This is a genomic window from Paraburkholderia sp. J67 (genome assembly GCF_905220265.1).
Lineage (GTDB): Bacteria > Pseudomonadota > Gammaproteobacteria > Burkholderiales > Burkholderiaceae > Paraburkholderia.
Genome location: NZ_CAJMZK010000017.1, coordinates 1 through 57046 on the forward strand (window position 1 = coordinate 1; position 57046 = coordinate 57046).

Annotated in this window: 48 protein-coding genes, 1 other RNA gene and 1 pseudogene; 22 read left to right on the plus strand and 28 right to left on the minus strand. The window is 64.9% G+C overall.

The window, feature by feature from the left end; all coding sequences use genetic code 11:
* Nucleotides 1-107: 107 nt before the first annotated feature.
* The 3 genes from phaC to U5782_RS25960 all read right to left on the minus strand — a co-directional run bounded on the left by phaC (nucleotide 108) and on the right by U5782_RS25960 (nucleotide 4654).
* A complete protein-coding gene (gene phaC / locus U5782_RS25950; protein WP_415914409.1) occupies nucleotides 108-2072 on the minus strand; it encodes a class I poly(R)-hydroxyalkanoic acid synthase in 1965 nt (654 codons plus the stop codon).
* A gap of 411 nt (nucleotides 2073-2483) precedes the next feature.
* Complete coding sequence (pgeF, locus tag U5782_RS25955; protein ID WP_322046764.1) at nucleotides 2484-3365, minus strand: peptidoglycan editing factor PgeF; 882 nt, start codon at nucleotides 3363-3365, stop codon at nucleotides 2484-2486.
* On the minus strand, nucleotides 3362-4654 hold the full coding sequence (locus U5782_RS25960; RefSeq protein ID WP_322046765.1) for an RluA family pseudouridine synthase: 1293 nt from the start codon (nucleotides 4652-4654) through the stop codon (nucleotides 3362-3364). Before U5782_RS25960 ends, pgeF begins: the two co-directional genes overlap by 4 nt.
* 42 nt (nucleotides 4655-4696) lie before the next feature.
* Here U5782_RS25960 and U5782_RS25965 point away from each other — a divergent pair, with 42 nt between their 5' ends.
* Nucleotides 4697-5593 (plus strand): outer membrane protein assembly factor BamD, encoded by an 897-nt coding sequence (locus U5782_RS25965; RefSeq protein ID WP_322046766.1) that lies wholly within the window; start codon nucleotides 4697-4699, stop codon nucleotides 5591-5593.
* A 166-nt stretch (nucleotides 5594-5759) separates the two neighbouring features.
* Here the strand turns inward: U5782_RS25965 and rlmD are convergent, their stop codons facing one another.
* The gene (gene rlmD, locus U5782_RS25970) at nucleotides 5760-7064 is read right to left on the minus strand and encodes a 23S rRNA (uracil(1939)-C(5))-methyltransferase RlmD (protein ID WP_415914412.1); all 1305 of its coding nucleotides are present in this window, start codon (nucleotides 7062-7064) and stop codon (nucleotides 5760-5762) included.
* A 395-nt stretch (nucleotides 7065-7459) separates the two neighbouring features.
* Here rlmD and U5782_RS25975 point away from each other — a divergent pair, with 395 nt between their 5' ends.
* The 3 genes from U5782_RS25975 (at nucleotide 7460) to U5782_RS25985 (ending at nucleotide 9081) form a co-directional block, all read left to right on the plus strand.
* Nucleotides 7460-7666, plus strand: coding sequence for a hypothetical protein (locus U5782_RS25975; protein WP_322046768.1), 207 nt, complete (start codon nucleotides 7460-7462; stop codon nucleotides 7664-7666).
* A gap of 133 nt (nucleotides 7667-7799) precedes the next feature.
* A complete protein-coding gene (locus tag U5782_RS25980) occupies nucleotides 7800-8150 on the plus strand; it encodes a hypothetical protein (RefSeq protein WP_322046769.1) in 351 nt (116 codons plus the stop codon).
* 58 nt (nucleotides 8151-8208) lie between these two features.
* The gene (locus tag U5782_RS25985; protein WP_322046770.1) at nucleotides 8209-9081 is read left to right on the plus strand and encodes an endonuclease/exonuclease/phosphatase family protein; all 873 of its coding nucleotides are present in this window, start codon (nucleotides 8209-8211) and stop codon (nucleotides 9079-9081) included.
* A gap of 19 nt (nucleotides 9082-9100) precedes the next feature.
* On the opposite strand, the gene U5782_RS25990 is transcribed toward U5782_RS25985, so the two are convergent.
* From U5782_RS25990 to surE, 5 genes are read right to left on the minus strand one after another with little or no spacing between them, the layout of a single operon-like run.
* A complete protein-coding gene (locus U5782_RS25990) occupies nucleotides 9101-9886 on the minus strand; it encodes a 3'-5' exonuclease (protein ID WP_322046771.1) in 786 nt (261 codons plus the stop codon).
* 29 nt (nucleotides 9887-9915) lie between these two features.
* Nucleotides 9916-11004 carry an RNA polymerase sigma factor RpoS gene (gene rpoS, locus U5782_RS25995; RefSeq protein WP_322046772.1) on the minus strand — a complete coding sequence of 363 codons (1089 nt, stop codon included), beginning with the start codon at nucleotides 11002-11004 and terminating at the stop codon, nucleotides 9916-9918.
* A 12-nt stretch (nucleotides 11005-11016) separates the two neighbouring features.
* A complete protein-coding gene (locus tag U5782_RS26000) occupies nucleotides 11017-11922 on the minus strand; it encodes a peptidoglycan DD-metalloendopeptidase family protein (RefSeq protein ID WP_322046773.1) in 906 nt (301 codons plus the stop codon).
* 5 nt (nucleotides 11923-11927) lie between these two features.
* Entirely contained in the window at nucleotides 11928-13004 is a 1077-nt protein-coding gene (locus tag U5782_RS26005; protein ID WP_322046774.1) for a protein-L-isoaspartate(D-aspartate) O-methyltransferase, read from the minus strand.
* A complete protein-coding gene (surE, locus tag U5782_RS26010) occupies nucleotides 13001-13762 on the minus strand; it encodes a 5'/3'-nucleotidase SurE (protein ID WP_322046775.1) in 762 nt (253 codons plus the stop codon). The genes U5782_RS26005 and surE overlap by 4 nt, the downstream gene beginning before the upstream one ends.
* A gap of 259 nt (nucleotides 13763-14021) precedes the next feature.
* Between surE and U5782_RS26015 the strand changes: the two genes are divergently transcribed.
* A complete protein-coding gene (locus U5782_RS26015) occupies nucleotides 14022-14993 on the plus strand; it encodes an NADPH:quinone oxidoreductase family protein (RefSeq protein WP_322046776.1) in 972 nt (323 codons plus the stop codon).
* Nucleotides 14994-15078: 85 nt separating this feature from the next.
* Here the strand turns inward: U5782_RS26015 and U5782_RS26020 are convergent, their stop codons facing one another.
* From U5782_RS26020 to ffs, 5 genes are all read right to left on the minus strand, one after another.
* A complete protein-coding gene (locus tag U5782_RS26020; RefSeq protein WP_322046777.1) occupies nucleotides 15079-16350 on the minus strand; it encodes a CaiB/BaiF CoA-transferase family protein in 1272 nt (423 codons plus the stop codon).
* Between the two features lie 67 nt (nucleotides 16351-16417).
* Nucleotides 16418-17014 carry a recombination mediator RecR gene (recR, locus tag U5782_RS26025; RefSeq protein ID WP_322046778.1) on the minus strand — a complete coding sequence of 199 codons (597 nt, stop codon included), beginning with the start codon at nucleotides 17012-17014 and terminating at the stop codon, nucleotides 16418-16420.
* A 163-nt stretch (nucleotides 17015-17177) separates the two neighbouring features.
* A complete protein-coding gene (locus U5782_RS26030) occupies nucleotides 17178-17504 on the minus strand; it encodes a YbaB/EbfC family nucleoid-associated protein (protein WP_322046779.1) in 327 nt (108 codons plus the stop codon).
* Between the two features lie 77 nt (nucleotides 17505-17581).
* Nucleotides 17582-19981 carry a DNA polymerase III subunit gamma/tau gene (locus U5782_RS26035; protein ID WP_322046780.1) on the minus strand — a complete coding sequence of 800 codons (2400 nt, stop codon included), beginning with the start codon at nucleotides 19979-19981 and terminating at the stop codon, nucleotides 17582-17584.
* A gap of 223 nt (nucleotides 19982-20204) precedes the next feature.
* An RNA gene (ffs, locus tag U5782_RS26040) (signal recognition particle sRNA small type) lies at nucleotides 20205-20303 on the minus strand.
* Between the two features lie 452 nt (nucleotides 20304-20755).
* Between ffs and trxA the strand changes: the two genes are divergently transcribed.
* The 8 genes and pseudogenes from trxA to U5782_RS26080 all read left to right on the plus strand — a co-directional run bounded on the left by trxA (nucleotide 20756) and on the right by U5782_RS26080 (nucleotide 29831).
* Nucleotides 20756-21082, plus strand: a complete 327-nt coding sequence (gene trxA / locus U5782_RS26045) for a thioredoxin TrxA (RefSeq protein WP_027797264.1) — start codon at nucleotides 20756-20758, stop codon at nucleotides 21080-21082.
* Nucleotides 21083-21397: 315 nt separating this feature from the next.
* A complete protein-coding gene (gene rho / locus U5782_RS26050; RefSeq protein ID WP_027818379.1) occupies nucleotides 21398-22660 on the plus strand; it encodes a transcription termination factor Rho in 1263 nt (420 codons plus the stop codon).
* A 180-nt stretch (nucleotides 22661-22840) separates the two neighbouring features.
* A pseudogene (locus U5782_RS26055) lies at nucleotides 22841-23320 on the plus strand (MerR family transcriptional regulator); the annotation flags it as partial.
* 164 nt (nucleotides 23321-23484) lie between these two features.
* Nucleotides 23485-25041, plus strand: a complete 1557-nt coding sequence (locus tag U5782_RS26060; RefSeq protein WP_322046781.1) for an MFS transporter — start codon at nucleotides 23485-23487, stop codon at nucleotides 25039-25041.
* 43 nt (nucleotides 25042-25084) lie between these two features.
* Complete coding sequence (locus U5782_RS26065) at nucleotides 25085-25921, plus strand: M90 family metallopeptidase (protein ID WP_322046782.1); 837 nt, start codon at nucleotides 25085-25087, stop codon at nucleotides 25919-25921.
* Nucleotides 25922-26080: 159 nt separating this feature from the next.
* Nucleotides 26081-26344, plus strand: a complete 264-nt coding sequence (locus U5782_RS26070) for a type B 50S ribosomal protein L31 (protein WP_322046783.1) — start codon at nucleotides 26081-26083, stop codon at nucleotides 26342-26344.
* Between the two features lie 330 nt (nucleotides 26345-26674).
* Nucleotides 26675-28429, plus strand: a complete 1755-nt coding sequence (locus U5782_RS26075; protein ID WP_322046784.1) for a glycosyltransferase family 39 protein — start codon at nucleotides 26675-26677, stop codon at nucleotides 28427-28429.
* A gap of 34 nt (nucleotides 28430-28463) precedes the next feature.
* The gene (locus U5782_RS26080; RefSeq protein ID WP_322046785.1) at nucleotides 28464-29831 is read left to right on the plus strand and encodes an MATE family efflux transporter; all 1368 of its coding nucleotides are present in this window, start codon (nucleotides 28464-28466) and stop codon (nucleotides 29829-29831) included.
* An 84-nt stretch (nucleotides 29832-29915) separates the two neighbouring features.
* Here the strand turns inward: U5782_RS26080 and lipA are convergent, their stop codons facing one another.
* From lipA to U5782_RS26110, 6 genes are read right to left on the minus strand one after another with little or no spacing between them, the layout of a single operon-like run.
* On the minus strand, nucleotides 29916-30917 hold the full coding sequence (lipA, locus tag U5782_RS26085) for a lipoyl synthase (protein ID WP_322046786.1): 1002 nt from the start codon (nucleotides 30915-30917) through the stop codon (nucleotides 29916-29918).
* Nucleotides 30918-30919: 2 nt separating this feature from the next.
* Entirely contained in the window at nucleotides 30920-32041 is a 1122-nt protein-coding gene (locus U5782_RS26090; protein ID WP_322046787.1) for an acetoin dehydrogenase dihydrolipoyllysine-residue acetyltransferase subunit, read from the minus strand.
* A gap of 4 nt (nucleotides 32042-32045) precedes the next feature.
* Nucleotides 32046-33050 carry an alpha-ketoacid dehydrogenase subunit beta gene (locus U5782_RS26095; RefSeq protein ID WP_322046788.1) on the minus strand — a complete coding sequence of 335 codons (1005 nt, stop codon included), beginning with the start codon at nucleotides 33048-33050 and terminating at the stop codon, nucleotides 32046-32048.
* A gap of 46 nt (nucleotides 33051-33096) precedes the next feature.
* Nucleotides 33097-34074, minus strand: a complete 978-nt coding sequence (locus tag U5782_RS26100; protein WP_322046789.1) for a thiamine pyrophosphate-dependent dehydrogenase E1 component subunit alpha — start codon at nucleotides 34072-34074, stop codon at nucleotides 33097-33099.
* A gap of 57 nt (nucleotides 34075-34131) precedes the next feature.
* Nucleotides 34132-34908 (minus strand): SDR family NAD(P)-dependent oxidoreductase, encoded by a 777-nt coding sequence (locus U5782_RS26105; protein ID WP_322046790.1) that lies wholly within the window; start codon nucleotides 34906-34908, stop codon nucleotides 34132-34134.
* A gap of 59 nt (nucleotides 34909-34967) precedes the next feature.
* Complete coding sequence (locus U5782_RS26110; RefSeq protein ID WP_322046791.1) at nucleotides 34968-36029, minus strand: ATP-NAD kinase family protein; 1062 nt, start codon at nucleotides 36027-36029, stop codon at nucleotides 34968-34970.
* Between the two features lie 483 nt (nucleotides 36030-36512).
* Here U5782_RS26110 and U5782_RS26115 point away from each other — a divergent pair, with 483 nt between their 5' ends.
* From U5782_RS26115 to U5782_RS26125, 3 genes are all read left to right on the plus strand, one after another.
* Nucleotides 36513-38480: a sigma-54-dependent Fis family transcriptional regulator gene (locus tag U5782_RS26115; RefSeq protein WP_322046792.1), complete on the plus strand. Its 1968-nt coding sequence runs from the start codon at nucleotides 36513-36515 to the stop codon at nucleotides 38478-38480.
* 316 nt (nucleotides 38481-38796) lie between these two features.
* The gene (locus U5782_RS26120) at nucleotides 38797-39393 is read left to right on the plus strand and encodes a helix-hairpin-helix domain-containing protein (protein ID WP_322046793.1); all 597 of its coding nucleotides are present in this window, start codon (nucleotides 38797-38799) and stop codon (nucleotides 39391-39393) included.
* Nucleotides 39394-39509: 116 nt separating this feature from the next.
* Complete coding sequence (locus U5782_RS26125) at nucleotides 39510-39950, plus strand: YidB family protein (RefSeq protein ID WP_322046794.1); 441 nt, start codon at nucleotides 39510-39512, stop codon at nucleotides 39948-39950.
* A gap of 104 nt (nucleotides 39951-40054) precedes the next feature.
* Here U5782_RS26125 and clpB read toward each other — a convergent pair whose 3' ends face one another.
* Both clpB and U5782_RS26135 read right to left on the minus strand, forming a co-directional pair.
* Nucleotides 40055-42652 carry an ATP-dependent chaperone ClpB gene (gene clpB / locus U5782_RS26130; protein WP_322046795.1) on the minus strand — a complete coding sequence of 866 codons (2598 nt, stop codon included), beginning with the start codon at nucleotides 42650-42652 and terminating at the stop codon, nucleotides 40055-40057.
* A 123-nt stretch (nucleotides 42653-42775) separates the two neighbouring features.
* A complete protein-coding gene (locus U5782_RS26135; RefSeq protein WP_322046796.1) occupies nucleotides 42776-43291 on the minus strand; it encodes an Rrf2 family transcriptional regulator in 516 nt (171 codons plus the stop codon).
* 131 nt (nucleotides 43292-43422) lie between these two features.
* On the opposite strand from U5782_RS26135, the gene U5782_RS26140 reads away from it, so the two are divergent.
* Nucleotides 43423-43974: a group III truncated hemoglobin gene (locus U5782_RS26140; protein ID WP_322046797.1), complete on the plus strand. Its 552-nt coding sequence runs from the start codon at nucleotides 43423-43425 to the stop codon at nucleotides 43972-43974.
* A 348-nt stretch (nucleotides 43975-44322) separates the two neighbouring features.
* The gene (locus U5782_RS26145) at nucleotides 44323-45648 is read left to right on the plus strand and encodes a M23 family metallopeptidase (RefSeq protein ID WP_322046798.1); all 1326 of its coding nucleotides are present in this window, start codon (nucleotides 44323-44325) and stop codon (nucleotides 45646-45648) included.
* Nucleotides 45649-45858: 210 nt separating this feature from the next.
* Here the strand turns inward: U5782_RS26145 and U5782_RS26150 are convergent, their stop codons facing one another.
* From U5782_RS26150 to U5782_RS26175, 6 genes are all read right to left on the minus strand, one after another.
* Nucleotides 45859-46338 (minus strand): molybdenum cofactor biosynthesis protein MoaE, encoded by a 480-nt coding sequence (locus U5782_RS26150; protein WP_322046799.1) that lies wholly within the window; start codon nucleotides 46336-46338, stop codon nucleotides 45859-45861.
* Between the two features lie 37 nt (nucleotides 46339-46375).
* Nucleotides 46376-46633, minus strand: a complete 258-nt coding sequence (gene moaD, locus U5782_RS26155) for a molybdopterin converting factor subunit 1 (protein WP_322046800.1) — start codon at nucleotides 46631-46633, stop codon at nucleotides 46376-46378.
* A 22-nt stretch (nucleotides 46634-46655) separates the two neighbouring features.
* Complete coding sequence (gene glp, locus U5782_RS26160) at nucleotides 46656-47876, minus strand: gephyrin-like molybdotransferase Glp (RefSeq protein WP_322046913.1); 1221 nt, start codon at nucleotides 47874-47876, stop codon at nucleotides 46656-46658.
* A 298-nt stretch (nucleotides 47877-48174) separates the two neighbouring features.
* Nucleotides 48175-49626 (minus strand): threonine synthase, encoded by a 1452-nt coding sequence (thrC, locus tag U5782_RS26165; protein ID WP_322046801.1) that lies wholly within the window; start codon nucleotides 49624-49626, stop codon nucleotides 48175-48177.
* A 52-nt stretch (nucleotides 49627-49678) separates the two neighbouring features.
* Entirely contained in the window at nucleotides 49679-51010 is a 1332-nt protein-coding gene (locus U5782_RS26170; RefSeq protein ID WP_322046802.1) for a homoserine dehydrogenase, read from the minus strand.
* Between the two features lie 78 nt (nucleotides 51011-51088).
* Entirely contained in the window at nucleotides 51089-52327 is a 1239-nt protein-coding gene (locus U5782_RS26175; RefSeq protein ID WP_322046803.1) for a pyridoxal phosphate-dependent aminotransferase, read from the minus strand.
* Nucleotides 52328-52796: 469 nt separating this feature from the next.
* Here U5782_RS26175 and U5782_RS26180 point away from each other — a divergent pair, with 469 nt between their 5' ends.
* The 4 genes from U5782_RS26180 (at nucleotide 52797) to U5782_RS26195 (ending at nucleotide 57003) form a co-directional block, all read left to right on the plus strand.
* A complete protein-coding gene (locus U5782_RS26180) occupies nucleotides 52797-53171 on the plus strand; it encodes an Mth938-like domain-containing protein (protein ID WP_322046804.1) in 375 nt (124 codons plus the stop codon).
* Between the two features lie 232 nt (nucleotides 53172-53403).
* Nucleotides 53404-55095 carry a glycosyltransferase family 39 protein gene (locus U5782_RS26185; protein WP_322046805.1) on the plus strand — a complete coding sequence of 564 codons (1692 nt, stop codon included), beginning with the start codon at nucleotides 53404-53406 and terminating at the stop codon, nucleotides 55093-55095.
* Between the two features lie 208 nt (nucleotides 55096-55303).
* On the plus strand, nucleotides 55304-55675 hold the full coding sequence (locus tag U5782_RS26190) for an SMR family transporter (RefSeq protein WP_027818352.1): 372 nt from the start codon (nucleotides 55304-55306) through the stop codon (nucleotides 55673-55675).
* Nucleotides 55676-55851: 176 nt separating this feature from the next.
* On the plus strand, nucleotides 55852-57003 hold the full coding sequence (locus U5782_RS26195) for a DegT/DnrJ/EryC1/StrS aminotransferase family protein (protein ID WP_322046806.1): 1152 nt from the start codon (nucleotides 55852-55854) through the stop codon (nucleotides 57001-57003).
* Nucleotides 57004-57046: the final 43 nt, after the last annotated feature.

Genomic DNA, 57046 nt, shown 5'->3' on the forward strand with positions numbered 1-57046 from the left:
CAGGGCTACGCGAAATCGCGAGAGATGCTTTGCCCGTCAAGTTAAAAACACAAAACCTGCTACTGCGTGTCACTGCATATTGGCTGTCACGGCGCCGGTGATCGCTATCACTCGCGCTGCTGGACGTAGCGCCCCGGCGCCGGTTCGATCGCGGGGAATTCCGCCGATCCCGCCTCGGCACTCGGCTTGACCTTCTTGCCGCCGAACTGGTCGAGCCATTCGGCCCACGTCGGCCACCAGCTGCCCGGTTTTTCCTCGGCCGCGCCGAACCAGTCGTCGGCTTCCTCGGGCAGATGCTTCGCTTCGGTATCGAATGTCCAGTAACTGCGCTTGTTCTTCGATGCCGGATTGATCACGCCGGCAATGTGGCCCGACGCGCCCAGCACGAACTTGAGCGGCCCGGACAGCAGCGGCACCGACGCGTACGCCGTACGCCACGGCACGATATGGTCCTCGCGCGAGCCGTAGATAAAGGTCGGCACGTCGATGCGTGAAAGATCGACCTCTTCGCCGCACACCGTCAACGCGCCCGGCTCGCGCAGCTTGTTCTCGAGGTAGGTATTGCGCAGATACCACGCGTACATCGGGCCCGGCAGGCTCGTCGAGTCGCTGTTCCAGTAGAGCAGATCGAACGCGGCGGGCGTGCGGCCCTTGAGGTAGTTGTCGACGACGTAGTTCCAGACCAGATCGTTCGGGCGCAGGAACGAGAACGTATTCGCGAACTCCATGCCGCGCATCAGGCCCGGCGTGCCGCCGTTCTTGCCGCCGATGGTCTGCTCGCGCATCTGCACGTGGGCTTCGTCGACGAACACGTCGAGCACGCCCGTATCGGAAAAATCGAGCATCGCCGTGAGCAAGGTCAACGACGAGGCCGGATGTTCGCCACGCGCCGCCGCCACGGCCAGCGCGGTGGCGAGCAGCGTGCCGCCGACGCAGAAGCCGAGCGTATTGATCTGCTCGCGCCCGCTGATGCTGCGCACGGTGTCGATGGCGCGCAGCACGCCGTCTTCGGTGTAGTCGTCCCAGGATTTGTCGGCAATCGACGCATCGCCGTTATGCCAGGAGACGAGGAACACCTGCTGGCCCTGCTCCAGCGCGTAGGCAACGAGCGAATTCTCGGGCTGCAGGTCGAGGATGTAGTACTTGTTGATGCAGGGCGGCACGATCAGGAGCGGCCGCTCGCGCACGGTCGGCGTGCGCGGCTTGTACTGGATCAGCTGGAACAGTTCGTTCTCGAAGACCACCGAGCCTTCCGTGGTCGCAAGATTGCGACCCACCACGAAACGCGATTCGTCGGTCTGCGAAATCTTGCCGCGCGACATGTCGCCGAGCAGGTTCATCACGCCCTGACGCAGGCTTTCGCCGTGGCTTTCCAGCAAGGCGTTCTGCGCGTCGGGGTTGAGTGCGAGGAAGTTGCTGGGCGAGGCGGCGGCCGTCCACTGCTGCACGGCGAAGCGGATACGTTCGCGCGTCTTCGGGTCGGTGTCGAGGGCGTCGACCATTTCGTGCAGGTAACGCGCATTCAGCAGATACCAGGCCGCCGTAAAGGCGTAGGCCGGCGTGGCTTTCCACGCATCGGAGCTGAAGCGGCGGTCCTTGAGTTCCGGCGCCTTCGGCGTGGCAGCCGAGGCTTCGCGCAGTAGCTCCATCGCGTCGCGCGAATAATCGGCCTGCAAATGCTGAAGCCGGTTCGGCTCGATCGAGGCCGAGGGCAGCTTGAACGCCTCGAAGGCGCCAAAAGCCGATTGCATCGCGGCGGGATTCATGGCGGCGCCGAACATCGCTTGCGCGGCCTGGGCCGGATTCGCGGCGCCGTTGGGCGTACCCGCTGCGCCCGGCACCCCGGGCCAGAATGCACCCAGTTGAGCAGAGGGCTGACCCAGCGCCTGCCCCCACTGCTGCGCGCCCGATTGTTGCGCAGCATTCATGGCGTTGCGCCAGGCCTGCGTCCATGCGTCGAGCATTTGCTGCATGCCGGCGGCGTCCGGCGTGAAATTCGGAATGAAAGACTGTGCACCGTGGGTTGAAGCGCCCCCACCCGGGGATGTCGTGGAACGTTGAGATGCCGTCATGCCTGCTTTTGACCGATGTGTCCCGGAGGACTGGTTGAGAGGCAGGTGGAACGCGCAAGGCGCGCCACTGTCTTGCGCCCGGTGCGTCCTGTCCCGTAGGTGAGGGACATTTTTGCTCCCCACTGCAAAGCGTGTCAATGCTTGTGCCCGATTTTGCCGCACTGCGATATTTTTTTTATTATCGTTTTCCCGATGCGTTCTGACTCACGTCTGGCGCGCACGCAGGACGAACCGGCGCGACACGGAAAAAGATCCGTGCGCGCAGGTGCTTGCAGTGCAATGTGGAAAGCGCCGATCTGATTCGCGCTGCATGGAAGGCCGTGACTTACGGTCAACGGTGCAGCGCAGCAAAATCACGCCAGAAACGCGCTGCGAGGCGGTGTGCCCCGCAGCGAAAAACCGCGGAATGACTCAGGGTTCGAGCCAGATGAGCGCGGCCATGCGGCCCGTCACGGGCTCGCGGCGATAGGAGTAGAAACGCGCGCGGTCGGTGAAAGTGCACATCCCGCCGCCACTGATGTGCGTGATGCCGAGTTCGCCAAGACGCAGATGCGCGAGCGCGCCCAGGTCGGCGAGATACTTGCCAGGCGCCTCGGGACGCGGCACGAAGGCAGCGTCGGTCGCCGCGCGTTGTGCGCCACCGACATTCTGCGCATGCGTCATGAACGCGTCACGCACGTCTGCCCCCACCTCGAACGCCGTCGGGCCGATAGCCGGACCGAGGTACGCGTGCAGCTCGCTCGTCGCGCAACCCGCGAGCGCGGCCACCCGCTGCGCCGTCGTTTCGATAACGCCGGAAGCGAGGCCGCGCCAGCCCGCATGCGCGGCACCGACCGCACGGCCCGCGCCATCACAAAGCAGCACCGGCATGCAGTCGGCGACCATCACCGTGCAGGCGATGCCGGGCTGGTCGGTCACGCTCGCGTCGGCTTCGAGTGGCGTGCCCGCGCGGGCGGCGGCGAGCGCTTCGGCCGCATCGACGACCACCGGCCCGTGAATCTGCTTGAGCCAGGCCGCGGGCACGCCCGCGTATGCCAGCAGCCGCGCGCGATTGGCCTCGACATGCTCGAGGTCGTCACCCGACATCCGGCCTAGATTCAGCCCGCACGGCAGATCCACGCCCTCGCCCGTTTCACTGCCCGCCACGCCACCGACCGCACCGGCTTGCCAACGGCCGAACGGCGGCGCGCTCACGCCGCCATTGCGGGTCGTCACGATCGCGCGCACGCGCGGCGCGACGTCCCACTCAGGGTGCAGCAGATCGGCGGAAGTCAGTTCCGGACAGATCGTCATGCGGACTTGTCCTCGTGGTCCTGATCGTCGTCTTCGTCTTCGCCTTCCTCGTCGTTTTCGTCGGCGTAATCGTCCTCGTCGCTGCCGATCACGTAGCCTTCGTCCGTGTAGGCGCTATCGAACATCTCGTCGTCGAAGGCGTGCTCGCTCTCATCCTCGTCGCCGCCAAACCCGAGCGCTTCGATCAACGCATCCATATCGTCCGGGACCTCGGCGCGCCATTGCATCGCGCGGCCCGTCACGGGGTGGATCAGGCCGAGGCGCCACGCGTGCAGCGCCTGGCGCGCAAAGCCGTCAGGCAGCGCAGCAACCGAACGCTTGCCGCGCGCGTGCCCGTAGACCGGGTCGCCCAGCAACGGATGACCGATATGAGCGCAATGCACGCGAATCTGGTGGGTGCGGCCCGTTTCCAGGTCGCAATGGATCGCGCTCACGGGCTGGTTATGCCAGAGCGTCTTGTCGACGCGGCGGTAATGCGTGCGCGCCGGCTTCCCGGATGCACCCTTGACCACCGTCATGCGGGTGCGCTCGCGCGAATCGCGACCGATCGGCGCGTCGATCGTGCCTTTCTCGGGCATGTTGCCCCACACCAGCGCGAGGTAACGGCGCTTCACGGTGCGCGCCTGCAACTGGCGCACCAGATCGGTCTGCGCTTCGAGCGTGCGCGCCACGACCATCAGCCCCGAGGTCTCCTTGTCGAGCCGGTGCACGATGCCTGCGCGCGGCAAGCCCGCGGCCGCCTCGCCGTAACGATGCAGCAGACCGTTGAGGATGGTGCCGCTCCAGTTGCCGGCCGCCGGATGCACGACGATCCCCGCAGGCTTGTTGATGACGACGATGGCGTCGTCCTCGTAGACGATGTCGAGCGGCACGGGCTCCGGCGTGAAAGCGAGCTGTTCGGGCAGCAGATCGGGTACGAGTTCGATCACGGCGCCCAGCGGCACCGGTTGGCGGATCTTCGCGGGCTTGCCGTCCAGCAGCACGCGCTGCGCCTCGATCCAGCTTTGCAGGCGGTTGCGCGAAAACTCGGGGAACAGCTTGGCGAGCACCTTGTCGAGCCGCTCACCCGCGAGTTCGTCGGGAACTTCAGCACGTCGGGCTTCCTGATCTTCACGTGCGACGCGCGTGCGGGGCGCCCCGCCGGCGATGGGCGTGTAATCGCCTGCAAACAAATCGTCATCAAGCGGCTCATGGGCCGCTGCGTCATTGGGCACATCGCCCAGGCTATAATCGCTGATGCTGTTTTGGGCGCCGGGAGCGCCGGCCCCCGGAATAACTGAACGGGTCATTGAGTCTGGGTCACCTGTGGACCTGAAGCTGGACTGGGATAAATGCGAGCCTTGAACACGATTACGAAACTGGCCGACTATGCAGCGGCCCGAAACGCAGTGCGCGCCGCGCACATGCAAACGCTCGGCAAGATTGGCAACATCATCCGGGTTGCCGCATGCGGCGTTGCGCTCACCGTGGTGGCTGCCTGCCACGGCCTGCCGGAAAAAACCGACGAAACGGCAACGTGGAATAACAACAAATTATATACGGAGGCTCAGGACGCGCTATCCGGCGGCGATTGGGGCAAGTGCGCCAAGTACTTCGAACAGCTCGAAGGCCGCGATCCGTTCGGCCACTTCGCCCAGCAGGCACAGATCAACGTGGCCTACTGCGACTGGAAGGATAACGAGAACGACGCCGCCGACCAGGCGATCAACCGCTTTATCCAGCTGCACCCGGATCACCCGGACATCGCCTACGCGTACTACCTCAAGGGCATGATCCACTTCAACGACGATCTGGGTCTGTTCGGCCGCTTCTCGGGCCAGGACATGAGCGAGCGCGATCCGAAGTCGCTGCGCGAGTCCTACGACGCCTTCAAGATGGTGGTCGACAAGTATCCGCAAAGCAAGTACGCGCCGGATGCGGCGCAGCGTATGCGCTACATCGTCAACGCCCTCGCCTCGCACGAAGTGCACGCGGCCGACTACTACTATCGTCGCGGCGCCTACGTGGCGGCCATCAACCGCGCGCAGCTCGCGATCACGGAGTACAAGAGCGCGCCCGCGATCGAGGACGCCCTGCACATCATGATCCTGTCGTATCAGAAGCTGGATCAGCCGCAACTCGCCGACGACACGCGCCGCGTGCTGGCTGCGACCTTCCCGGACAGCCCGTACATCACCGGTCACGCGCGCCCCGGCAAGGAAGCCAAGTCGTGGTGGCAAATCTGGTAATGGCCGCCTGAGCGCCGCCGTTGACCGCTGAACACGGCGGTCAAAAGCAAAATGCCACGGAGTTTTCTCCGTGGCATTTTTTTTGCGCCGCGCAGACCGCGGCGGCCGTTCACACTGGATTCGACGGCGCTCCAACGGAGCGCCGCCCGACGGAGCGCCGCCCGACTCAGTCGCGCTCGAACAGCGCGATCGATTCGACGTGCGAGGTATGCGGGAACATGTTGACCACGCCCGCGCCCTTCAGGCGATAACCGGCTTCATTGACGAGCACGCCGGCGTCACGCGCGAGCGTGCCCGGGCTGCACGACACGTAGACGATGCGTTTGGGCAGCGGACCGTTGCCGCTCTGCGCGATCTCGGCCAGCGCCTGCGACACGGCGAACGCGCCTTCGCGCGGCGGGTCGATCAGGTACTTGTCGAAATGGCCGAGCGCGCGGATATCGTCGGCGGTCACTTCGAACAGGTTGCGGCACGCGAACGAGGTATGGCCGTCCACGCCGTTCTCACGCGCGTTTTCGAGCGCGCGCGTCGTCAGTTGCTCGCTGCCTTCGATCCCCACCACTTCGCGCGACAGACGCGCGAGCGGCAGCGTGAAGTTGCCGATGCCGCAGAACAGGTCGAGCACACGGTCGCCCGGTTCCGGCGCGAGCAGACGCAGCGCGCGGCCCACCAGCACGCGGTTGATCTGGTGATTGACCTGGGTGAAGTCGGTCGGCTTGAACGGCATGCGGATGTTGAATTCCGGCAGCGTGTAGTCGAGCGGCTTGTCGAGCGGATAGAACGGGAACACCGTGTCCGGCCCCTTGGGCTGGAGCCAGAACTGAACATTGTGCTCGTCGGCGAATGCGCGCAGCTGGTCTTCGTCCGCGGCGGTCAGCGGCTCCAGAATGCGCAGCACCAGCGCCGTGACGCTCGAACCGACGGCCAGCTCGATCTGCGGCAAGCGATCGCTGATCGACAGCGACGAGACCAGATGACGCAGCGGCACCAGCATCGCCGAGACATTCGGCGGCAACACTTCGCAGCTCGTCATGTCGGCCACGTAGCTGCTCTTGCGCTCGTGGAAGCCCACCAGCACGCCGCCCTTCTTCGGCACATTGCGCACCGTCAGGCGCGCACGATAGCGATAGCCCCAGGACGGCCCGTGAATCGGGCGGAACATCGTCTCCGAGCGCACCTTGGAAATGTGCGTGAGATTGTCCTCGAGCACGCGCTGCTTGACGGCGATCTGTGCGCGCACGTCCAGATGCTGCATCGAGCAGCCGCCGCACGTGCCGAAGTACGCGCATTGCGGTTTGGTACGAATCGCGCTCTCGCGCAGCACGTTGACGACCTGGGCCTGCTCGAAGGTCGGCTTCTTGCGATAGCTCAAATAAGTGACACGCTCGCCCGGCAATGCGCCTTCGACGAAGATCACCTTGCCCGGCTCGCCCGTTTCGGTGACGGTACGGCCGACACCGCGCGCCTCCATGTCGAGCGACTCGATTTCCAGAATCGGGGCATGAGCGACCGACGCCTCGACGGCGGCGCGCTTCTCCGCGCGACGCTCGCGCTTGCTGCGCTTCTTCGTGGGCGTGGGCAGGGCCGCAGCGGACTCGGCGCGGACAGTTTCGGCTTGAGGGTCGGGGGCAGCTTGGGACACCAGCGAATTCCTGACAGACAGTGGGGTGGATTTTTTAGGCGAAGGCGAGATTGTAGTCGATTCGGCGCGCGCCTCCTCAAGCGTACATCGGGCCAGAACGCGCGCGGCCTCGCGGTCTGTCCGTTGCCTCACTTTCAGATAAGTCCGATCTACTCCTACGACGTCCGTCAGTACGATGTTCCTCGCGTCGTGTCATGCAAGGCCGACGCCAAGGACCCGACATCATGGACACGCTTTTTTCCACTACCGGCTTTGTGATCGCATTGGGGGCGCTCTGCGTCGCCGTCGTCTTTCTCGCGCCCTATCTCGAAGCGTTACCTCGCGAGCGCGCCGCACGGCGCCAGTCGTATATCGTCGCTGCCGCACTCATTGGCAGCCCGATTTTGATGATCGGCCTGATTTATCTCATTGTCCGCCTGATTTTCGATTGAGCGGCGCATAGCGCCCTGCGCCGCCGTGGCGACGCTTCGGATTACCAGGCAGCGTGTTTTGGGAACCGTCCGATAGGCGGCGCCACCCCATGCGCGTACAGGTAAGCCCTTCATCACGATCTTGAGAACCCGCATGAACAAAGTGCTTTGTATCGCGCTCGCTGCGACCACGCTCGGCTTGAGCGCCTGCGTATCTTCGCCCACCCCGGCCCCCGAAGTGTCGATGGCGTCCGTCACGCGCGGCATGGCGCAAAACGACGTCATCGCCCGCATTGGGCCGCCCGACCGCGTGCGCGGCGCGAACGGCAACGAATGCTATCAATATGCTCTCGGCGACTACGGCAATGTGCTCTTCGCGGTGTACTTCCGGCGTCAGGCCGTGGTGGCAACCGAACGAGGCAACTGCAACCTCGAAATGACGCGCGCGACGGCCGATCAAGGCGTGGCCTATCATGCTTCGGACTACACGACGACGCGCCGATAACACTTCGCAACCGCGCTCCGGCCGGCCGTCGTTCGACTCATGCTCGAGACGGACTGCCATGAAGCTCATCAGCTGGAACGTTCAATGGGGCCGCGACGCGGCGGGCGTCGTGGATCTCGCGCGCACCGTGCGGCAAGCGCGGGGCCTCGCTGATTTCGACGTGTTGTGCCTGCAGGAGATCACGCGCGGCTTTCATGCGCTACCGGGCGGCCCCGGTAACGACCAGTTCGCCGAACTCGCAGCACTGCTGCCCGGCTACACCATCATCGAAGCGATCGGTGCCGACCTGGGAGCGCAACCTGCGGCAGCAAGTACGGGACGATCCGCGCTGCGCCGGCAGTTCGGCAATGCCCTCGCCACGCGCCTGCCTGTCAGACAGGTCTTCCGCCATCTGCTGCCCTGGCCCGCCGATCCGGCCGCGCCCTCGATGCAGCGCGTGGCGCTTGAAGCCGTGCTCGACGCGCCAGGCGGTGCGCTGCGCGTGCTCGTCACGCATCTGGAGTTTTACTCGGAGCGTCAACGGCTTGCACAGGTCGACGAATTGCGGCGCTTGCAGCAAGAAGCCGCGGCACACGCGGCGCATCCGGCACCCGCCGAGAGCGACGAAGGTCCGTTCGCGCGCAGTTCACGCCCGGTTAGCGCCATCGTGTGTGGGGACTTCAACAGCGCCTGGGGCAGCACAGCCTATGCGCGCATGCTCGCGCCGCTTACGGACAGCCCTGCCTTCATCGACGCCTGGAGCACGCTGCATCCCGGTGCGACGCCGCCGCCCACTGCCGGCGTGTACGACACCGTGCAATGGTCAGAGGGCGCGATGACCTGCGACTTCGCGTTCGTCACGGAGGACCTGCGCACTCGCCTGAAACACTGCGAAATCGATGGCGTCACGCAAGCTTCGGATCACCAGCCTATCGTGCTGGAACTCGCCTGAACGCCATACGAACCCACGCTTATTCCGCGTCGCCGAACGCCTTCAGATACTCGGCCCAATGCGGCGCCGACTCGCCCGCGAGCGTCTGCTTGACGAAGGTGATTTCGTCGTCGTATTCGCGCTCGGTAAATCCACCGCGCATTTTCTGGAAGCGGCAATAGAGCAGATACGTGTTGACCACGTCGGTTTCGCAGTAGTTGCGAATTTCCTCGATTTTCCCTTGCTGGAACGCCGTCCACACCTGGCCGCCATCCATGCCGAGCTTGCCCGGAAAACCGCACAGCTTCGCAAGCGCATCCAACGGCGCATTGGCACGCGCCTGGTACATCGCAAGCAGGTCCATCAGGTCGGTATGACGCGAGTGATAGCGGCTGATGTAGTTGTTCCACTTGAAGTCGCGATCTTCTTCGCCCAGCTCCCAGTAGCGCACCGCGCGGATGCCGTGCACCAGCGCGCGATAGTGCAACACCGGCAGGTCGAAGCCGCCACCATTCCACGACACGAGTTGCGGCGTGTACTTTTCGATGGTGCGGTAGAACGAGTCGATCAGCTTCGCTTCGCCATCTTCGGGCGTGCCGAGCGAGCGCACGCGAAAGCCCTGGCCGTCGCGGAACACGCAGGAAATCGCGGCGACGCGCTGAAGATGATGCGGCAGAAAATCGCCGCCGGTTTTCTCACGGCGCGCGGCGAACGCATGTTCGGCCACTTCGGCGTCGCTGAGCGAAGCGGGCAGGTCTTCAAGACGGCGAATGCCGTCGACATCGGGAATGGTCTCGATGTCGAATACAAGTACGGGTACTGTCATTCAGATGAACGCCGGGACAAGCGGCGAGTTTAGAGAACGGCGTCCTTGCGCACGCCGTTCGAGGCGAAAAAGCGCTTGAGGCGCACCAGCGCTTCCTGCTGGATCTGCCGCACGCGCTCGCGGGTGAGGCCCATTTCGTCGGCCAGCTCTTCGAGCGTGGCGGGCTCGATATGGTTCAGGCCAAAGCGCCGTTCGATGACATGGCGATGCTTGTCCGAGAGCCGGCCAAGCCACGCACGCGTGAGCGTTTCCAGCTCGCGGTGCTGCACTTCGGCGTCGGGCGACTGGCTCTGGTCGTCGGACAGCAGGTCGAGCAGGCTGCTCGCGGGGTCGAGATCGAGCGGCGCATCGAGCGAGGCGGTGTGCTCGTTGAGCGCGAGGATGTCGGTGACTTCCTCGGTGGTCTTGCCGGTGAGATAGGCGATGTCGTCGATGCTCGCATCGCGCCGCTCCGACGCCGCATCGGCATTCAGGGAATTCTTTTCCAGATGACGCTTGGCGCGCAGCACCTGGTTGAGTTCACGGATCACGTGCACGGGCAAACGCACCGTGCGCGCCTGGTTCATGATCGCGCGCTCGATGCTCTGACGGATCCACCAGGTCGCGTAGGTCGAAAAACGGAAACCACGCGTGGGATCGAACTTCTCGATCGCGTGCATGAGGCCGAGATTGCCCTCTTCGATCAGATCGAGCAGCGGCACGCCGCGATTCAGATAGCCCTTCGCGATCGACACCACGAGACGCAAATTGCGCTCGATCATCACCTGGCGAGCCTCGAATTCGCCCGCCTTCGCCAGACGCGAGTAGCGCTGCTCTTCCTCGACGGTGAGCAGCGGCTTCACGCTGATCCGGTTCAGATAATGCTGGATGGTGTCGGCCGTGAGTTCGGCCTGGAGGATCGCGCGGAAGTCGTCCGCGTCGGACGGCGCTTCCGCAGTTTCTTCGCCTTCGCGCCCACCACCCTCTTCCGAGCCGGCGTCGCGATCTTCGCGATCGTCCTGATCGCGCGCCCCGTCGAGCTCTTCCTCTTCGGCGGGCGCAGCGCCGTCCTCCACCGAAACCTGGGCGGCTTGACTGTCAGACTCGGATTGCTGCAGACGGCGCTTCGATTTCGGCATGGTCGGCTCGCTTTATTGCGGCGGCAAGTACTTCAGTGGGTCGACGGGCTTGCCCTGACGGCGTACTTCGAAATGCAGCATCACGCGGTCCGAGTCAGTATTACCCATTTCGGCGATTTTCTGGCCCTTGGTGACAGCATCTCCCTCTTTTACCATCAAAGCTCGATTGTGTGCGTACGCGGTCAAGAACGTCGCGTCATGCTTGATGATAATGAGATTGCCGTAACCGCGCAGCCCATTTCCGGCATAAACCACGCGGCCATCGCCTGCGGCCTTGACGGACTCGCCCGGCGCACCGCCAATATTGATGCCCTTGTTCTTCGAATCGTCGAAGCCATTGAGCACCGGACCGCGCACCGGCCACGTCAGCGCGACGTTGCCCGCAGGCGCGGCGGCCATGTCGCTGCCGCTCGCCTGCGGCGGCACGACGGCCGGCGGCGTGGAGCCCGCGTTCGCACCCGAGCCGATCATCGGCGGCATCGCGGGCGAAGCGCCCGGCTGCGCGCCCGCCGTTGCCATGCCCGGCACCGGCGCGGTGACGACGCCCGGCGTGTACGCAGCGGCGTTGCTCGCACCCGGCGGCACGACACGCAGCAACTGATCCACTTCGATCTGGTTCGGATTGGTGAGATTGTTCCACGCGGCGATGTCGCGGTAGTTCTGACCGTTTTCGAGCGCAATCCTATACAGAGTATCGCCCGGCTTCACCCGGTAATATCCCGGAGGCGGCGGGCCGAGCGGCACCGGCGGCTGTGCGCCGGACGTGCCGAGTGCTCCGGTGCGGTCCACGACGGGCGCGTTATCGAGACGCGTCGCGCAAGCCGTCAGCAGACAGAGCGCGATGACCGAAGCACTGCGTTGGGCTGTGGTCAGGTCGATATTCAGGCGTTTTCTTTGCATCGCGCGCAACATACTCATCGGTTTCAGATCACTCCAGATTTTAAAGGGACAAAGAAAACGCGATCAAGCCGCGACTCCCGCCACTGCGCAGGGCCCGTACGCTCCACGAGCGTGAGCACCTGGGTCGCTTCGCCCTGCTCCGCAACCGGCGCCACGAGGCGCCCGCCGATGGCGAGTTGCTCGAGCAGCGCCTGCGGCACGTCGAAGCCGGCGGCAGCGATCACGATCGCGTCGAACGGCGCCGACGACGGCATACCGAGCCGTCCGTCGCCGTAATGCAAGCGGATGTTCGGGATACGCAGCGGCCGCAGGTTCGTCTTTGCGCGCTCGTATAACGGCTTGATGCGTTCAATCGAATACACATCGCGTGCGAGCCGGCTCAGCACCGCGGCCTGATAGCCGCAGCCCGTGCCGATTTCGAGCACGCGATCCAGTTCGCGGCCCGCGCCCGCGAGTTCCAGCATACGGGCGACCACCGAGGGCTTCGAGATGGTCTGGTGGTGGCCGATCGGCAACGCCGCATCTTCGTAGGCCTGGGCCGCGAGGCCGGGGTCGACGAACATGTGGCGCGGCACGCCCGCGAGCGCCTGAAGCACCCGCGCATCGCTCACGCCGTTCGCACGCAGGCGTTCGACCATCCGTTCGCGAACCCGTTCCGACGTCAGTGCGAGCGCACCGTTGAGCGCGACGCCCGGCGCACCCGCACTGGGCGCTACACCGGCACGCGGCGTCGTGCCCGGACGCGCTTGCGCGTTACGCGCAGTCGCTGAATTCGCGATCGACGCCGCAGGCGAAAACGTTTGGGCGGCGCGGCCAGAAAGATCGGCACGCGGCACACCGGACTTGCGCGCGGGCGACGCCGCCGTATGCGGCATGCCGGGCGCCTTCGCGGCTTTCACAACACCCGCGTTTGCCGCGGTTGCAGCCGAACGCACGCCGGGTGTTGTCGCAATCGCCGTGCCTTTCGCGGCCAGCTTCGCACCCGGTTTGCCCGCGAGCGTCGCGCGCGTTTCGCCGGGACGCACATCGTCGCGGCGGCGCGGCTCGCGCACGAGATCCGCGAGGCCCAGCGGGAAACGCTTCGTGCGCTCGCCCGTCATGAAGTGCTGCCGCCCTGACGCACCCAGTCGTGCGTCGCCGGCAACATCTGCGTGTGAGTCAGGTCGAGTTGCAGCGGCGTGATCGACACCTGGCCGTTCGACACCGCGTGGAAATCCGTGCCCTCGCTCGCATCGCGTGCGCTGCCCGAGGGGCCGATCCAGTAGATCGGCTCGCCGCGCGGATTGGTCTGGCGGATCACCGGCTGCGAAGGATGGCGCTTGCCCAGGCGCGTGACGCGCCATTCACCCATCTCTTCGTAAGGCAGGTTCGGGATGTTGACGTTCAGCAGCGGATTCCCCGGCAACGGGTTGGCCAGGTAATGCGCGACGATGTCGGCGGCGACTCGCGCAGCGGAATCGAGGTGCACCCAGTCCTTGTCGACGAGCGAAAACGCGATGGCCGGCACGCCGAACATGATGCCTTCGGTGGCCGCGGCGACCGTGCCCGAGTAGAGCGTGTCCTCACCCATGTTCTGGCCGTTGTTGATACCGGACACCACGAGATCGGGCCGGTGATCGAGCATGCCGGTCAGCGCGATATGCACCGAGTCGGTGGGCGTGCCGTTGACGTAGTAGAAACCGGTGCTCGCCGAGCGCAGCACCGAAAGCGGGCGCGATAGCGTAAGCGAGTTCGAGGCGGCGCTGCAATTTTGCTCGGGCGCCATCACCGTGATCTCGCCGAGCGGCTTGAGCGCTTCGTAGAGCGCGGCGATGCCGGGCGCAAGATAGCCGTCGTCGTTGCTGAGTAGTATTCGCATCAGCCGATTGTAACCGAGGAAAGAAGGCAGACGAACGACAGGGAAGCCGCTCCGCTACGCGTTCTGGTGGCGTGCTTTACGACAAGCTGCACGCCTGATTCCCACAGGCTTTCGGACATCGATCCGCACGCCGCCTCATTCGCAATGGACACGCTGTGTACGCGAAAATAAACGCACGACCGTTCGAATTGCTGCGGATTGCCGTACACTGTGACGCTCAAGCCGAATCCATGACCGACGTAAAACGACAGGAGACACGATGCGCGCAATCCGTTGCAACCAGTTCGGCCCGCCCGACACGCTCACGCTTGAGAATCTGCCCGACCTCGTGCCTGGCCCAGGCCAGGTGGTGATCGACGTGAAGGCGGCCGCCGTGAACTTCCCCGACGTCCTCATCATCGAGAACAAGTACCAGGCCAAGCCGCCGTTGCCCTTCACGCCGGGCGCGGAAGTCGCGGGCATCGTGCGCGCCGTGGGCGAAGGCGTGAAGTATGCGCCGGGCACGCGCGTCGTGGCGTACGTGGGCAATGGCGGCTTCGCCGAGCAGGCGATCGCCGACGCCTCGGCCTGCGTGCCGCTGCCCGATGCCGCCGACTTCTCGACGGCTGCCGCTTTCACGCTCGCCTATGGCACGTCGCATCACGCCGTGGTCGATCGCGCGGCGCTCAAGGCTGGCGAGACGATGCTCGTGCTCGGCGCGGCAGGTGGCGTGGGTCTCGCGGCGGTTGAGATCGGCAAGGTGCTCGGCGCGCGCGTGATCGCCGCGGCATCGAGCGACGAAAAGCTCGACGTGTGCCGCCGTTTCGGCGCCGATGCCACCATCAACTACAGCACCGAGGACCTGCGCGAGCGCATCAAGGCGCTCACCGACGGCAAGGGTCCCGACGTGATCTACGATCCGGTCGGCGGCATTTACGCAGAGCCCGCGTTCCGTAGCATCGGCTGGCGCGGCCGTTATCTGGTGGTCGGCTTCGCCAACGGCGAGATTCCCAAGCTGCCGCTCAACCTGGCGCTACTCAAGGGCGCGAGCCTCGTTGGCGTGTTCTGGGGCGATTACGCACGCCGCGAGCCGCAACACAATGCGGCCGCGTTTGCACAGATGGTGGGCTGGATCGGCGAAGGCAAGCTCAAGCCCTACGTCTCGAAGCGCTACAAGCTCGCCGATACGGCGCAGGCGCTCAAGGATATGGCCTCGCGCAAGGTAACGGGCAAGATCGTGATCGAGCCTTAAATAACGCTCCGGTCGACCAATGACAAAGGCTCGCCATGTGCGAGCCTTTGTTTTTTAGCGATCGATAAAAGCGGCTCGGAGCGCGCTAGACGATTTGTTGCGCGCGCAACCGTGCGATGTGATCGGCGTCATAGCCGAGCGTTAGCAGCACCTCATCGGTATGCTCGCCCAGTTCCGGGCCGAGCCAGCGCGTGTCGCCGGGGGTTGCCGAGAGCTTCGGCGTGACCCCGGGCAGGGCGATGTCGATCCCCTCGCCGCTCTCCTGGCCGGGCTTCTGCCAGCGGAATTGCTGGATCATCTGACGCGCGGCGAACTGCGGATCGGTGAACATATCGGCCGCGCTGTAGATGCGGCCCGCGGGCACATCGGCGGCATTGAGCACGTCGAGCGCTTCGTCGATAGTGCGCGTCGACAGCCACGCGGCGATCGCACCATCGATTTCTTCCGTACGCGGCACGCGGCCATCGTTGTGCGCGAGCGCCGGATCGTTGGCGAGATCGGCGCGATCGATCGCCATCATCAGGCGTTTGAAGATGGGATCGCTATTGCCGCCGATCACGATGCTGCCATCGCGGCACGGATACGTATTCGACGGCACGATGCCCGGCAGCGACGCGCCGGTGCGCTCGCGCACCATGCCATAGACGCCGTACTCGGGCACCACGCTCTCCATCATGTTGAACACGGCTTCGTACAGCGCGACATCGACGATCTGGCCGCTGCCGCCGTTCATGTTGCGGTGATGGAGCGCCATCATCGCGCCGATCACGCCATGCAGCGCCGCGATCGAATCGCCGATCGAAATGCCGATACGCGGCGGCGGCAGTTCGGGATAGCCGGTGATGTGGCGCAGGCCGCCCATCGATTCGGCAATCGCGCCAAAGCCCGGGCGATCGCGATACGGCCCGGTCTGGCCATAGCCCGAGAGACGCACCATCACGAGGCCGGGATTCTCTTTCGAGAGCACGTCATAGCCCAGGCCCAGCTTTTCGAGCAGACCGGGCCGGAAGTTCTCGACGACGATATCGGCTTCCTTCGCGAGGCGCCGCACGATCTCCTTGCCCTCTTCGGCCTTGAGATTGACCGTCACCGACTTCTTGTTGCGCGCCTGTACGGCCCACCAGAGCGACGTGCCGCCCGCCTCCGGCCAGAGCTTGCGCCATTTGCGCAGCGGATCGCCGCCCTTCGGATCTTCGATCTTGATGACTTCGGCACCGAACTCGCCAAGAAAGCGCGCCGCGAACGGACCCGCGATCAGCGTGCCCAGTTCGAGCACTTTCACGCCCGCGAGCGGGCCGGCGGCCTTCGTGCCGCTGGCGCTATCGTTCGAGGACTCGGGGAAAGGGGCTGCGCTCATGGGTCTCCTGTCGTGTTGTTCGATTGATGCGCCCAGCCGAGCGCGATAGTGCAGTTGCGCCGTAGCGTTACATCGAGCGGCGGTCGAGCATGGCGCGCGCAATAGTGCCCGCGTCGACGTATTCGAGTTCGCCGCCCACCGGCACGCCGCGCGCGAGACGCGTCACGGCGAGCCCGCGCGCCTTGAGCGTCTGGCCGAGATAATGCGCCGTGGCCTCGCCTTCGTTCGTGAAATTGGTCGCGAGCACGACCTCCTTGACGATGCCGTCGGTGGCACGCTTCACGAGGCGATCGAAATGGATCTCTTTGGGGCCGATGCCATCGAGCGGGCTCAGATGTCCCATCAGCACGAAATACAGGCCGCGCCAGGTCATGGTCTGTTCGAGCATGATCTGATCGGCGGGGGTTTCGACGACACAGAGCAGCGTGGGATCGCGCTCTTCATCGAGACATGTTTCGCAGACCTGAGCTTCCGTGAAGGTGTTGCACTTCTCGCAATGCTTCAGGTGATCGGTCGCGAATAGCAGCGCCTGGCCGAGCTTTTCGGCGCCGTCGCGATCGTGCTGCATGAGGTGATAGGCCATGCGCTGCGCCGACTTCGGCCCGACGCCGGGCAGGATGCGCAGCGCCTCGACGAGCGCCGCCAGGGCGGAAGGTTGTTTCATGCGGATTCAGCGTGGCGAAACGAGAGACATACGCGAGGGACATACGCGGGAAGATACACGCGCAACACAAACGCGAAAAGCCAGCACGGAAAGCGCGCGACGGCCTCGCGGACCGTCGCGCGCCAGGCGCCGCGTGGCCTTCGGGCCGTGCGGCGCGCGTGCCTTAGAACGGCAGCTTGAAGCCCGGCGGAATCGGCAGGCCGGCGGTCATGCCGCTCATCTTTTCCTGCGACGTGGCTTCGGCCTTGCGCACGGCGTCGTTGAACGCAGCGGCGACGAGGTCTTCGAGCATGTCCTTGTCGTCGGCGAGCAGGCTCGGATCGATCGACACGCGACGCACGTCATTGCGGCACGTCATCGTCACCTTGACGAGACCGGCGCCCGCCTGACCCTCGACTTCGATGAGGGCAAGCTGCTCCTGCATCTTCTTCATGTTTTCCTGCATCTGCTGGGCTTGCTTCATGAGCCCGCCGAGTTGGCCTTTCAACATTTCACTGCTCCTTCTGGATCATGGTGATTCAGGTATATCACTCGCGCGCGCGGCACCGTGGCGCCGCGCGACGCAATTCAATGGGCGGCCTGGCTGCCGCCCTGCGCGGCTTCGGACGCGACCGGCCGGATCGAGCCGGGCACGATGCTCGCGCCGAAGTCGCGAATCAGTTGCTGCACGAACGGATCGGTGCCGATCTCGCGTTCGGCGTCGCGCTGGCGCTCGGCGCGCGCGGCGGCGTCGAGCGCGGCTGCCGTGCGGCGCGCGGGACCAACCGTCACGTCGAGCTCGACCGGCTTGCCGAGGCTTTCCGCGAGCGCAGCCTTGAGCTTGGCGACCTGCGAAGCTTCCGCGTACTGCGGCACCGGCACGCTTAGTTTGAGCACACCGCCGTCGAGCGCGGTTAGTTCGCTGTTGAACGCGAGCTGATACGAGATGCCCTTGAGCGGCAGCGTGGCGGCAAGCGCGGGCCAGTCGCCCGTGAAGCCGATCGCGTCGAGCGCAATGCCCGGCGGCAGCTTGCTCACGTCGACCACGGCCGCCGAGGAGGCTGCGGGCGCGGCGGCACGCGGCGCGGCGGACTCGTTGCCGTAGGCAGGCGCGAAGCCATCGTCGGACGACGAGAAATAGGCATCGTCGGCGCCAAGCGGCACGTAGTCGTCAGGCGGAATGTCATCCCACGGCGGCGCACCCGAAGCGTCCTGTGCGGTGCTTGCCTGACGCGCGGGCTGGCGCGCCTGCGCTTCCTGCGCTGCGGCGGCGCGGCGGGCGGGATCGGGCGTCGGCACCTTCACTTCCATGCGCGGCGCGGCCGGCTTTTGCGCAGCGGGCGCCGCCGACGTAGTCGATGAAGCAGCGGCACCGCGTGCACCACGATCGGGCGATATGCGCATGCCCTTGTTGCGCAACACGTCGAGCGCCGCGCTCGCACCACCGCGACCGGAAGGCGCAGCGGGCTCGAACGCCGCCTCTGCGGCGGTTTCAATGACGGGTTCAGCAGCCGCTTCGACCTGCGCGTTCGATGCGACCGGGGCGTCTTGAGGAGCTTCCTGCACGGGCTGTACGACCGGAGCCGGAGCAGCGGCAACCGGAGCCGCTTCCTCGACCTTCGCCTCGCTCACTTCCGGAGTCGCAGTGGCGTCGTCTTCCCAAGGCGGCACAATGCGCGCTTGCGGCTCGGCGGGCGCAGCAGCCACGACTGCGGCAGACGGCGCGACTTCGACCTTCGGCGCAGGCGCTTCGACGCGCGGCGCCATCGCCGGTGCAAGCGCCTTCGGCGCTACCGCACGCTCGACTGGCGCAGCGCTCGCCGCCGCTGCCACCGCTGGCGCACGTGCCGCCCCGGCAGCCGCCGGTTTCGACGCGGGCGCGCTACCCACGCTACCCGCGCTCACGGACGGCTCGAACGCCAGCATGCGCAGCAGCGTCATGGTGAAGCCTGCGTATTCATCCGGCGCGAGACCGAGCTCGCTGCGGCCGAGCGTCGCGATCTGATAGAAAAGCTGGACCTGTTCCGGGCTCAGCGCCTGGGCGAAACGACGCAGATCGTCGGCCTCGGGCCATTCGTCGAGTACCGACGCGGGCGCAAACTGCGCCCATGCGATGCGATGGAACAGACTCGCGAGATCCTGCAACGCGGTCGAGAACGACAGACTGCGCAGCGCCATTTCGTCGGCGATCGCCAGCACCTGGGCGCCGTCGCCCGCGACCAGTGCGTCGATCAGGCGAATCAGGTAGCTCTGGTCGAGCGCGCCGAGCATGCCTCGCACGGCTTCTTCGCTCACCTGATTGGCCGAATAGGCGATCGCCTGGTCGGTCAGCGAGAGCGCGTCGCGCATCGAGCCGTCGGCCGCGCGCGCGAGCAGGCGCAACGCCTGCGGCTCGAACTCGACCTTTTCTTCACCCAGAATGTGCGTGAGATGCTCGACGATATTGCCCGCCGGCATCTGCTTCAGATTGAACTGCAGGCAGCGCGACAAGACCGTGACCGGAATCTTCTGCGGATCGGTGGTCGCGAGAATGAACTTGACGTGCGGCGGCGGTTCTTCCAGCGTCTTCAGCATCGCGTTGAAGGCGTGGTTCGTGAGCATGTGCACTTCGTCGATCATGTAGACCTTGAAGCGCGCATCCACCGGCGCATAAACAGCGCGCTCGAGCAGCGCGGCCATTTCATCGACACCGCGGTTGCTCGCCGCATCCATTTCGACGTAATCGACGAAACGGCCCTCGTCGATTTCCCGGCACGCGCGACACACGCCGCACGGCTTCGACGTCACGCCAGTCTCGCAATTGAGCGCCTTGGCGAAGATGCGCGAGAGCGTCGTCTTGCCCACGCCGCGCGTGCCCGTAAAGAGATACGCGTGATGGAGACGGCCACCGTCGAGCGCATGCGTGAGCGCGCGCACCACGTGCTCCTGTCCGACGAGCGAAGCGAAATCCTTCGGTCGCCACTTGCGTGCGAGAACTTGATAGGTCATCTGGAAATTGTATCAGCAACGCCCGCGCGCTCCGATGAATCGGAAAGCGGCAATCGCCTTGCGCAGCGGCGCATTGGGAGACCTGTCGCAACACGTGCGCAGCCATGCGAAGAGACAGCGTTTGGCCAGGCGCAAACGCGCGAGCGCTGCCGGCGACATTCACGGCGCACACTGCGGATCACCTGGGGATAAAGCGAAGGAAATACAGCGGAAGAAAATTGAAGGTGACGAGCCTGACCCTCGGCACTGGCGGAAAACGGCTGTGGCTGCTTCGTTCCCGACCTGACCAGGTTGACCGCCCCACCATGCGAGGAGGCCCGTCACGAAGCATTCTAACACTGGATCGCCCTTCTTGAGAATGCCGCACTGCAAAACTCTTCGAATTCGCGTGCAATTTCCCTTGCGGGCCCCGTCCGGCGAGCCCTTGCAAACCCGCGCCGGGGCACCATATCGAGATCAGGGAATGCATGCGAACGCACACAGTCACAGCGATGCGGCATGAAATTCGCGCACGATCGTCGTAGCCTTCACACGGGAATCTGGCGCAAATTTACGGGGAAACCGGCGGGAAACCCTGCTGACGATATGCGTACTATCACCGTCGGCAACGCATAGGGATTTAGGCTAAACTGGCGGCGACCTTCGTCAGGGAAGCCTTGGCGAGCGGATCCGGATTCGCCCGGCGCAAGCGGGGCATCCCCGGAACTATTTTGAGTTTTGGTGTATCGTGGCGAGCAATTCAATCAGCCTCGATCCGAAAGAGGTATTTAGACAATGAGCGAACAAATCAAGCACATCAGCGACGCATCGTTCGAACAGGACGTCGTGAAATCCGATAAGCCCGTGCTGCTGGACTTCTGGGCCGAATGGTGCGGCCCCTGCAAAATGATCGCGCCGATTCTCGACGAGGTCGCAAAAGACTACGGCGATCGTCTGCAAATCGCGAAGATCAACGTCGACGAGCATCAATCGACGCCGGTGAAGTTTGGCGTGCGCGGCATCCCGACGCTGATCCTCTTCAAGAACGGCGCCGTTGCGGCGCAAAAGGTCGGCGCACTCTCGAAGTCGCAGCTCACCGCGTTCCTGGACAGCCACCTGTAAAAAGCACTGCGTGCCTGCTGTGCACGGCCGGGCGGTCACACTCCCCGGCTGCATCCGATTCAAATAACGAATACAGGATGCGCGTACAGCGCGCGCACGCTAGAATGCGCGGGCGCTCATGTTGTCCATCGACAACACGCGCCCGAAAAACATGCTGAAACATGCCTTTGGGCTCCACTGGCGGTTTCTGGCGTGTGCTATGCTAGAATTCATAAAGCGTCTATCCGGCGCCCTTATATAAGTCCTTGAGCGGTTCCGCTCGCTTCTTTTCCCCCTGACTTCTTTTCGTCGCATCCTCCCCGACGGGTTCTCCGTATGCATCTTTCCGAGCTCAAGTCTCTGCACGTGTCCGAATTGATCGAGATGGCCAATGGCCTCGAGATCGAAAATGCGAACCGCCTGCGCAAGCAGGAACTCATGTTCGCGATTCTCAAAAAGCGCGCCAAGACGGGCGAAACGATCTTCGGGGACGGCACGCTCGAAGTGCTCCCGGACGGCTTCGGCTTCCTGCGCTCGCCGGAAACCTCGTATCTCGCCAGCACGGACGATATCTATATCAGCCCGTCGCAGATCCGCCGCTTCAACCTGCACACCGGCGACACGATCGAAGGTGAAGTGCGCACGCCGAAGGACGGCGAACGCTACTTCGCGCTCGTGAAGGTGGACAAGGTCAATGGCCAGCCGCCCGAGGCCTCGAAGCACAAGATCATGTTCGAGAATCTCACGCCGTTGCACCCGAACAAGGTGCTGTTGCTCGAGCGTGAGATGCGTGGCGAAGAAAACGTCACGGGCCGCATCATCGACATGATCGCGCCCATCGGCAAGGGTCAGCGCGGCCTGCTGGTCGCCTCGCCCAAGTCCGGCAAGACCGTGATGCTTCAGCACATCGCGCACGCCATCAAGCAGAACCACCCCGACGTGGTCCTGTTCGTGCTGCTGATCGACGAGCGTCCTGAAGAAGTGACCGAAATGCAGCGTTCGGTGGCGGGCGAAGTGATCGCCTCGACCTTCGACGAACCGGCTGCGCGTCACGTCCAGGTCGCCGAAATGGTGATCGAAAAGGCCAAGCGCCTCGTTGAAATGAAGCACGACGTCGTGATTCTGCTCGACTCGATCACGCGTCTCGCGCGTGCGTACAACACCGTTGTTCCGGCTTCGGGCAAGGTGCTCACCGGCGGTGTGGACGCCAACGCGCTGCAACGTCCGAAGCGCTTCTTCGGCGCGGCACGTAACATCGAAGAAGGCGGCTCGCTCACCATCATCGGCACCGCGCTGATCGAAACCGGCAGCCGCATGGACGACGTGATCTACGAAGAGTTCAAGGGCACCGGCAACATGGAAGTGCACCTCGAGCGCCGTCTCGCGGAAAAGCGCGTCTACCCGTCGATCAACCTGAACAAGTCGGGCACGCGTCGCGAAGAACTGCTGATCAAGCCGGACATCCTCCAGAAGATCTGGGTGCTGCGCAAGTTCATCCACGACATGGACGAAGTCGAAGCGATGGAATTCCTGCTCGACAAGATTCGCCAGACGAAGAACAACTCCGAGTTCTTCGACATGATGCGCCGCGGCGGCTAAGCCCTGCTCCGCCTGCATCATTGAGGTATCGCAAACGCCCGCTCATGCGGGCGTTTTGTTTTTCCGCCCGCCCTTCTTGTTCCACCACAACCCAGCCCCCCCAAACCTGTACGTGAACGTTCACGTTGAACTATAATCGGGCAAGTTTTCTCTCGCGCCGCTTCGGGCGGCCATCCCTCGATGTCCAGGAACGCCACCGCGCTGCTGACGGTGCGCGACGCCGCCGAACGGCTCAACGTCACGCCCCGCACGCTCAAGTATTACGAGGAACGCGGCCTCGTCACGCCCACGCGCAGCGAGGGCCGCTACCGCCTCTACGACGAACACGATCTCGAACAGTTCGCCCGCATTCTGCGACTGCGCGCGCTCGGCTTTTCGCTGCACGGCATCACCGAAATGCTCAAGCGCCCGCTTGAAACGGTCGGTGACGGACGGCGGCGCTATTCGCTGGAATCGCTCCAGCAGATTGCCGACGCGCTGGAGCAGCAAATCGGCACGCTCGACGAGCGCATTGCGAATGTGCGTCGCGAGTTGAAAGAAGCGCAAACGGTGCGCGCCGAACTGGCCGACGATCTCGAATACCTGAAGCGACGCCTCGCAGGCGAACCGTCGGAAACGCTGATTGACGAACGTCTTGCCGCGACCCGGCGGCGCAGGGAAACTACCCAGGCGCGAGGCGCTCTCGCTCGCACGACCGCGAACAGCCCGGCCCCCGCAAATGCCCATAGCGGCAATCACGCACGCAGCAAGCCGGGCGCGCCGCGCAGGGCGAAGACGTCGCAAGCGCGCACGAGCGCCGACGGCGAGGACGGAGGCGAAGCCGCATGAGCATCGCCCCCACCCGCGAGTCGATCTTCAGCGTGGCGCGATTACGGGGAGACTTTTTCCCGTGGGTGCTAGCACTGGCGACCGGACTCGACTACTACGACAACGCCATCTTTTCGTTTTTCACGAGCTATATCGCGGGCGGCATCAATGCCTCGCCCGACGAACTCGTCTGGTCATCGAGCGCTTACGCGGTGGGCGCCGTGCTCGGCATCCTGCAACAGCAATGGTGGGTCGAACGCATCGGCTACCGCCGCTATGTCGCGGGGAGCCTGCTGTTTTATTCGGCGGGCGCGATTGCTGCGGCGCTGTGCGAATCGTCGATCGAACTCGCCTTCGCGCGCGGCTTCCAGGGCTATTGCATTGGCCCGATGATGGGCACCTGCCGCATCCTCATCCAGATTTCCTTCACGCCGCAGCAGCGCCCCGTGGCAACGCGCGCATTCCTGATCCTGATCGTGCTGTCGAGCGCGCTCGCGCCACTCGTGGGCGGACTGCTGGTGTCGCATTTCGACTGGCGTGCGCTATTTGCGTTTTGCGCCCCGGCCGGCGTCGTCTATGCGGTGCTGGCGCTACTCACGCTGCCCGACTCGGGCCATGTGCTCCCCGAAGAGCGCGGCGGCACGCATTTCTGGCCGTACATCATCTTCGCCTTCGCGCAAGGCGCGCTGCAGATCGCCATGCAGCAGGTGCGCTTCGAACTCTTCAGCGGCTCGCCCGGCATCATCTTCCTCACGCTCACCGGCATGGCGGCGCTCGCCTGGTTCGTCTGGCACCAGTGGCATCACCCGAAACCGCTCATGCGCCTGCATGCGCTGCGCGAAAAGCCGTTTCGCGTCGGACTGCTGCTCTACATGCTCTATTACTATCAGAGCACGGCGCTGAGTTATCTGGTTTCGCGCCTGCTCGAAGGCGGCCTGAACTATCCGGTCGAAAACGCGGGGCGCCTCACCGGCATCACCTCGCTGATTTCAGCCACCGCGCTGTATTTCTATTTCCGCTACTCGAAATACGTCACGCACAAGAAGTGGATCATCGTGCCGGGCTTCGCGCTCGCCGCATTCGTTTCGTTCTGGATGACGCAACTCACGCCGGACACCAGTGAAAGCTGGCTGATCTTTCCGCTGCTGCTGCGCGGCCTGCTGCTGCTCTTTATCGTGCTTCCGGTGGCGAACCTGACGTTCCGCATCTTCGCCATCGAGGAATTCACACACGGTTACCGGCTGAAAAATGTCGTGCGTCAATTGACGATGTCGTTCGCGACCGCCACGGTTATCATCATCGAGCAGCACCGGCTGGCGCTGCATCAGACCCGGCTCGTGGAATTCGTGAACCCGCTCAATCCGATCTTCCAGAACACGTACGCGACCCTCACGCACGCCTTCGAAGCACTCGGCCGCGCGCCGGGCGAGGCACAGGGGCTCGCAATCGTGCAGATGAGCCACATGGTCGCGCAGCAGGCCAGCTTCCTGAGTTCGCTCGACGGGTTCTACTTCCTGATCGGCGTAGCCGTTGTCGGCGGTATCTTCGCCGCCTGGCAAAAGCAGATCGACTGAGCCCAATCCGTACGGAACCAACGACACCCCCGCAGACGCCCCGATGCTTTCGAAACTGACTCAATGGTTCGACACGCGCCGCCGCGAAAAGGCGCTGCGCACCTATGCGATCGACGATACGCTTTGGCAAGCGACACTGGCCGGCTTGCCGTTTCTCGCGCACCTCGACGCCTCCGACCTCGTGCGCCTGCGCGAGCTCACGAGCCTCTTTCTCGCGCAGAAGGAGTTCACTACCGCCCACGATCTGGAACTGACCGATCAGATCGCCGTAGCGATCGCGGTGCAGGCGTCGCTGCCGGTGCTCAATCTTTCGCTCGATCTCTATAAGGGTTGGGTGGGCGTGACGGTCTACCCGGGCGAGTTCATCATCCGCAAGACCGTCGAGGGCGAGGACGGCGTGGTCCACGAAGTCGAGCACGACGCGAGCGGCGAAGCGTGGGAAGGCGGCCCGGTGCTGCTCTCCTGGGAAGACGCGCAGATGACCGACGGCAGCGACGCCTACAACGTCGTGATCCACGAATTCGCGCACAAGATCGACATGCTCAACGGCGAGGCCGACGGTCATCCGCCCCTTTTTCGCCGCTGGCATGCACCGCTCGACGCGCAGGCGTGGGCCGACGTGTTCGACAACGCCTACGACCAGTTCTGCGACAAGGTGGACGCCGTGCCGGAGCGCCGCTGGGCGCGCTTCGAGCGCGATTCGCTGATCGATCCCTATGCCGCCGACCATCCGTCGGAGTTCTTCGCCGTTTGCAGCGAGGCGCTGTTTGCCAAGCCCAAGGCGTTCGAGGCCGAATTTCCCGAACTCTACCGGCTGCTCGCGCGCTACTACCGCCAGGACCCGGCGCGCGTGGGCGCACTGGCGCCGTCGCCCACCTGATTCACCCACCTGGGCGCGCGATCAGAAATTCGCCAACCGGCTGATTCTCTGGCATAATCGCCGTTTTTCGACCTTGTGCAAGTGGCTCGCGCGAACGGTCGGTCAGCAGGGTTGCTGGCAGACACGCGGGTTGGCTACCGCCAGATTTAAGGAAATATCATGAAAGAAGGCATTCACCCGAATTACCGCGAAGTCCTGTTCATCGACGTTTCGAACGACTTCAAGTTCGTGACCCGCTCGACGATCCAGACGCGCGAAACCGCAGAATTCGAAGGCAAGACCTACCCGCTCGCGAAGATCGAAGTTTCGTCGGAATCGCACCCGTTCTACACGGGCACGCAGAAGATCATGGACACGGCTGGCCGCGTCGAGAAGTTCAACAAGAAGTTCGGCACGCGCGCATCGGGCAAGGCAGTGAAGTAAATCTTCGCCGCACCGGCGTTCGCGCCGGTCCCAGCAGGATGCACAGCGAAAAAGGGCAGCGTACGCTGCCCTTTTTTGTTGCCCGCGCCAAAACTGACGCGTTTGAACTGTCTCTCCCCGCTTTCTTACCCGTGCAAATAATCTGCGCCGTGACGCGCGCGAGCCTGCGCGGCTAGAATGCCGGATGCTCCCGACCGGGCACACGGGCATGCCAATCGCGGCGAGTCGTTGCATAGGGTTGCCCGAGGTTGCCTATCGTTGCAACCGACAACGATTCCCGTCCACTGTGCTGCCCCATCCGGTCCGCTTACCCGAATCCCTTCGTACTGCATGAAGCCTGCCATTCGCCTGACCGCCTCCGCCACCAGCGCCTTGCCGCGCTGGCTGCTGCTGACCATCACCATCGTCTTCGCTTCGTTCGGCCTGTTCGGCCGCGATCCGTGGAAGAACGAGGATGCGGCGGGCTTTGGCGTGATGTGGACGATGGCCGGCGGCACCTCGCACGACTGGCTGCTGCCAAACCTCGTCGGCAAATACGTGACCGAGAACGGGCCGCTTGGCTACTGGCTCGGCGCGCTCTGTATTCGCCTCTTTGCACCGTGGGTGGATGCAAGCAACGCTTCGCGCATCGCCACGGGCCTGCTGTTCTGCTTCGCCTGCGCCTTCGTCTGGTACAGCGCCTACCTGCTGGGCCGACGCCCCGAAGTCCAGCCGTTCAAGTACGCGTTCGGCGGCGAACCCGAACCCCGCGACTACGGCCGCACACTGGCCGACGGCGCCCTGCTGATCCTGCTCGCCTGCTTCGGTCTTGCCGAGCGTGGCCACGAAACCACGCCGCAGCTGATGCAGTTTCTCGGCATCGGCATGCTGGTCTACGGCCTCGTGCGCGCCATCGACAAGCCGATCCAGGGCGCTGTCTGGTGGGGCGTGGCGCTGGGCGTCGTGATGCTCTCGAGCGGCCCCGTGCTGGTGGGCGCGCTGCTCGTCGGCACGCTGGTCATGCTTGCCATCGCACCCGAGACGCGCTCGCGCTGGCTGCTCGTGGCCGGGCTGCCGGTGGCCATCGTGGTCGGCTTCTCGTGGCCACTGATTACGCTGCATTACTACCCGGACGACGCCGTCTGGTTCATCAACCAGTGGGCGCGCACCAACGTCAACGCGTTCGCGGGGCCGCCGGGCTCGGTGCTGCGCTATGCCGCGAAGAATCTGCCGCTCTTCACGTGGCCCGCGTGGCCGCTCGCGATCTGGGCCTGGGTGAGCTGGGCCGGCCTGCGCCGCGCGCCGCATATCGCGATTCCGCTTTCCGTGATCGTGCCGCTGCTGATCCTCGTGGTCGTCCAGAGCCACGAGACCAACCGCCTCTTCATGCTGGTGCTGCCCGCGCTGTCGGTGCTCGCCACCTTCGCGCTGCCCACCCTCAAGCGCGAGGCGATCAACGCCATTGACTGGTTCGCGGTACTGAGCTTCACGATTCTCGGCACCTTCGTGTGGCTCGTCTGGCTGGCGGGCATGACGGGCTTCCCGGCGCCGCTCGCGCGCAACCTCGCGCGCCTCGTGCCGGGCTTCGCGCCGCAGTTCAAGATTCTCTCGTTCGTCTGCGCGGTAGGCGTGACGCTGTGCTGGATGGGGCTCGTGCAATGGCGCGTGGCGCGTCATCCGAAGGTGTTGTGGCGCAGCGTCGTGCTCTCGAGCGGCGGCACCACGCTGATGTGGGTGCTGCTGATGACGCTCTGGCTGCCCGTCGTCAACTACAGCCGGACCTACAAGGACGTGGCGCAACAGATCGCCACGCACCTGCCCGCCGACTATCAATGCATCTCGCCGGTGCGTCTGGGCGACGCGCAGATCGCGACCTTTGCCTACTTCGGCAAGATGCACTTCTCGTTCGACGAAGACTGCGACGTGATCCTGCGCCAGGACACCCAGGACTACGGTGAACCCAGCTCGATGTCGAACTTCGTCTGGAAGCTGGTCTGGGAAGGCCGCCGCGCCGCCGACCGCGACGAGCGTTTCCGCCTTTACGTGCGCATCGACCGTCCGCAGCCGCCGCTCAAGAAGCACGTGTGGCGCAAGCGCCCCGATTAACGATAGAAGCCACCACAGAACCACAGAGACCGCAGTGACGACGACCTTCCTCGGCGACGTCCGGCGCATCGCCGGCCTCGCCTGGCCGGTGCTGGTCGGCCAGCTCGCGATCATCGCGTTCGGCGTGATCGACACGGCAATGGTCGGCCGCTATTCGGCGCTCGATCTTGCGGCGCTCGGGCTCGGCTCGTCGATTTATGTTTCGGTCTATATCGGCCTCACGGGCATCCTCTCGGCGCTTCAGCCCGTCACGGCGCAACTCTACGGTGCCCGCAAGGACACCGAGATCGGCGAAGAAGTGCGCCAGGCCTTCTGGCTCGCACTCGTGCTGATGGTGATCGGCTTCACGATCCTCTATTTCCCCGGCCCACTGCTCGACCTCGCGCGCGCGCCCGAAGCGCTGCGCGATCGCACCATCGGCTATCTGCGGCTGCTCTCGTTCGGGCTGCCCGCGAGCCTCGCGTTTCGCATCTACAGTTCGCTGTCCAACGCGGTCGGTCGCCCGCGCCTCGTGATGTTCCTGCAAGTGGGCGCACTCGCCATCAAGGTGCCGCTCAATACCTGGCTGATCTTCGGCGGCCTCGGCGTGCCCGCGCTGGGCGGCCCCGGCTGCGCGCTCGCCAGCACGTCGATCAACTGGGCGCTGGCGCTGTGCGCCGCCGTCGCGTTCAAGCGTATCGAGGTGTTCGCGCCGTTCGAGATCTTCAGGCACTTCTGCTGGCCCGTCTGGAAGCGCCAGATGGAACTGCTCAAGCTCGGTATTCCGATGGGACTGTCGTATCTCATCGAGGTGACGTCCTACACCTTCATGGCGATTTTCATCGCGCGACTGGGCACGACGACGCTCGCCGGGCATCAGATCGCCGGCAACATGGGTGCGGTGCTCTACATGACGCCGCTCTCGATTGGTGTGGCGACCTCGACACTGGTCGCGCAGGCGCTAGGCGGTAACCGCCCCGCCGAGGCGCGCACGCTCGCGCGGCACGGCGTGATGACGGCCGTGGCGATCGCCTGCGTTTATGGTGCGATCGTGTTCGTGCTGCGGCCGCTCATCATCGGCGGATACACGCCCGATCCCGCCGTGGCGGTGGCAGCGATGCCGCTCGTCGCGATCGTGACGGTCTATCACGTGTTCGACGCGCTCCAGATCACCACGGCCTTTGCGCTGCGCGCCTACAAGGTTGCCGTGGTGCCGACGGTCATCTATGCGATCGCCCTTTGGGGCGTGGGCCTGGGCGGCGGCTATGCGCTCGGTTTCGATGTGTTCGGCACCCTGCCCGCCTGGGCGACTGGCGCGCGCGGTTTCTGGATCGCCAATGCGGCGAGTCTCGTGATTGCAGGCGCAGGGCTGGTCGTGTATCTGTCACGCGTCAGCACCCGCTATCTGCGGGCTGAAGTTTGATGTTGGTTGACGCGCGCAGAGCGCGCGTCGGTTAAGTCGATTGCGCGCTTGGCTGTTAGTTGCATAACAACGCAACGTGCGCAGTCAGGCCGTTTTGCGCGCCGCCTCCACCGTTTGCGCCGCATGATACGAAGACCGCACGAGCGGCCCGGCCACCACTTCGCGAAAGCCCATCGCGAGCCCCGCTTCGCGCAAGTCCGCGAACGCATCGGGATGCACATAACGCCGCACCGGCAAGTGATAGCGCGAGGGCGCAAGATACTGGCCGATCGTCAGCACTTCAACGCCGTGTTCACGCAAATCGCGCATCGTCGCCTGAAGTTGCACGTCGGACTCGCCGAGCCCCACCATCAGCCCCGACTTCGTCACGAGCGCACCATGTGCCGCCTTGGCGCGCGCGAGCAGATCAAGCGAGCCGCGATAATCGGCGCCCGGTCGCGCCGCGCGATAAAGCGAAGGCACGGTCTCGACGTTGTGATTGAACACATCGGGCCACGCCGTTGAAAGCGAATCGAGCGCCCGGTCGATTCGCCCGCGAAAATCCGGTGTGAGAATCTCCACGCCGATACCGGGCACGCGCCCGCGCACCTGCTCGATGCACCGCGCGAAATGGGCCGCGCCGCCGTCCCGCAGATCGTCGCGGTCCACCGAGGTGATCACGACATGCCGCAACCCGAGCGCCGCCACCGCGTGCGCCAGATGCGCGGGCTCGTCGGCATCGAGCGGCGCGGGCCGCCCGTGCGCAACGTCGCAAAACGGACACCGCCGCGTGCACAACCCGCCCATGATCATGAAGGTGGCCGTGCGCTGCGCGAAGCACTCGCCGATGTTCGGACACATCGCCTCCTCGCACACCGAATGCAGCCGATGCTCGCGCAGCACGGCGGCCACTTGCGCGACCGTCGTGCTCATGAGCGGGCGCGCCCGCAGCCAGGGCGGCTTCGGCAACGCCTCGCCTGCTGGCGCCGGCACGATCTTCACCGGAATCCGCGCGAGCTTCTCGCGGCTGCGCAGACCGTGCTGGCCGAGCGCGGTATCGCCCGGCAGCATCGCCTGCGCCGTTACCTCGGACGCGCCCTCGCTCATGGTCAGCCTCCCGCCTCGAAAAAGGCCTTGAGCAGGCGATTGACCTCGGCGGCGGCTTCCATCTGCACCATATGTCCCTTGCCCGCGATCACCTCGATTTGCACGCTGGGCGCAAGACCCTGCGCGTGGCGCGCCGGAATGATCTGGTCGCTCTCGCCCCAGACCACCAACACCTTTGGCGCAAGCGTCGAGAGCCTGTCGCGAAACACACGCCGCTGCGCACCGCCCTCGAACGCCTGCGCCGAAATCTTGCGCAGTGCCTCCTGCACGCCTTCGAGCCGCTTGTACTTCACGAGATCCTCGACGAGCTGGCGCGTCACCAGCGCGGGATCGGCGAACAGCTTCGTCACATGCGGCTTCAGCGCGTTTCGGTTCGCCGCCGAGACGAAGCCCTCGATATACGCGCCGTCGATTTCGTCGCCGAGTCCTGCGCTCGCGATCAGCGCCAGCGAAGCAACACGCGTGGGAGCCTTTTCGGCCACCGCCATCGCCACTGCACCGCCGAGCGAGTGCCCCACCAGATGCGCGCGTTCGATCTGTTGCGCGTCGAGAAACGCGATCGCACTCTGTGCGAGTTCGTCGAGCGCCCCGCTTTCCAGCGTCTTGCCCGATTCGCCGTGCCCCGGTAGATCGAGCGCCCAAACGGTGCGGTCGGCCGCAAGATCGGCGTGATTGAAGAGCCAGTTGTTCAGATCGCCGCCAAAGCCGTGAATCAGCACGACCGGCGTCCCGCTGCCCTCGCCGAGCTTGAGCCAGCGCATCGTTCGCCCGCCGATCTGCGCCTTCTCGGGCTGCGGCCCCACGTCCGCGTCGCCCGCTTTCGCCGGTACGAAATCACGCTGAAACTCGCTCACCACGGCATCTATTTCGGCATCCGAAGCTTCTAGATCGGCGACCACACCGAGCAGCGCCCCCACCGGCAGCGTATCGCCCTCCTGGGCGATCTGCCGCCGCAGAATGCCTTCGAACGCGCACTCGACGCCCGAAGCGATCTTGTCCGATTCGACGTCCAGCAGTTCTTCGCCTTTCGTGACCTTGTCGCCCAGCGACTTGAGCCAGCCGTTCACCTGGCCCTGCTCCATCGACAGCCCCCATTTGGGCATCGTGATCATATGGATCGGCATAACGTCAGCTCCTTGCGGCGCGCGCGGCTTCGACGATCCGGTCCGCCGAGGGGATATAGAGGTCTTCGAGTGAGGCCGCGAACGGCACCGGCGTATGCGGCGCAGTCACCATGCCGACCGGCGCCTTGAGATCGTGAAACGCCTTGCTGGCGACCAGCGCCGCAATGTCGGTGGCGATCGAGCAGCGCGGATTCGCCTCGTCCACCACCACCACGCGACCGGTGCGCTGCACGCTTTCGAGAATGGTGTCCTCGTCGAGCGGCGACGTCGTGCGCAGGTCGATCACGTCGGCCTCGATGCCTTCTTTCGCGAGCTTTTGCGCCGCGTCGAGCGCGTAGTGGACCATGCGCCCATACGTCACGAGCGTGACGTCATCGCCATCGCGCACGATGTTCGCTTCGCCAAACGGAATCGAATACGACTCTTCGGGCACCTCGCCTTCCATCGTGTAGAGCAGTTTGTGCTCGCAGAAGATCACCGGGTCGTTGTCGCGGATCGCCTGGATCATGAGGCCCTTCGCATCATAGGGCGTGGCCGGGCACACGACCTTGAGCCCCGGAATATGGGTGAAAAGCGAAGTCAGCATTTGCGAGTGCTGGGCCGCCGCGCGCAGCCCCGCGCCGTACATCGTGCGGATCACCACGGGCGTAACTGCCTTGCCGCCGAACATGTAGCGGAATTTCGCGGCCTGGTTGTAGATCTGGTCGAAGCACACGCCCATGAAGTCGATGAACATCAGCTCGGCCACTGGCCGCAAGCCGCACGCCGCCGCGCCCACCGCCGCGCCGATGAAACCGCCCTCCGAGAGCGGCGTATCGAGCACGCGCCCCGGGAATTTGCCGTAAAGCCCTTTGGTCACGCCGAGCACGCCGCCCCAGGCGTCCTGCTCGCCGGGCGCGCCCGCGCCGCCCGCGTTGTCCTCGCCCATCACAATCACGCTGTCGTCGCGCGCCATTTCCTGTGCGAGCGCTTCGTTGATCGCCTGCGAATAGGTAATTTTCCGTGCCATTTTCGTCTCCTTGATCTGGAATCCTGATGATTTGACCGCAAGGCGTTCAGGGATAGGACACGTACACGTCGGTGAGCAGCGCTTCGGGCGCGGGCAACGGCGCGGCCTTCGCTTTCACCACGGCGTCGTCGATCAGCGCCTTGACTTCGGCGTCCACCTTGCGCAGATCGTCGGCGCTCGCCAGTTCCGCACGCACCACGCGCTCTTCGAAGCGCTTGAGGCAGTCCTTTTCGTCACGCAGCTTCTGCACTTCGCCGGGCGCGCGATAGGTCTGCGCATCGCCCTCGAAATGGCCGAAATAGCGCGAGAGTTTCATTTCCACGAGCGTCGGCCCGCCGCCGTTGCGCGCGCGTGCAATCGCCTCGCCCAGCGCCTCGTGCACGGCAAAGAAGTCGAAGCCATCGACGATCACACCCGGCATGCCGAAGCCGTTGGCGCGGTCTGCGATGTTGTCGGCGGCCACCGACCAGGTGGACGAAGTCGCTTCCGCGTAGCCGTTGTTTTCGGCCACGAAAATGACGGGCAGACGCCAGACCGAGGCCAGATTCATCGACTCGAAAATCACGCCCTGATTCGAGGCGCCATCGCCGAAAAAGCACACGCCCACGCCGCCGGTTTTCTTGTGCTTCGCCGCGAGCGCCGCGCCACAAGTGAGCGGCCCGCCCGCCCCGACGATGCCGTTCGCGCCCAGCATGCCTTTCGAGAGATCGGCGATATGCATCGAACCGCCCTTGCCCCGGCATGAGCCGGTCTCGCGGCCGTAGATCTCGGCCATCATCTCGCGCACGTCCACGCCCTTGGCGATGCAATGGCCGTGGCCGCGGTGCGTGGTGGCCACATAATCGGCATCGTTCAGATGGCTCATGACGCCCACCGCCGACGCCTCCTCACCCGCATAGAGGTGCACGAAACCGGGAATCTCGCCGGTCGCGAATTCGACGTGCAAGCGCTCCTCGAATTCGCGGATCGTGCGCATCGAGCGATACGCCTTCAGCAACTGTTCCTTGTTCAACTGGCCTGACATGGTTGTCTCCTGTCGATAAGACACGGGTTATGCCTCTAGCACTGCGAAACGGCGGCCTCAGTGGAACGTGAAGCCGCCGTCGACGTTGACCGACTGGCCCGTGATGTTGTCCATCGTCGCGAAGAACAGGGCGAGCCGTCCCATGTCCTCCGGAGTCTGCGCGCGGCCTTGCGGAATCAGCGTGAGCTGATGGCGCTGCCACGATTCCTCCACGCTCTCGCCAGCGTTTTTCCATTCGTCCGAGAGCCGGTCCCACATATAGGTGCGCACGATGCCCGGGCAGATCGCGTTGACGGTGATGCCTTCGCGCGCGACTTCCTTGGCGAGCGCGTTGGTGAAACCCACCACGGCGAACTTCGAGGCGCTGTAGTGCGCGAGATTCGGAAAACCCTCCTTGCCCGCGATCGACGCGACGTTGACGATGTGCCCACGCTGTTGCGCGCGCAGATGCGGCAGCGCTGCCTTGCAGCCAAGGAAGGTGCCCTTGGCGTTGACGTCCATGACGAAATCCCAGTCCTTTTCCGAGAGTTCGGCAACCGGATGAATCGAGATCACGCCCGCGCAGTTCACCAGGATGTCGAGGCCGCCCAGATCGGCAAGCGCGCGCGCCACCATCGCCTCGACCTGAGCCGCCTGCGTGACATCGACCTTGCAGGTGCTCACGCGGCGGCCGAGTTCGCGGACCGCCCTGGCAGTCGCAGCTAGCGGCTCCTCCAGCAGATCCGCGAGCAACAGATCGGCGCCCGCCTGCGCGAGTGTGAGCGCGATGCCGCGGCCTATGCCGCGCGCGCCGCCGGTGACGATCGCGACCTGGCCTTTGAGGGGTTCGTGCATGCTGATGTCTCCTTTTGTTGGGTTGCTCGTTGGGTTATTCATTGGCGTGGTGACGTCGGCTAGCGCGACGTCACCGCCTCGCGCATCAACTGGTGCGACGCTGCATAACGCATCGTGCGAGTGACATCGACGGTGAGCGGCCCCTGCCAGTCCAGCGTGACTTCGTAGCGGTCGCCGCGGGCCGGTTCGATCTCGCGCTCGCCGTCGAAGGCGAGCGTGCCGTGGCCCGCTTCGAGCGGCAGCGCCATGCCCACTTCGAGCCGCTGGCAGGTGCGCATCGTCACGCGTTCGATGCGGCCCGGCGCGATCGGAGCCATGAGCGGCACGCCTTCTTTCGTCGCGCCTGTCGAGTGATCGAAGGTCATGCGCAGACCGTGAGCGGCGTCGCGCCCAACAGGCGCCCACGCGCCGCCAATGGATGCAAGACCGATACCGTCGGGCGGTGCAAAGGCAAGAAATAACGATTCGATATCCGAACTATCTGAAATCGCCCTTGCCCCCACAAAAGGCTGACGCGACACGCAGATATCGACCAGCGCGATTTCCTCATGACCGCGATTGGGGCCTTCGACGCAGCGCGCAACCAGGCGCTTGTTGCGCACCAGCGCGGCTTCGGCGGGCACCGCGCCGGTGGCGACCAGCGCGCCCGCCATGCCGGCGATCGTGGCCTCACGTAGTTCGGGAAAAGCGTTGTTGGTGCCGGTGGATAGCGCGACGAGCGGCGTCGAGCCACAGTGCGCGGCCACGGCGCGATGGGTGCCGTCGCCACCCAGCACGGCGATCAACGCGACCTGCTCGCGGACCATCTGCGCGACGCCCGCGTGGGTATCGGCGACGCTCTCGCTAACAGGCAAATCGAGGAATTCGACCGCCGGCCAACGCTCGTGCGTCGCCACGGCGGCGTGCGTTTCCAGCGCACGCAGCACCAGCGCGGCGACGCCCGTGCAATCGCGCAGCGTGAGCACGCGCTCGACGCCCAGCGCGCCGAGACCGGCCAGCAGGCGCACGACCATATTGGCCTTTTCCGCCGTCGGGAAAACGGATGCATGCGTGGTGAGGCGGCGGATATCGCGACCCGAAGCCGGGTTCGCGATCACGCCTACGGTCACGGGCGTCGTCACGGGCCTTGTCTCCTGTCCACGCGGCGCGAAGCGCGCATGGACGTGTTGTGATGGCGGCATCCGTGCAGCGGGGTAGCGCGCCTTTGTTGCCCGTACTCTCTGCAAGCGCTATGCCAATCTCGTAGTCACGACACGCCGTGCCGCTGAAAGGCTTGGCCGATGGGCGTTTGCCGTGACTGGCCCGATGCGGCCCTTCACACGGCGACAGGCACGACGGCGTCTCACGCGATCGTCCGACCTGCGCCGCATTCACGTGCCTTCAGTTCGACGCCCGAGACGGATAACGTCAAAGCCTCGCCCGACGGGCTTCGCGCCGTATCGCGTCGCGTCTCACCGGCGTCTCGCAGCGCGTTGAGACGATCGTCTCAGCCGTCTCGCATGCTGCGCTGCGGTGTGATCACGCGCGCCGGATGTGCTACAAAAGATCGCGCCGCCCGCTCGCCGCGCTCACTCTGGATCGTCTGGATACGTCTGGAATCGCCCATGCCCTACGCTCTTGCGCCCACCCGGCACGCCGAACGTGTGCGCGGCGCCGTCGAAGGCCGCTTGCCCGCGCCGTCCGACTCGCCACGCCTTGCGTCGTCGTGGCAGCGCTCGTTCGAGCGCTATCAGCTCGATCCGGGCTCGGTGATCGGCCCGCGTGTGCTGAGCGCCGCCGAACTGCGCGAGATCCGTGAGCGCGAAGAAGCGTTCCTGCGCGCCTCCGGCCAGTGCCTCGCGCGCCTGCACGAGACCGTGCGCGACGCCGATTACTGCGTGATGCTCACCGACGCGCACGGCGTCACCATCGACTACCGCATCGACCGCCAACGCCGCAACGACTTCAAGCACGCGGGCCTCTACATCGGCTCGTGCTGGTCGGAGAGCGAAGAAGGCACCTGCGGCATCGCAAGCGTGCTCACCGATCTCGCACCGATCACGGTGCACAAGACCGATCACTTCCGCGCGGCCTTCACGACGCTCACTTGCAGCGCCGCTCCGATCTTCGCGCCGGGCGGCGAGTTGATCGGCGTGCTCGACGCCTCCGCCGTGCAGTCGCCCGACAACCGCGACAGCCAGCGCATCGTCAATCAGCTCGTGCGCCAGAGCGCCACGCTCATCGAGGACGGCTATTTCCTGCATCGCACCTCGGCCTGCTGGATCCTGTTCGGCCATCAGAACCGCAATTACGTCGAGGCGCAGCCCGAGTTGCTGATCGCCTTCGACGAGAACGGCAACGTGATGGCCGCGAACCGGCGCGCGCGCGAATGCATCGCGGGTCTCGACGCGCCCCGCCATATCGACGAGATCTTCGATTCCTCGCATGTCCAGTTGCGCGATATCGGCCGCGTCGAAGCGATCGCCGCGCTGCGCCTGCGTGCGAGCGGCGCGATGCTCTATGCACGCATTCGCGCGCCGCTCGGGCGCACGGCGTCGCCGGGCCAGCACGGCGCGACGCCCCTGCGCGATGCGCGCGCGGCACACCACGACGAGGTGCGCGACGCCAGCGCGCTCGGCCCGTTTCTGCGCAGCACCGACACACGCGTCGCCGACAACGCCCGTATCGCCCAGCGCGTGGCGGGCAAGCGTCTGCCCGTGCTCCTGCTCGGTGAAACGGGTGCGGGCAAAGAAGTGTTCGCACGCGCGATCCACGATGCCGGCCCGCGCCGCAACCGGCCGTTCGTGGCCGTGAATTGCGGCGCGCTGCCCGAGTCGCTGATCGAGAGCGAACTGTTCGGTTATGCGCCGGGCGCCTTCACGGGTGCGCGCCGTCATGGCGCACGCGGCAAGATCGCTCTCGCCGATGGCGGCACGCTCTTTCTCGACGAGATCGGCGATATGCCGCTCACGCTCCAGACGCGCCTGCTGCGCGTGCTGGCAGAAGGCGAGGTACTGCCGCTCGGTAGCGAAGCGCCCACGCGCGTCGATCTCGACGTGATCTGCGCCACCCACCGCGATCTCGCGCAGATGGCGGCCGTTGGGCAGTTCCGCGAGGATCTCTACTACCGCCTGTGCGGCGCGGTCCTCACGCTGCCGCCGCTGCGCGAGCGGCGCGACATCGCCATGCTGATCGCATCGGTATTCGCCGAGGAAGCCCAGGCGGCAGGCCGCCCGCTCGTGCTGGACGCCGGACTGGCGACGCGGCTGGCCGCGTTCGCGTGGCCCGGCAATCTGCGCCAGTTGCGCAACGCCATGCGCTACGCATGTGCGGTTTGCGACACGGTGCGCGTGGAAGCGCGCCATTTGAGCGCCGATCTCGCGGCGCAATTGCCGTTGGCGAGCCCAGGCGAAGCGCACCTGAACACGCCCCGCACTCTGGAGAGCGAGGCCGACGAACGCGCGCGCATCCTCGCCGCGCTCACCACGCATCGCTGGCGTCCGAATGCGGCCGCTAGCGCGCTCGGCATCTCGCGCGCAACGTTGTACCGGCGTATCGCGAAGCTCGGCATCATCGGCCCGCATCGGGCCTGACGCGTCCTTCTGAGCTCACTTCTGGGCACACTTCAGCGCACATCACGACGCGCACCACGCTGGCGCACCTCGCGCCGCCGCTCCCACAGCAATCCCGCCACCAGAATGCACAGAAGTATTAAATATTGTGCGGCGCGATTGTCTTGCCACGCAACCGTGGGTATAAATCGACGGCTTCCTGTTCGCTTCCTGTCCGGATCCTGTCAGCTTCCCGTCCACGGATACGCCAACTGTCCTATTCTTGTAGCGCAGCGCCATCGACTGGATGCGTCGTCCGTTCCCGGCTAACCGAAATGCCCTCAATGGAGTGATTGCCATGCTCAAGAAGTTGCTGATGCTGTTCCTCGCGATTGGATTTTCGTTGTCCGCGGCGCTTGCCGTGGCCGGCGTCGAAGTCAACACCGCCGACGAAACCGCGCTCGAATCGGTCAAGGGCATCGGCCCCGCGCACGCCAAGGCGATCATCGACGAACGCACGAAAAACGGCCCGTTCAAGGACGCCGACGACCTCGTGACCCGCGTCAAGGGCATCGGTCCGAAGTCGGTGCAGAACCTGGAGGCCGCGGGGCTGACGATCAATGGCTCGTCGGCACCGCCGGCGGGTAAGCCGGCGACTTCGGCGAAGAGCAGCAAGAGCACGGCGGCGGCCACGACGGGCACGGCGCCGAATCCTGCTACCACCACGGCACAGACCACGCCTGCCGCCACGACCGCGCCACAGGCCGCCTCGGATGCGAAGGCAAGCAAGTCGAAGCATAAGAGCAAGAAGGACGCCGCTGCGAGCGCCGCCGATGCGAGCACTGCTGCCTCGGCACCCGGCGCGGCGTCGGATACCAAGGCCAAAAAAGGCAAGAAGTCGAAGAAGAGCAAGGCCGCCTCGGATGCGGCCGCATCGGGTGCTTCGGGCACCTGAACACCACGCAAGGTTTCGGCGTCCACGATTCCAGCGTCCACTTTCCGGCGCGCAACGCGCGCCATACCACTCACCGGCCGTGGCTCCCGCCACGGCCAATATTCAGAGAGATCATCATGAGCCTGCTCGATACCCTCGGTTCCCTGCTCGGTTCGTCGCAACAGCAACAAGGCGGCGGCCAGGCCCAACTCATCGCGCTGGCGATGGAATTCGTCAACAACCAACCGGGCGGCCTGAACGGCCTCCTCCAGAAGTTCCAGCAAGGCGGCCTCGGCGAAATCGCGCAATCGTGGGTCGGCAACGGCGAGAACCAGGCGGTTTCCGCCGATCAGTTGCATAACGTGCTGGGCTCCGACGTGGTGTCGGGCCTCGCGCAAAAGGTCGGCATGGAGCCGAGCCAGGTGAGCGGCCTGCTCGCCCAGGTGCTGCCGCATATCGTCAACGCCGGCACGCCGACCGGCGAAGTGCCGCAAGGCGGCCAGATCAACAGCGAAAGCGTGCTGGGCACGCTCGGCGGTCTTGCATCGCTGCTCGGCGGCGGCAACAAGCAGGCATAAGCACGCTTGGGCGCGGCTGAGCGCCCAAGAAAAAAGGCTCCCCGCCTGGGGAGCCTTTTGCATTTGCGACGGTGCGAACCTCGCAGCCCGCACTACTGTCGCGCTTAGTGCACGACGCGTTCGAACACGAGCTTGCCGTCCTGCACATCGACCGGAATCACGTCCTTCGGCCCGAACTTGCCCGCGAGGATCAGCTTGGCGACCGGATTCTCGATCTCCTGCTGGATCGCACGCTTGAGCGGCCGCGCGCCGAACAGCGGGTCGTAGCCGACGTCCGCGATCTTGCCGAGCGCTTCGTCCGACACCACGAGCTCCATGTCGAGCTTTTCCAGACGCTCGCGCAGGCGCTGCAACTGGATCTTCGCGATCGACTCGATGTTCTGCTTGCCGAGCGCATGGAACACGACGACTTCGTCGATACGGTTGAGGAATTCAGGGCGGAACTGCAGCTTCACTTCGTTCCACACCGCGTCCTTGACCACTTCCTGCGGCTCGTCGACCATCGCCTGGATCAGATGCGAGCCGATGTTCGAGGTCATCACGATCACCGTGTTCTTGAAGTCGACCGTGCGGCCCTGGCCATCGGTCATGCGGCCATCGTCGAGCACCTGTAGCAGCACGTTGAACACGTCCGGGTGCGCCTTCTCGACTTCGTCGAGCAGAATCACGCTATACGGCTTGCGGCGCACGGCCTCGGTCAGATAACCGCCTTCCTCGTAACCCACGTAGCCCGGCGGCGCGCCGATCAAACGCGCGACGCTGTGCTTCTCCATGAACTCGCTCATGTCGATGCGGATGAGATGGTCCTCCGAATCGAACAGGAAGCCCGCGAGCGCCTTGCACAACTCGGTCTTACCCACGCCCGTCGGCCCGAGGAACAGGAACGAGCCATAGGGCTTGTTCGGGTCCGCGAGACCGGCGCGCGAGCGGCGGATCGCGTCGGCAACCGCCACGATCGCCTCGTCCTGGCCGACCACACGCTCGTGCAGCTTGTCCTCGATCAGCAGCAGCTTTTCACGCTCGCCCTGCATCATGCGCGAGACCGGAATGCCGGTCGAACGCGAGACCACTTCCGCGATTTCCTCGGCGCCCACCTGGGTGCGCAAGAGACGATGGCGCGTCGGGTTGCTCTGCTCGCTCGCCTCGGCCTGCGCGACCTGCTTGAGTTGCGCTTCCAGTTGCGGCAGCTTGCCGTACTGGAGTTCGGCGACCTTTTCGAGCTTGCCGTCGCGCTGGAACTTCGTAATCTCGGCGCGCACGCGGTCGATCTCTTCCTTGATCTGCGCGCTGCCCTGCACGGCGGCCTTTTCCGCGGTCCAGATCTCTTCGAGGTCCTTATATTCCAGGCTCAGGCGGTCGATCTCTTCCTCGATCAGCTGCAGACGCTTCTGCGAGGCTTCGTCCTTTTCCTTCTTGACGGCTTCGCGTTCGATCTTCAGCTGAATCAGACGACGGTCGAGCTTGTCCATCTCTTCGGGCTTCGAATCGATTTCCATCTTGATCTTCGAAGCGGCTTCGTCGATCAGGTCGATAGCCTTGTCTGGCAGGAAACGATCCGTGATGTAGCGATGCGACAGCTCCGCCGCGGCTACGATCGCCGGGTCGGTAATTTCGACGCCGTGGTGCAGTTCGTACTTCTCCTGCAGACCGCGCAGGATCGCGATGGTCGCCTCGACCGACGGCTCATCCACGAGCACCTTCTGGAAGCGGCGTTCGAGCGCGGCATCCTTCTCGATGTACTTGCGATATTCGTCGAGCGTAGTCGCGCCGATGCAGTGCAGCTCGCCGCGCGAGAGCGCCGGCTTGAGCATGTTGCCCGCATCCATTGCGCCTTCGGCCTTGCCCGCACCCACCATCGTGTGAATTTCGTCGATAAAGACGATGGTCTGGCCTTCGTCCTTGGCGATGTCGTTGAGCACCGACTTCAGACGCTCCTCGAACTCGCCGCGATACTTCGCACCCGCGAGCAGCGCCGCCATATCGAGCGAAAGCACGCGCTTGCCCTTGAGCGTTTCCGGCACTTCGCCGTTGACGATGCGCTGCGCGAGGCCTTCGACGATCGCCGTCTTGCCCACGCCCGGCTCGCCAATCAGCACGGGATTGTTCTTGGTGCGGCGTTGCAGGATCTGGATCGAGCGGCGGATTTCGTCGTCGCGGCCGATCACGGGATCGAGCTTGCCGGCGCGTGCGCGTTCGGTCAGATCGACCGTGTACTTCTTCAGCGCTTCGCGCTGGCTTTCCGCGTCCTGGCTGTGCACTTGCGCCCCGCCGCGCACCGCGACGATCGCGGCTTCCAGCGCCTTGCGCGTCAAGCCGTTCTTGCGCGCAAGCTGACCGGCGTCACTCTTGTCGTCGGCGACCGCCAGCAGAAACATCTCGCTCGCGATGTAGGTGTCGTTGAGCTTCTGCGCTTCCTTGTCGGCCTGATTGAGCAGGCCCGTGAGCTCGCGCCCGACCTGCACGTTGCCGTCGGTGCCCTGCACCTGCGGCAGGCGGTTGATGGCGTCGTTAAGCGCGTTCTGCAGCGCCTGCACCTGCACGCCCGCACGCGACATCAGCGAACGCGCGGAACCGTCCTGCTGCGCGACGAGCGCCGCCAGCAGGTGGACCGGTTCGATGTATTGATTGTCGTGGCCGACAGCCAGGCTTTGTGCGTCGGCGAGTGCTTCCTGAAACTTGGTGGTGAGTTTGTCGATTCTCATTTGAAGCGAGACCTCCAGAATTTTTAACTGTCACCAAATCTAAGGGGTCATGCGCCATTTTCAAGCGCCCAGCACGTCATTTTTTCCGATTTTTACGACGGGAGCGTGTAGCGCCGCCAGCGCTCAATGGTCGCGCGAGGTCTCGCGCCGCGCAACCGTTGCCGTCGCTGGCTTGGCGCTGGGTACGAACGTGATCGGCGCGAGGCCGAGCAATCCGGTCAATTCACCCGCTGGCTGCGCGAGTTCGCCGATGGTGTGGCGATCGAGTTCGGCGAGAAAGGCATCGCGCGCAGCCGCCAACGCGTGCTTGAGTCGGCATTGCGGCTCTATGACGCACTGTCGACGCTCGCCGTGCTCGTCGGGAAAGCAGCCGACCAGCGCGAAATCGCTCTCCGTTTGCCGCACCACCGCGCCGACGCTGAGTTCAAGCGATTGCGGCGCGAGCCGCAAGCCGCCATTGCGCCCGCGCACGGTATCGACCCAGCCCAACTCCCCGAGACGATGCACCACCTTCATCAGATGATTCTTCGAAATGCCGTAGGCATCCGAAATTTCCTGAATCGTCGTCAGGCCGTTGCGGCGCAAGGCGAGGTACAGCATCACGCGCAGCGAGTAGTCGGTGTAATCGGTCAATCTCATGGCAAGGGGGTTCGAACGGAAGCAGAAACGGGAATCCCTACATTAACATGCAGACGGCATGCAGGTTTTAGCGCAGCCGAGTATCATGACCCGCTCGCAGCGCGTTCCCCGCTTTATCCTCAGGCTCCACCATGACTCACCCCGACGCCCATGCCGCCCGCGTGCGGCACACCGCCCCCACCGAAGAGAACATCCGCGAACTCGTCTACGCGTTCTACGACCGTGTACGCGCCGATGCCCTGCTCGGCCCGGTCTTCGATGGCGCGCTTGCCGGCCGCTGGGACGACCATCTGCCGAAGATGTGCCGTTTCTGGTCGAGTCTCGTACTCGGCAGCAAGTCGTATCGAGGCAATGTGCAGCAGGCGCACGAACCCGTGCCGGGGATCGAGCCGAAGCATTTCAGCCACTGGCTCTATCTTTTTCTCGACACGGTTCAGGCCCATTACGAACCCGCCGCCGCCGTGCGCTTCATGGAACCGGCGCTGCGAATCGTCCAGAGCCTGCAACTGAGCCGCTTCGGCTGGGATTATGTGATTCCGGCCGAACAAGTCGCGCTGCTCGAGACAATCGCGCCCCGGCGTCACCCCGCCGGGCATGGGCACGACCTGCCGGAACGCCCTGCTGGCGAGCCATTTCCGGCCAAAATCATCGGCCGTTCGATGGATCACGACGAAGCCGCCTAAGCCCCTTGGACCGCCCGCCATCCGGGCTTCGGCAAGTCTGGCTGTTAGTTGCAATTAATAAGCAATCTGCCCCCGTTTTATGCGCATAAGGTCGACCGCCTCATCGCACCGCTTCACCCTCCCGCCATTCGAATTCGTTCTACAGATTCCCCTGAGGCCGATTCGTAAAATTTCTTCATTACTCGTTGGGCTGCGCGGCGCGATGACCTGATCCTCGCCACGCGCCGCTGCCATGCTCGGCCGCTCCTGCCCGCGTTCCTTTGTTTCTCACCGCGAGATCCCTACGTGACTGACTTACGCTCCTCCCTTGCGCGCGGGCAAGCTTTCTCCATGACGGCGGCGCACCCATTGCCACTCAAACGCAAGACGCCTGGCGGTATTGCGGCGCTGATGGCCCTGGGCTTGGCCACGGCGCTCGTACCCGGCGCCCAGGCCGCCGTTTCGACGTCGTTCGCCCCAAGCCCGGCACTCCCCCACGCCACGTTTGCCAACGAAAAGACCTTGCGAGCCGCGTCGCCCGTGACGTCCTTCGATGCGATCTGGCCGTCGCTGCGTGACGTCGACGGCGAGTTCGCCCAGCCGTTCGCCCTGAGCGCGGATGCAACGCCGTTTGCTATGACGCCGCCATCGAACACGCGCATGCCCGGCATCGTCTGCTCACGCCTCGCCTCGATGTGCCTGCCGCTCGCGGATGAGCCGCTAGCCGAAGGCTCGCTCGCCTCGGACGATCACGGATGGTCCGGCCCCGTGATCGCGCTGGATGCGGGCATCGCGTCGGCATTGAACGCACCCGACGCCGCATCGGCGTTCGGCCTGCCGGCGAGCGAGGTGCAGTCAGCCGCCGGGTCGATCGACTCGACCTTGCGCGCATCGCTCACGCAAGCCGGTTTGCCCGCCAGCGTCGCTACGCAAATCGAAACCCTCTTCGCAGGCCGTGTCGATCTCGATGCCCACGCACAGGCGGGCGACACTTTCCGCGTGATGCTGGATCAGGTCGACGGCCTGATGACGCCACGTATCGCCTCTATCGCGCTGCGCCTGCAAGGCGCAACGTACGACGCACTGTGGTTCCGGGCGCCTGGCGCCGCCCGCGGTGCGTACTACACGCTCGATGGCGCGCTGCTCGCAGGCAAGCCTTTCGCGATGCCGCTCGATTACCGTCGGGTGAGTTCGCCATTCGGCATGCGCACGCATCCGGTGTTTGGCGAGCCGCGCTTTCATGCTGGCATCGATTTGACCGCGCCCGTCGGCACGCCGATCCATGCGGCCGCTACCGGCACGCTGGAACTGGCCGCCAGCGGTCATGGCTACGGCAAGCTGGTCGTGTTGCGTCACGACGATGGCTACTCGACCCGCTATGCGCATCTGGTTGCGTGGGCGAGCGGGTTGCGCTCCGGGCAGCGAATCGAGCAGGGCGAGGTGATTGGGTATGTCGGCCGCACGGGCACGGTGACAGGGCCACATCTGCATTTCGAGGTGCGTCTGAACGAGCGCCCCGTCGATCCGCTGACGCTGACCTCGCGCGAGTTCGTCGCACCGCTGAGCGGCACCGCAAGGATGGCTTTCGAGGCCAGGGTTGAAAACGCGCGCACCAGTCTGGCTGCGTTGACGCCGTCGGAGGGGTCGTTGGGCGTGCGCATGGCTTCAGTGGCCATCCCCAGACGCGTCATCTAAGCGGCGGCGATGCGCGAGACACTCCGCTCGCACCGCTCAGGCACGACGGGGGCCAGCGCCGTGACGGTACGCGCCCCAAACGAGGCATGAGTCCGGGAGAACGCCGACCATTGTTCCGATCGTCCAGGAACAATGGCGAAATCAACGGCATGAGGCGCGATAGTTCCTTAAATACCGGAACGATCAATCGATATCGCGCAAGCCCGCCCGTCAACCCTCGTTCGCCGCATTCCCCGACTTCACGCCCCAGCGCGCCAGCGCCGCGTCGTCACTCGTGCGCGCATCGACCCAGCGCGCGCCATGTTCGGTCTCTTCCTTCTTCCAGAACGGCGCTTCGGTCTTGAGATAGTCCATCACGAACTCGCACGAGGCGAACGCATCGCCGCGATGCTTCGAGGTGGTCACCACCAGCACGATCTGGTCGAGCGGCGCGAGCTTGCCCACCCGATGCACGATCAGCACCTCGATACCCGGCCAACGCCGCTGCGCCTCGGTCACGATGCCTTCGAGCGCCTTTTCCGTCATGCCCGGATAGTGCTCGAGTTCCATCCCCGCGACACTGCTGCCGTCATTGAGATCGCGCACGGTGCCGACGAAGCACGCCACCGCGCCAATCGCCGGGTTGTGGGCACGCAACTGCGCGACTTCGGTGCTCAGGTCGAAATCTTCGGTCTGGACGCGTACGGGCATGGCTTTATTCCCTTTATTACCTTTGGGCTCGCTACGGTCAGCCGCCCGTCACCGGCGGGAAAAACGCCACTTCGCAGCCCTCGGTGATGCGTGTGGTCGGCTCGGTCATGACGTGATTGCAGGCCATGCGCAGCGCGCGGCCCTCCGCCAGCGTTTCCGCCCAGACGCCACCCCGTGCGCGCAGCCAGCCACGCACATCGCCCACCGTGACGATGCTCTCGGGCAACGTGACGGTTTCATCGGCGACACACAGTGCTTCGCGCACGCTCGCAAAAAATTTCAGCTGAATCTTCATCGGATAAGGCTCGGTACTGGCTTTAGTACAGCAGTTCGGTAAACGGGATGAAACGCACGGTCTCGCCCGCGCTGATCGCGTGATTGGGTGGATTGTCGATGATGCCGTCGCCCCACACGGTCGAGGTCAGCACCGCCGAGCTCTGATTCGAGAACAGGTCCAGCCCACCGGCCGGATTCACGCGCGCGCGCAGGAACTCGTTGCGGCGATCGGCCTTGTTCTGACTGAAATCGGCGCGCAGCGAGAGCGCGCGCGGGCTCACGTGCGCCACGCCCGCGAGGCTCAGCAGGAACGGCCGCACGAACAGCAGAAAGGTCACGAAGCTCGAAACCGGGTTGCCCGGCAGGCCGATGAAAAAGGCCTCGCCTTCGACACCCTCCCCTTGCGGGCGGCGCACCGCGCCGAACGCGAGCGGCTTGCCCGGCTTCATCGCGATCTGCCACATGTCGATCCGGCCCTCGGCTTCGACGGCCGGCTTCACGTGATCCTCCTCGCCCACCGACACACCGCCGGACGTCAGGATCAGGTCGTGCTTCGTCGCTGCGTCGCGCAGCGTTTCGCGTGTGACGTCGAGCCGATCCGGCACGATGCCGTAATCCGTCACCTCGCATCCGAGGTTGCGCAGCAGCCCCGTGAGCGTGAAGCGGTTCGAATTGTAGATCGCACCCGGCTTGAGCGGCTCGCCGGGCATCGTCAATTCGTCGCCGGTGAAGAACACCGCCACTTTCACGCGCCGCGTCACCGTGAGCGTCGCGCAGCCGACCGACACCGCCAGCCCGAGCGCCGCCGGACCCAGGCGCGTGCCCACCGGGAGGATCACCGAGCCCTTGCGGATGTCGGCGCCCTGCGCAGTGATCCACTCGCCCGCCTTCGGGTTGTGCAGGATCGTCACTTCGCCATCGGCGCTTTCGGTCTGCTCCTGCATCACCACGGCATCGGCACCCGGCGGCACCGAGGCGCCCGTGAAGATGCGCGCCGCCGTGCCCGCCGCGAGCGGCTGCGGCGCGTGGCCGGCCGGAATGCGTTGCGAAACCGGCAGGCGGCGGCTGCCCTGGGCGAGATCGGCCACGCGCACGGCGTAGCCGTCCATCGCGCTCGTGTGCATGGGCGGCACGTCGAGCGAGGAAACGACTTCGACCGCCAGCACGCGGTTGAGCGCGTCGAAGGTCGAGAGGGTTTCGGTCTGCGCGAGCGGCTGGGCGGCGGCCAGCAAGGTCGCCAGCGCGTCGGCGGTCGAGATCATCGGCACGCGCGGAGCAGGGGCGGCTGAGGGCGCGCTGGGCGCTATAGGCGTATTGGGCGTGGACATGTGCGGGGATGGTGACGTGGCGCGAGGCGGCATTCAGCGCCAGTCAATCCCTGCGCCAGCGCCATCGACAGTTGGGGTCTGTCGTTATTGTAGCGGCGGGGGCGCGGCGTTGCGCCGCGTCCCTTTATATCGAGCATCGCAGCATCCCTCTCCCCGACCCTCTCCCAAAGGGAGAGGGAGACTTTGCTCCCCTCTCCCTGTGGGAGAGGGGCCGGGGGAGAGGGGCGCCTGTTTACAGCCCCGTATGGCCAGCGATGTAATCCTTCACACGCTGCGCATCGGCCGGCAGAACTTCGAAGCGCTGCGGCAGCGCCTCCAGACCCTCGAATGCAGCCGGACGCTCCGGCTCGCGCTCGAGCGCCTCGCGAATCGTCTCGCCGAACTTCACCGGCTGCGCCGTTTCCAGCACGATCATCGGCACGCCCGGTTGCAGATGCTCACGCGCGACCTTCACGCCGTCGGCCGTGTGGGTGTCGATCATGGTCTGGTAGCGCGTATACACGTCGCGGATCGTGGCGATCCGGTCGTCGTGGCTGCTACGGCCCGAGACGAAACCGAATTGCTGCACGCGCACGAAGTCGCCGCTCGCCGTCAGATCGAAACCGCCCTTTTCTTCCACGTCGCGGAACAGCTGCGTCACGCGTGCCGGATCGCGGCCGAGCAGGTCGTAGACGAAGCGCTCGAAGTTCGATGCCTTCGAGATATCCATGCTCGGGCTGGTCGTGTGATACGTCTCCGCCGACGCGCGCACGCGATAGATACCCGTGCGGAAGAACTCGTCGAGCACGTCGTTCTCGTTGGTCGCGACCACGAGCTTTTCGATCGGCAGGCCCATCATGCGCGCGATATGGCCCGCGCACACATTGCCGAAGTTGCCCGAGGGCACCGTGAACGAAACGCGCTGGTCGTTGCTCTTCGTCGCGGCGAAATAGCCCGCAAAGTAATAGACGACCTGAGCCACGACGCGCGCCCAGTTGATCGAATTGACCGTGCCGATCTTCTGCTGCGCCTTGTACGCGTGATCGTTCGAGACAGCCTTGACGATGTCCTGGCAGTCGTCGAACACGCCTTCGACGGCCAGATTGAAGATGTTCGGGTCCTGAAGGCTGAACATCTGCGCCGTCTGGAACGCGCTCATCTTCTTGTGCGGCGAGAGCATGAACACGCGCACGCCCTTCTTGCCACGCATCGCGTATTCGGCGGCGCTGCCGGTGTCGCCCGAGGTCGCGCCCAGAATGTTCAGTTGCTGACCGGCCTTGGCGAGTGCGTACTCGAACAGGTTGCCGAGCAACTGCATCGCCATGTCCTTGAACGCGAGCGTCGGGCCGTTCGAGAGTTCGAGCAGCGAGAGCGGCGCGCCGTTTTCCTCGCCGAGCGAAGTCAGCGGCGTGATCTTGCTGGCGTCCTCGCCATGGCGCACGTTGCAGTACGTGGCGGCCGTGTAGGTGCGGCGCGTGATGTCGCGCAGGTCCTCGGCGGGAATATCGGTCGCGAACTTCGAGAGGATCTCGAACGCGAGGTCCGCGTACGAGAGGCCGCGCCAGCGCGCGAGTTCTTCCTCGCTGACACGCGGATACTCGGCTGGCAGATAGAGACCGCCGTCGCGCGCGAGACCGCCCAGCAGGATGTCCGAAAACGAGTGATGCTCGCCGGCGCCCGCGCCGCGCGTAGATACGTAATTCATTGCCTTGCCCTTATCTTGCGACAGGTGTTGCAACACCTGTCGCCTCACCGGATTAGTTCAGTCCTTCCATGCGCAGCTTCGTCACCGACGACTTCACCGTCGCCAGTTGTTCGATCTGCGCGATCGCCGCGTTCACGTTCTTTTCGACCGTGCGGTGCGTGATCAGGATGATGTCCGTCTCCGCCTTGCCCTGCGCGTCCACCTCTTCCGATTCCTTTTGCAGCAGCGCGTCGATCGAGATGCCGCTATCCGCGAGGATGCGCGTGATGTCGGCCATCACGCCGGTCTGGTCGGCCACGCGCAGGCGCAGGTAGTAGCCGCTCGTGACTTCGTCGATCGGCAGGATCGGCGTATTCGAGAGGCTGTCCGGCTGGAACGCCAGGTGCGGCACGCGGTGCTCTGGATCGGCCGTGTGCAGACGCGTCACGTCGACCAGATCGGCCACCACGGCCGAGGCGGTGGGTTCCGCACCCGCGCCCTTGCCGTAGTAGAGCGTCGTGCCCACGGCATCGCCGTGCACCACGACCGCGTTCATCGCGCCTTCGACGTTGGCGAGCAGGCGCCTGGCCGGGATCAGCGTCGGGTGCGTGCGCAGCTCGATGCCCTTGTCCGTGCGGCGCGCGATGCCGAGCAGCTTGATCCGGTAGCCCAGCTCTTCCGCGTACTTGATGTCGATGGCGTCGAGCTTGCTGATGCCTTCCACGTAAGCCTTGTCGAACTGCACCGGCACGCCGAACGCGATCGCGCTCATGATCGTGGCCTTGTGCGCGGCGTCCACGCCTTCGATGTCGAAGGTCGGATCGGCTTCGGCGTAGCCCAGTTCCTGCGCGGCCTTGAGTGCGGTCGCGAAGTCCAGACCGCGCTCGCGCATTTCCGACAGGATGTAGTTCGTCGTGCCGTTGATGATGCCCGCGATGTACTGGATGCGGTTGGCCGTGAGGCCTTCGCGCAGCGCCTTGATGATGGGGATGCCGCCTGCGACCGCCGCTTCGAACGCGACCATCACGCCCTTGGCGCGCGCGGCCTGGAAGATCTCCGTGCCGTGGACCGCCAGCAGCGCCTTGTTGGCGGTGACGACGTGCTTGCCGTTGCCGATCGCGCGCAGCACGAGATCCTTGGCGAGCGTGGTGCCGCCAATCATTTCGGCGATGATCGAAATCGACGGATCGTCGACCACGGCGTTGAAGTCGGTCGTGAGGTCGACGCTGCCGGCGTCAGCGCCGAGCGCTGCCGTTGCCTTGGCCGGATTGCGCACGGCAATGCGCGCGATCTCGATGCCGCGACCCGCGCGGCGTTTGATTTCTTCCTGGTTGCGGCGCAGTACCGTGAAGGTGCCGCTGCCCACCGTGCCGAAGCCCAAGAGACCTACTTTGATCGGATCCATGCAGCGTGTGTTCGTCTAAAAGTGTGAAAAGGAAATTCGGGAAATTCGCGAAATTCGATGAGGTACGCGGGGCAAGCCTTACGTACCGTGGCGCTGGCGATAGCCGTCGAGGAAGCGCGCGATCCGGTTGATCGAATCGGTCAGGTCGTCGACGTTCGGCAGGAACACCACGCGGAAGTGATCCGGCTGCTTCCAGTTGAAACCTGTGCCCTGCACCAGCAGCACGCGCTCCTGCAGCAGCAGGTCGAGGATGAACTGCTGGTCGTCCTGGATCGGATAGAGCTTCGGGTCGAGGCGCGGGAACATGTAGAGCGCCGCCTCGGGCTTCACGCAGGTCACGCCCGGAATCGCCGTCAGCATGTTGTACGCCAGATCGCGCTGGCGATACAGACGCCCGCCCGGCTGGATCAGCTCGTTGATGCTCTGGTAGCCGCCCAGCGCCGTCTGGATCGCGTACTGGCCCGGCACGTTCGCGCACAGGCGCATCGAGGCCAGGATGCCGAGACCTTCGGTGTAGTCCTTCGAGCGGCGGCGATTCTCGCCCGTCATGCCCGAGAGGAACATCCAGCCCGCGCGGTAGCCGCACGCGCGATAGCTCTTCGACAGGCTGTTGAACGTGACGGTGAGCACGTCCTCGGAGAGCGAGCCGAGCGCCGTGTGCTGCTTGCCGTCGTAGACGATCTTGTCGTAGACCTCGTCCGCGAAAAGAATCAGGCCGTGCTCACGCGCGATTTCGATCAGGCCCCGCAGCAGTTCGTCCGAGTACAGCGCGCCGGTCGGATTGTTCGGGTTGATGACCACCAGCGCGCGGGTGTTCGGGGTGATCTTCGCGCGGATGTCGTCGAGGTCGGGCATCCATGCGTTCGATTCGTCGCAGATGTAGTGCACGGGCGTGCCGCCCGAGAGGCTGACCGCCGCCGTCCAGAGCGGATAGTCGGGCGCGGGCAGCAGCACTTCGTCGCCGTCGTTCAGCAGACCCTGCATGGCCATCACGATCAGCTCGGACGCGCCGTTGCCGATGTAGATGTCGTCGAGTTCGACGCCTTTAATGCCCTTTTGCTGCGCGTAATGCATGATCGCCTTGCGCGCGGCGAACACGCCCTTCGAGTCCGAATAGCCCGAGGAGCCCGGCAGGTTCAGGATCATGTCCTGAATCACTTCGTCGGGTGCGTCGAAACCGAACGGCGCGAGATTGCCGATGTTCAGCTTGATGATGCGGTGGCCTTCTTCTTCGAGGCGCTTGGCATGCTCGAGCACCGGCCCGCGGATGTCGTAGCAGACGTTCTGCAGCTTGTTGGATTTGAGGATCGGTTTCACGGCGGGCTGTCGGATTAAAAGCCTGGTACGGGCTGGAACGGGGTTGATCGGATGATGGAGCCGCCAATGAGCGGCGAATGAACGGCGCGAGTGCCGGTGCGGGAGCCAGTGCAGGGCCAGGATAAGGCGTGCCCGGACGCGGATGAGACCAGCCTTGCAGCTTGTGACTGCGTTCGCCCGCGAAACGGATGATTCGGGCGCATGGCGTGCGCAGGAGCCTTCACGGACACTGCAACGGACACCGCTGGGACGGCCGCTCGTGGCCATACTCCCTCGCCGCGGCTGCCAAAAAGTTATAATTTAGCGGATTTTGGCCGACTTCCGCAATGCGCAAGAAGCCGCGCCGGCCCGCCAGCCGCGGGCGCGCAGGAAATGGGACACGAATGCACCACGCCGTATTCGTCATTTGTGAGCGTCCCTTCCCGCCGCGCTGACCGCGATCGACCTGCGATCTTCCGGAATTGAAGTTTTGAAATTACACCAGGATTCCAGCGCCGCCCTGAACACCGTCACCGGTTACGGCGCCGATTACGTCGAAATCAATCTCGAACGCCATAACGGCAGCATTCTCATGCTGCCCGACACGCCGGTCGTCCCCTGGCCGGTGAGCGCGTTCGACGCCCTTACGCCCGAACTCTTCGACATGCTGCTGCCGCTCAAGCCCGAAGTCGTGGTGTTCGGCAGCGGCGAGCGCCTGCGCTTCCCGCACCCGCGCCTGACCGCCGCGCTGGCTGCGAAGCGCATCGGCGTCGAGGCGATGGACATCAAGGCCGCCTGCCGCACCTACAACATCCTGATGGCCGAAGGCCGCCGCGTGGCCGCCGCACTGCTGATCGAAACCTGATTGATTTCCGGTCGAGTCCTGATCCCGGCTGCACTTATACCTGATTGACGCGGCGCGAAAGCCCACCGGAAAGCCCGGGAAAGCACGCGCGTCAATTCCCCCTTAAGCTCGCCTTCAGGTTGGCCCGGCGCGGCGTAGTACACTTGCGCGCCGCGCGGGTCTCCCTCGAGCCCGCACCCGGGCGCGGCGCCGCCCGCAAGCCCGCAACGTTGACAAGAACAGGCTGCAATCCATGAACGATACGCCCTCGAGGCTGCCGCTCAACCGTGGCGCGATCCTGCTGCTGATCGTCGCGCTCGCTGTTATCTGGTTCGTGCCGCTCGGCTGGCGCCATCTGCTGCCAAGCGATGAAGGCCGCTATGCCGAAATGGCGCGCGAGATGCTCGCGTCCGGCGACTGGATCACCCCGCGCTACAACGGCTACAAGTATTTCGAGAAGCCCCCGCTGCAGACCTGGATGAACGCGCTCACGTTCGCGTGGTTCGGGATCGGCGAATGGCAGGCGCGCCTTTATACGGCGCTCACGGGCTTCGCTGGCGTGCTGCTGGTCGGCTTCACGGGCGCGCGCGTGTTCAATGCGGCCACCGGTTTCTTCGCGGCGCTCGTGCTCGCCTGCGCGCCGTACTGGAACCTGATGGGCCACTTCAACACGCTCGACATGGGCCTGTCGTTCTGGATGGAGCTGAGCCTTTGCGCGCTGCTGCTGGCCCAGCGCCCGAACCTGTCCACGCGCGACGCGCGCTTGTGGATGTGGGTGTGCTGGGGCGCGATGGCGCTCTCCGTGCTCTCGAAGGGTCTCGTCGGCCTGATCCTGCCGGGCGCCGTGCTGGTGCTCTATACGCTGATCGCGCGCGACTGGGCGCTCTGGAAGCGCCTGTATCTGGTGAGCGGCCTGATCGTGTTCTTCGCGATCGTCTCGCCGTGGTTCATCCTCGTGCAGCAGCGCAATCCCGAGTTCTTCAACTTCTTCTTCATCGTCCAGCAGTTCCAGCGCTACCTCACGCCCGCGCAGAACCGCCCCGGCCCGTTCTACTACTTCGTGCCGGTGATGCTGGTGGGCTTCCTGCCCTGGCTGTCGGTGAGCCTCCAGAGCGTGCGCCATGCGCTGCGCACGCCGCGCCAGCCCAACGGTTTCGCGCCTGTCACGCTGATGCTGGTGTGGACCGCCTTCATCTTCCTGTTCTTCAGCGCCTCGCATTCGAAGCTGATTTCGTACACGCTGCCGATCGCCCCGCCGCTCGCGCTCGTGATCGGCCTGTACCTGCCGCTCATGACGCGCAAACAGTGGACGCGGCATCTGCTCGGCTATGCGCTGCTGGCCGTCGCGCTGATGGCGGGCTCGTTCGTGCTCACGCGACTGGGCGACGCGCGCAATCCCAACGCGCTCTATCGCCAATTCCAGGTCTACGTGTTCGCCGCCGCCGCGGTCGCCTTCGTGGCGACGATGGTGGGTCTGCGTTTCGCGCGCTCGAAGCGCACGCCGGAAACGGGCGCCCAGGCGCCGGCCGTGGCGCTGGGCGCCGCCTGGCTGCTGCTCGCGACCATCGCGGGCATCGGCCATGACGTGTTCGGCACGCTCAGCTCGGGCGCGCCGCTCGCGCCGGCCGTACGCTCGGCGATCGCCAAATTGCCGCCCGACACGCCGTTCTATTCGGTGGGCGTACTCGACCACACCTTGCCCTTCTACGTGCGCCATTCGATGACGATGGTGCAGGTCACCGACGAACTGGCCTTCGGCATCAGCGAAGAGCCGCAAAAATGGGTACCGACCGTGGCCGAGTGGGAACAACGCTGGAAGGCCGAGCGCTACGCGCTCGCGTTGGTGCCGGCGGATCGCTACGACGAGTTCGTGGCGCAAGGCCTGCCGATGCAGGTGATCGCCCGCGATTCGCGCCGCGTGGTAGTCGAAAAGCCGGTTCAATAGCAGGTTGACCAGCCGGTTGAATGATCGCCATCCCGACGTCGCGCGTCCGCCAGCCGGGCGGCGCGGCGATTGCGCCCCGCACTTGAGCGATAATGCGGGGCGCTGGCGCATCGGCCCGCTGCGGCCTGCGCTGCGTGCGGCGTGAACACGCCCCCCAGACTGCGCAATGCGCCCATCGCACCCCATTTCGTATTAACCATCCGAAACGATGAATCCGATTTCCCTGATCTGTATCCTCGCCGGCGTCGGCCTGAACGCCTGCGCGCAACTGTTGCTCAAGGCCGGTGTCAATGGCGTTGGACACTTCGAATTCACCCGTGCGAACATCCTGCCCATCGGCTGGAAGCTCGCCACCCAGTTGCCGATCATCGGCGGCCTGACCTGCTATGTGTTCAGCGTGGTCGTGTGGATCGTCGGCCTGTCGCGCGTGGACGTCTCCATCGCCTATCCGATGCTCTCGCTCGGCTACGTGGTCAACGCGTTCGCGGCGTGGTATCTGTTCGGTGAAGTGCTCAGCATCCAGCGCCTCGTCGGCATCGGCATCATCCTGATCGGCGTGGTTGTGCTCGCGCGCAGCTAACCTCACGCGCGCACGGCAACACACTGCGCCAGCGTTTCATAAGCAGTCATCCAGCAGGCTCCAGGCACCTTACGACGCACCAAGCCGCCTTGAGTCTCACGCGAACGCCGCCGATAACCCACCCGGCTTTCGTACGGCTTTCGACTACCCCTGACGTTCTGACCCAAAAAGCACTCATGACCCAGTCACCCGCTCCGTTCCTGCCGTTCGTAAAGCCCGAAATCGACGAAGAAACCATCGCGGGCGTCGTCGACGTGCTGCGCTCGGGCTGGATCACCACCGGCCCGCAGAATCAGGCCTTCGAGGCCGCGCTCTCCGAATACTGCGGCGGGCGTCCGGTGCGTACCTTCAACTCGGGCACGGCGACGCTGGAAATCGGCCTGCGCATCGCGGGCGTCGGTCCCGGCGACGAGGTCATCACGACGCCGGCCTCGTGGGTGTCCACCAGCAACGTGATTTACGAAGTCGGCGCGACGCCCGTGTTCGCCGACATCGACCCCATTACGCGCAACATCGACCTCGACAAGCTCGAAGCCGCCATCACGCCGAAGACCAAAGCGATCATCCCCGTGTTCCTCACCGGCCTGCCGGTGGACATGGACCGCCTCTACGCGATCGCCCGCCAGCACAAGCTGCGCGTGATCGAGGACGCCGCCCAGGCGTTCGGTTCGAGCTGGAACGGCAAGCGCATCGGCGCGATCGGCGACATCGTCTCGTTCAGCTTCCACGCCAACAAGAACCTGACGGCGATCGAAGGCGGCGCGCTCGTGCTCAATAACGAGGACGAAGCCGAACTGGCCCGCAAGTACCGCCTGCAAGGCATCACCCGCACGGGCTACGACGGCATGGACTGCGACGTGCTCGGCGGCAAGTACAATCTCACGGATGTCGCGGCGCGCGTGGGCCTTGGCCAGCTCAAGCACATCGAGCGCTTCACGGAGCAACGCCGCAAGCTCGCGCATGCCTACTTCACGGGCTTCGAGGGCAGCGCCGCCGTGAAGCTGGGCGTGGGTCTGCCGGTGGCGGACATGACCAACAGCAACTGGCACATGTTCCAGATCACGCTGCCGCTGGAGAAGCTCACGATCAGCCGCGCCGGTTTCATGGAACAGCTCAAGGAGCGCGGCATCGGCTCAGGCGTGCACTACCCGGCCATTCACCTGTTCACGCTCTACCGCGAGCGCGGTTTCAAGGCGGGCATGTTCCCGCACGCCGAGCGCCTCGGCGAGACCACGCTCACGCTGCCGCTCTACACGCTGATGAGCTTCGCGGATGTAGCGCGCGTGTGCCGCGCGATCGACGACATCTGCACGCAGTACGCGAAGTAAATATCGACACAGTGCGGGCGCTGTTCGGCCAATCGCGCCCGCC

What these genes read in the sequence shown, in the direction of transcription:
- phaC (WP_415914409.1), bottom strand. Translation starts at nt 2,072, where the DNA reads ATGACGGCATCTCAACGTTCCACGACATCCCCGGGTGGGGGCGCTTCA.
- pgeF (WP_322046764.1), bottom strand. Translation starts at nt 3,365, where the DNA reads ATGACGATCTGTCCGGAACTGACTTCCGCCGATCTGCTGCACCCTGAG.
- U5782_RS25960 (WP_322046765.1), bottom strand. Translation starts at nt 4,654, where the DNA reads ATGACCCGTTCAGTTATTCCGGGGGCCGGCGCTCCCGGCGCCCAAAAC.
- U5782_RS25965 (WP_322046766.1), top strand. Translation starts at nt 4,697, where the DNA reads ATGCGAGCCTTGAACACGATTACGAAACTGGCCGACTATGCAGCGGCC.
- rlmD (WP_415914412.1), bottom strand. Translation starts at nt 7,064, where the DNA reads ATGGAGGCGCGCGGTGTCGGCCGTACCGTCACCGAAACGGGCGAGCCG.
- U5782_RS25975 (WP_322046768.1), top strand. Translation starts at nt 7,460, where the DNA reads ATGGACACGCTTTTTTCCACTACCGGCTTTGTGATCGCATTGGGGGCG.
- U5782_RS25980 (WP_322046769.1), top strand. Translation starts at nt 7,800, where the DNA reads ATGAACAAAGTGCTTTGTATCGCGCTCGCTGCGACCACGCTCGGCTTG.
- U5782_RS25985 (WP_322046770.1), top strand. Translation starts at nt 8,209, where the DNA reads ATGAAGCTCATCAGCTGGAACGTTCAATGGGGCCGCGACGCGGCGGGC.
- U5782_RS25990 (WP_322046771.1), bottom strand. Translation starts at nt 9,886, where the DNA reads ATGACAGTACCCGTACTTGTATTCGACATCGAGACCATTCCCGATGTC.
- rpoS (WP_322046772.1), bottom strand. Translation starts at nt 11,004, where the DNA reads ATGCCGAAATCGAAGCGCCGTCTGCAGCAATCCGAGTCTGACAGTCAA.
- U5782_RS26000 (WP_322046773.1), bottom strand. Translation starts at nt 11,922, where the DNA reads ATGAGTATGTTGCGCGCGATGCAAAGAAAACGCCTGAATATCGACCTG.
- U5782_RS26005 (WP_322046774.1), bottom strand. Translation starts at nt 13,004, where the DNA reads ATGACGGGCGAGCGCACGAAGCGTTTCCCGCTGGGCCTCGCGGATCTC.
- surE (WP_322046775.1), bottom strand. Translation starts at nt 13,762, where the DNA reads ATGCGAATACTACTCAGCAACGACGACGGCTATCTTGCGCCCGGCATC.
- U5782_RS26015 (WP_322046776.1), top strand. Translation starts at nt 14,022, where the DNA reads ATGCGCGCAATCCGTTGCAACCAGTTCGGCCCGCCCGACACGCTCACG.
- U5782_RS26020 (WP_322046777.1), bottom strand. Translation starts at nt 16,350, where the DNA reads ATGAGCGCAGCCCCTTTCCCCGAGTCCTCGAACGATAGCGCCAGCGGC.
- recR (WP_322046778.1), bottom strand. Translation starts at nt 17,014, where the DNA reads ATGAAACAACCTTCCGCCCTGGCGGCGCTCGTCGAGGCGCTGCGCATC.
- U5782_RS26030 (WP_322046779.1), bottom strand. Translation starts at nt 17,504, where the DNA reads ATGTTGAAAGGCCAACTCGGCGGGCTCATGAAGCAAGCCCAGCAGATG.
- U5782_RS26035 (WP_322046780.1), bottom strand. Translation starts at nt 19,981, where the DNA reads ATGACCTATCAAGTTCTCGCACGCAAGTGGCGACCGAAGGATTTCGCT.
- trxA (WP_027797264.1), top strand. Translation starts at nt 20,756, where the DNA reads ATGAGCGAACAAATCAAGCACATCAGCGACGCATCGTTCGAACAGGAC.
- rho (WP_027818379.1), top strand. Translation starts at nt 21,398, where the DNA reads ATGCATCTTTCCGAGCTCAAGTCTCTGCACGTGTCCGAATTGATCGAG.
- U5782_RS26060 (WP_322046781.1), top strand. Translation starts at nt 23,485, where the DNA reads ATGAGCATCGCCCCCACCCGCGAGTCGATCTTCAGCGTGGCGCGATTA.
- U5782_RS26065 (WP_322046782.1), top strand. Translation starts at nt 25,085, where the DNA reads ATGCTTTCGAAACTGACTCAATGGTTCGACACGCGCCGCCGCGAAAAG.
- U5782_RS26070 (WP_322046783.1), top strand. Translation starts at nt 26,081, where the DNA reads ATGAAAGAAGGCATTCACCCGAATTACCGCGAAGTCCTGTTCATCGAC.
- U5782_RS26075 (WP_322046784.1), top strand. Translation starts at nt 26,675, where the DNA reads ATGAAGCCTGCCATTCGCCTGACCGCCTCCGCCACCAGCGCCTTGCCG.
- lipA (WP_322046786.1), bottom strand. Translation starts at nt 30,917, where the DNA reads ATGAGCGAGGGCGCGTCCGAGGTAACGGCGCAGGCGATGCTGCCGGGC.
- U5782_RS26090 (WP_322046787.1), bottom strand. Translation starts at nt 32,041, where the DNA reads ATGCCGATCCATATGATCACGATGCCCAAATGGGGGCTGTCGATGGAG.
- U5782_RS26095 (WP_322046788.1), bottom strand. Translation starts at nt 33,050, where the DNA reads ATGGCACGGAAAATTACCTATTCGCAGGCGATCAACGAAGCGCTCGCA.
- U5782_RS26100 (WP_322046789.1), bottom strand. Translation starts at nt 34,074, where the DNA reads ATGTCAGGCCAGTTGAACAAGGAACAGTTGCTGAAGGCGTATCGCTCG.
- U5782_RS26105 (WP_322046790.1), bottom strand. Translation starts at nt 34,908, where the DNA reads ATGCACGAACCCCTCAAAGGCCAGGTCGCGATCGTCACCGGCGGCGCG.
- U5782_RS26115 (WP_322046792.1), top strand. Translation starts at nt 36,513, where the DNA reads ATGCCCTACGCTCTTGCGCCCACCCGGCACGCCGAACGTGTGCGCGGC.
- U5782_RS26120 (WP_322046793.1), top strand. Translation starts at nt 38,797, where the DNA reads ATGCTCAAGAAGTTGCTGATGCTGTTCCTCGCGATTGGATTTTCGTTG.
- U5782_RS26125 (WP_322046794.1), top strand. Translation starts at nt 39,510, where the DNA reads ATGAGCCTGCTCGATACCCTCGGTTCCCTGCTCGGTTCGTCGCAACAG.
- clpB (WP_322046795.1), bottom strand. Translation starts at nt 42,652, where the DNA reads ATGAGAATCGACAAACTCACCACCAAGTTTCAGGAAGCACTCGCCGAC.
- U5782_RS26135 (WP_322046796.1), bottom strand. Translation starts at nt 43,291, where the DNA reads ATGAGATTGACCGATTACACCGACTACTCGCTGCGCGTGATGCTGTAC.
- U5782_RS26140 (WP_322046797.1), top strand. Translation starts at nt 43,423, where the DNA reads ATGACTCACCCCGACGCCCATGCCGCCCGCGTGCGGCACACCGCCCCC.
- U5782_RS26150 (WP_322046799.1), bottom strand. Translation starts at nt 46,338, where the DNA reads ATGCCCGTACGCGTCCAGACCGAAGATTTCGACCTGAGCACCGAAGTC.
- moaD (WP_322046800.1), bottom strand. Translation starts at nt 46,633, where the DNA reads ATGAAGATTCAGCTGAAATTTTTTGCGAGCGTGCGCGAAGCACTGTGT.
- glp (WP_322046913.1), bottom strand. Translation starts at nt 47,876, where the DNA reads ATGATCTCGACCGCCGACGCGCTGGCGACCTTGCTGGCCGCCGCCCAG.
- thrC (WP_322046801.1), bottom strand. Translation starts at nt 49,626, where the DNA reads ATGAATTACGTATCTACGCGCGGCGCGGGCGCCGGCGAGCATCACTCG.
- U5782_RS26170 (WP_322046802.1), bottom strand. Translation starts at nt 51,010, where the DNA reads ATGGATCCGATCAAAGTAGGTCTCTTGGGCTTCGGCACGGTGGGCAGC.
- U5782_RS26185 (WP_322046805.1), top strand. Translation starts at nt 53,404, where the DNA reads ATGAACGATACGCCCTCGAGGCTGCCGCTCAACCGTGGCGCGATCCTG.
- U5782_RS26190 (WP_027818352.1), top strand. Translation starts at nt 55,304, where the DNA reads ATGAATCCGATTTCCCTGATCTGTATCCTCGCCGGCGTCGGCCTGAAC.
- U5782_RS26195 (WP_322046806.1), top strand. Translation starts at nt 55,852, where the DNA reads ATGACCCAGTCACCCGCTCCGTTCCTGCCGTTCGTAAAGCCCGAAATC.